Origin of the sequence: Rhodomicrobium sp. R_RK_3, from assembly GCF_002198715.1 — a bacterium.
Taxonomy (GTDB): domain Bacteria; phylum Pseudomonadota; class Alphaproteobacteria; order Rhizobiales; family Rhodomicrobiaceae; genus R-RK-3.
Map to the genome: position 1 here is coordinate 1 of NZ_MWLK01000020.1, position 56,734 is coordinate 56,734.

Consider the following 56,734-nt stretch of genomic DNA (forward strand, 5'->3'; position numbering starts at 1 on the left):
CGGAAATATGATTGGGTCCCGGCTCGGCCTGACGGCCGTCCGGGACGACGGGGAGAGGACCTTCGATACGCAAAGGTCTCCAGTGGGAGAGGGTTGGGGTGAGGGGGTAATTCCTATCGGTAGGACAAGACCTCACCCTACGGTTAGGCATTACCCCCTCACCCGGCACGCTGACGCGCGCCACCCTCTCCCCATGGGAGAGGGGAAGCTGCGCAATTTGAGAGATTGAGATACTTCGCCGCCGCCCAACTCCATCTCACGTGGTCCGGCTTTATTGACTGCGCGATGCCCGGCGGCGCTGGAGCACGTTCCGCAGTAGCCAGAAGTAGACCGGGTAGGGCAGCACGCGGAGCGTCTTGCCGAGCCACAGTGTCTGCGAGGGGAAGGCGATCTCGAATTTCTCACGCCGCAAGCCGGCAAGAATGCGGTCGGCGGCGATGTCGGCGGTGATGAGGAAGGGCAGGGGCGCGCGGCTCTCGCGGTTCAGCGGCGTATCGACATAGCCGGGATTGATGAGGCTGACGCGGATGCCGTAGCGGTCCAGCTCGGCGCGTAGGCATTCGGCGAGCGAGATCAGTGCCGCCTTGGTCGGAGCGTAGGCACCCATGCGGGCCATGCCGCGATAGCCTGCGATCGAGGCGTTCAGCGCGATATGGCCGCGCCCGCGCTCGATCATGCGCGGCAGCACGGCGGCGAGGCCGTGCACCACGCCCATATAGTTGGTCTCGACCAGCTTGCGGACCGTGGCGGTGTCGAAGCGCTGCGGGTTGAGCGGGGCGCCAAGACCGGCATTCAGGATGGCCAGATCGATCGGCCCCGTCTCCGCTTCGATCGCGGCGACGGCGCGCATCATGGCCGGCTCGTCCGTCACATCGACGGGATAGGCCGCGATCCCGGCCTGCTCGCCGGCGAGTGCCCGCAATGCCTCCGCATTGCGCGCGCTGGCCGCGACTGCCACGCCCGACCGCGCCAGCCGAAGCGCCATCTCGCGCCCGATTCCGGTGCTCGCGCCGGTAATCCAGGCGACCCGCCATTCCCCCGCCATGCCGCGTCAGAATCCCATGAACGGCTGCACCAGCCTTGCGAGGAAATGGCTATAGCGCGGCGGCTTTTCGCTGGCGATGATGCAGATGCAATCCTCGGGGCTCGTGACTTTCGGCTGGTGCTCGATGTCCTCGCCGAGATCGGAGACGTCGCCGGGGTGATATTCCCCGGTCTTGTCGCGGTAGGAGCCGCGCAGCACCATGGTCAGCTCCATGCCGCGATGCGAATGGGCCAGCAGCCGGATGCGCGGCGCCGCCCGGACCAGCCGGATCTCGCCCGCGCCTTTCGGCAGCGTGACCCAATATTGCTGCACCCCCTTGACCACCGATTGCCAAGGAATGTCCGAGCCGCTCATGCCGAGATAGCGCGCCAGCGGGATCGGCAGCACACGGTCGGAAGGCTGGTATTTCGGCTTCTTCTGCGCCATGGCGGCGGCGGCCGCGGCGACGTGCATCCTATGGACGGCACGGCGCGCGTAATCGTCGCCGTAAGCCTCCGGCGCGACGCGCTCCAGCAGCAGCCCGGCGACCAGCCCGAGGCGGCGCAGACTGCCGGCGCATTGCGGGCAGATCGAGACGTGACAGGCGACGAGACCGGCGATCGCGCCGGGGAGCGCGCCCGAGGCGTAGGACATCAGCGTGTCCGGCTGGGGGTGGTGGCGTATCGTCATAGGGAACCCTCGACGGAGCCGCGCAGCTTGCTATAGGCGAGCCGCATTCGAGATTTGACCGTTCCAAGCGGCAGATTGAGCTTTCCGGCGATCTGGGCCTGGGTGAGGCCGTCCATGAAGGAGAGCTGGATGATCTGGAGTTGTTCCGCGGGCAGTCCCGCAAGCGCCTGTCCGACCCTGGCGCGCTCCTGTTCGCGCGCCAGCCACTCGTCCGGAGGCGCTTCCGGCGGCTGCAAGACCTCGAACTCCTCGCAGAAATTCTGCCAGACCACCTGTCGCCGGACGCGATCGGTGCGAAGATTGCGCGCGATGGTGTAGATCCAGCTCGCCATGTTGCCGCGGCTCTCGGCGAAGAGATGCGACTTTCGCCAGATGGCCAGCATCGTCTCCTGCGCGATCTCCTCGGCGGTCTCGGAGTCCGCGCCTTGCCGCATGAGCATCGCCCGCACCTTCGGGCCGAAGGTCAGGAAGAGCTGCCGGAAGGCACCGGCATCCTGCTCTTGCGCGATTTTTTTGAGTTGATCGCTCATACTCGCCCGGAGAATGGCCGCGCCGGCCAGAACAATGGGGGGATTATGTCACCAAGTGGGGAAGAATAGCCTCACCGGAGCGGGAATAACAGCAATTTGAATAATGTCGGCAATAACACGGCGGTGGCGCCGGAAAAGCTGGATTTTCCCAGGGCTGCCTTGCGCGGGCTGAGAAGGCGTGAAAACCCGGCGGCTCCGTCGCCGAAACCGCCGGGCGCGTGGTGAGGCGGGGGCTGCTAAGCCACCCGGTCCTCGATCATGAAGCCGCCGGACTGGCGCGACCAGAGCTGCGCATAGATGCCGCCGCGCTTCAGCAACTGCTCATGCGTGCCCTCTTCGACGATGCGGCCCTGATCCATGATGATGAGCCGGTCCATCGCGGCGATGGTGGACAGCCGGTGCGCGATGGCGATCACCGTCTTGCCCTGCATCAGATTGTTGAACTGCTCCTGGATCGCCGCCTCGACCTCGGAATCGAGCGCTGACGTCGCCTCGTCGAGAATCAGGATCGGCGCGTCCTTCAGCAGCACCCGGGCGATCGCCACGCGCTGGCGCTGGCCGCCCGACAGCTTCACCCCGCGCTCGCCGACATGGGCCATGTAGCCGGCGCGCCCGCGCATATCCATCAGCCCTTCGATGAATTCATGCGCATGGGCGCGCTTGGCGGCGGCGATGACCTCCTCATCGCTCGCCTCCTTGCGCCCATAGCGGATATTCTCGAACACCGAGCGGTGCAGCAGCGAGGTATCCTGCGTGACCACGCCAATATTGGCGCGCAGCGAATCCTGGGTGACGGATGCGATATCCTGCCCGTCAATCAGGATGCGCCCGCCTTCCAGGTCGTGGAAGCGCAGGAGCAGGTTGACCAGCGTCGACTTGCCCGCGCCCGAGCGCCCGACCAGACCGACCTTTTCGCCCGGCTTGATCGAGAAGGTGAGATTTTCGATCAGCCCGCCCTCGCGCCCGTAATGAAAGGTGACGCCCTCATAACGGACCTCCCCCTTCGGCACGCGCAGCTCGCGCGCGGCGGGCGTGTCGACGACGGAGATCGGCCGCGAGATCGTTTCCATGCCTTCCTGCACGGTGCCGACATTCTCGAAGATGTTGGTCATCACGAACATGATCCAGCCGGCCATGTTGTTGATGCGGATGACCAGCCCCGTCGCCAGCGCCACCGCGCCGAGCGTGATCGCGTCCTGGCTCCACAGCCACAGCGCCAGCCCGCTGGTGCCGACGATCAGGAAGCCGTTCAGGATGATGACCGCGACTTCGTAGGAGGTCGTCAGCCGCAGCATCGCATGGAAGGTGCGGTTGTGCTCAAGGAGCGCTTCCTTGGCATATTCGTCCTCGCCCTGGGTGTGGGCGAACAGCTTCACCGTGGTGATGTTGGTGTAGCTGTCGACGATGCGGCCCGTCAGCGTCGAGCGCACCTCCGACATCGCCGTCGAGCTGACCTTCAGCCTCGGGACGAAATAGACCATCGAGAGCACGTAGAACACCAGCCAGATCAGCAGCGGCACGATCAGCCGCCAGTCCGCCTCCGAGAACAGCAGGATGGCGCCGCCCGTATAGATCAGCACGAACCACATGGCGTCCGAGATCTGCACCATCGCCTCGCGCAGCGACGGCCCGGTCTGGATGATCTTATTGGCGATGCGTCCGGCAAAATCGTTCTGGAAGAAGGACAGGCTTTGGCGCAGCACATAGCGGTGGGTCTGCCACCGGATCATGTTGGTGAAATTGGCGTTGATGACCTGATTGATCGCGATGATGTGGAAAGCGGCGAAGATCGGCCGCAGCACCAGCGCGATGAAGGCCATCCACAGAAGCGTTCCGCCTTGCTGGCTGAAGAAATCGGCCGGCGTCGGCGCGGCCTTTGCCAGGTCGACCAACTGGCCGAGGAAAGCGAACAGCGACACTTCGATGATGCCGACGAAAAAGCCCATCGACAGGATGGCCAGGAAGCCGGGCCAGACCTGACGCACGAAATGCCAGAAGAACTGCGTCCAATGCGCCGGAGGGGTCTCCAGCGACGACGGACGAACGGGGTCAATACGGGTTTCGAACCAGGAAAACATGGTGTCGCTCAATGCCGCAGGAATTTCAGGAAACTGAAAGTCAGTTTGCGCGGCAGAGCGAAGCAGGGGCGTTCGCTAAAACGTGCCGCGTGTCAGACGGATCGCCAGGTTTTTTCCATGTAGACGGCTCCGTGTGAGAGGGCCGGGCGCAGCAGATGGCTGCCCGAACGCCGGAGATTGGCAGACTATGTCGAAAAGTGGCGAAATTGTGATGCGCGAAAGTCACGCTTTCGTGTAACCGCGCGAAAACCACCGAGGCGGTTTGAATATTGACAAAATCGTTCTTTATATCAAACATCACCCTGCAAAAAGATCGGTTCGGTGGGTTTGAGATGGCGTTTATGGAAAAGGCTCCTGTGCCGGGCTCTGTCGTGGTCCCGGACGTGGGCGTAGAGCGTTACGCCGAGGTGGTGCAACTGGCGCCGATCCTGGCGCAGAAGCAGGCCGCCGCCTTGAACGCCCTCCTCACCGACGCCTCGCCGGAACAGGTGATCGCCGCCGCCCTCAGCGCGGTCGATCATGGCCGCTTCGCCATCGTCTCCTCCTTCGGCACGGAATCGGCGGTGCTGCTCGCCGCTGCCGCCCAGGTCGACGCCGCCGTCCCGGTGCTGCTGGTCGATACCGGCTATCTCTTCTCCGAGACCCTCGAATATCGCGACCTGCTGCGGTCGCGCGTCGGCCTCACTGACGTCCGCAGCCTGCACCCGGACGCGGCCGAGACCGCCGCCGAGGATGCCGAAGGCGACCTCTATCTGCGCGATCCCAATGCCTGCTGCGCGCTGCGCAAGGTGCGCCCGCTCGGCAAGGCGCTCGAAGGGTTCGACGCCTGGGCGAACGGCCGCAAGCGCTACCAGGGCGGCGACCGCGCCGGCATTCCGGTGGTCGAATCCGATGGCCCGCGTTTGAAATTCAACCCGCTGGCCAGCCTCAGCCGGGGCGAGATCGTCGAGCGCTTCCGCGGGCTGAACCTGCCGCCGCACCCGCTGGAAAAACACGGCTTCGCCTCGATCGGCTGCATGCCCTGCACCAGCCGCGTCGCCCCCGGCGAAGACCCGCGCGCCGGCCGCTGGCGCGGCCGCGGCAAGGTGGAATGCGGCATCCATACCGGGCCGCTCGGCGCCGTGCGCGAAGGCTGAAAGCCGCTTCCCGCCATACCGCTTAAGCAAACGATACGCTCTGTGCACGAAGCTGTGGACGGCGCCGCCGCCATCGTCTACCACGCCTTCAGCAAAGTGAGTGTTCGAGGGAGACGGGCGTGAGTAGAGCGAGCGATCTCGAGTTGCGGCTGCTGTTGCTGCGTGAGCGGCTGCGGGAAATGATCGGGCTGGTGCCCAAGGGGCAGCCGAAATCCGGCATCTACTCGCTCACGGAACTGCCGACGCCGCCGCAGCCGGCCGACGGCATTGCCATGGCCGCCATCGTCAAGAACGAGGCGCTCTATCTGCCGGAATGGCTCGAATTCCATCTCATGCTCGGCGTGCGCCACATCTATCTCTACGACAATGGCAGCACCGATAATTCCCCTGAGGTCCTGACGCCCTTCATCCGCGCCGGGCTGGTGACGGTGCTGCCCTGGCGCAATTTCAGCGCCGGCCTCAATCCGCAGGCACTGGCCTATAATCACGCCCTCGGCAATTTCGGCTCGGCCTATCAATGGATGGCCTTCATCGACATCGATGAATTCCTCTATCCGGTTGAAGGCGACTCGCTGGTTTCGACCATGCAGCGCTTCAACCACCTGCCGGGCATCAGCCTGCCCTGGATCTGCTTCGGGCCGGGCGGTCACAAGACCAAGCCAGACGGGCTCGTCATCGAGAGCTATTTCGAGCGCGCCTCATTCCCCTATCGGACCGAGCAATACCGGCTGCTGAAATACAAGGCCATCGTCAATCCGGTGGCGATCAGCGGCGGGAAATGGCCGCATCTGTTCTACACCAAGGAAGACGGCGCCATCCTTATCAACGACAATGGCGTCAAATTCCCCCAGCGCCTGCACAAGGATCCCGCCTATGCGACCGGCGATTATTTGCGGCTGCATCATTACATCACCCGCTCGCATGAGGAGATGGCGAAGAAGCTCGCCAAGGGCCGTGTCGATGCGCGCGGCGCGGTCGACATGGGCAAGCTGAGCAAGCGCTTCGCCCAATATGAGCTGCATGTCGAGGAAGACCGCCGCCTGATGCGCTTCGTCCCCGAGCTGAAGCGGCGGCTCGCAGAACGCTACGGCGCGGCGGCGGCGAACGCGGCGGCCTAAGCCGGCCGCTGCTCGTGCCAGCGCATGATCTGCCCGCCCATCCATTGATGGCATTCGTCGCGGTCGTGGCTGCGGTGCCAGCACAGGTTGACCGGCACCGTCAGGCGCGGCGCGGCCTCGGCGACGGCGACCAGCCCGAGCCCATAGGCGGCTTCGGCAATGGCCTGCGGCGCGACGATCAGGTGATCGCTCTCGCGCGCCAAGAACAGGCCGGCCAGGATCGAGGAGGCCTGCGTGCTCTGCTCGACATCGATGCCGAGCCCCGCAAGATGGGCGCGCACCGGATCGGGCCGCCACGGCGCCCCCGCCACCAGCACATGCGGGAACGCCCCGAGCTTGCCCGCCGCGTCCTTGGCCTTGGTCAGCTCATGCCCCGCCCGCGCCAGCACGACATAGCCGTCATCGCAGAGATGGGTGACGCAGATGTCGCCGGTCTCGCCGGTGACCGCGCCTTCATAGATCAGGAAATGGATGTGGCCAGAGCGCAGGTCCTCGACATAGGAGGACTCCTGCGGCGCCTGCCAGCGCATTTGGATCGACGGCGCGACCTCGGCGAGCTGCTTCTGCAGGCCGCCCAGCAGCGTGACCTCGCGGGTTTCGCTGCAGGCGATCATGAAGGTGCGCTCCAGCGTCGCCGGTTCGAAGGGCGTTTCGGGGCGCAGCAGACTCTCCATGCCGGAGACGATCACATGCACGGCGGGGGCAAGGCTTCTCGCCCGTGCCGTGGGCACTAGCCGTTGCCCCGCGCGGACGAAAAGCTCGTCGCCGAAAATCTCGCGCAGGTTGGAAAGCGCGTGGCTGACGGCGGAGGGGCTGCGGCCGAGACGCTCGGCGGCGCGGGTGACGCTGGCATCGATGAGCAGCGCATCGAGCACGACGATCAAATTCGCATCGAGTTCTTTGAGATACATGGCGTGCAATAATTAACACGGCATAATCCTACCTGGCTAAACATTTCCGCCGCATTGCGCCATTTTTTTTGCATTGCGGTAAACCCTTATGCGGTGTCGCCGCTGTGGTCAGCGCGCAAAAAACCCGATCAAAACTTGACAGCCGGACGGGCCGATCCTAGCAAACGCCATGAGCATCGAAACCCCGTCCATCCCCGTCCTGGAGTCCATCGCCTGTTTCTCGCGCCGCTATGACGCGTGGCTGGTCGACATCTGGGGCGTGCTGCATAACGGCCTGCGCCCCTTCGCCTCGGCGGTCGAGGCCTGCCGGCTGTTCCGCGAGGGCGGCGGCGTGGTGGTGCTGATCTCCAACGCGCCGCGACCGCGCGAGACCGTCGCCGAGCAATTGCTCGAGGTCGGCGTTCCGGCCGATTGCTATGACGGCATCGCCACCTCCGGCGATGTGACGCGCACCCTGATGGCCGAAAAGGCCGGGCAGACGCTGTTCCATATCGGCCCCGCGCGCGACCTGCCGATCTTCGACGATCTCGGCGTCTCGCTCGGCGGCGTCGCCGAGAGCGCGGCGGTGGTGTGTTCCGGCCTCTATGACGACGAGACCGAGACGGCGGCCGATTACGCCGATCTGCTGGCCGAATGCCTCGCCCGCAAATTGCCGATGATCTGCGCCAATCCCGATATTAAGGTCGAGCGCGGCGACCGGCTGATCTATTGCGCCGGCGCCATCGCCAAGGCCTATGAGGAAATCGGCGGCGAGGTGATCTATGCCGGCAAGCCGTATAAGCCGATCTACGACCTCGCCATGGCGCTGGTGAGCGAGCTGCGCGGGGCCGATCTGCCGAAGCACCGCATCCTCGCCATCGGCGACGGCCTGCACACCGATATTGCCGGCGCGGTTGCACAAAATATCGACAGCGTTTTCGTCGCCAGCGGCGTGCATCTGGCCGGCGGCCGCGAAGAAGGCGTCGAAGCGGCGCAGATCGCCCGCCTATTCGAAGGCAGCAAATCCCGCCCCGTCGCCGCGCTCAGCCAGCTTATCTGGTGATTTGAGCCGATTTCGGCGTCCCGCAGGCTTCCGGTAAGGTTCGGGCCTTCACCCTTGGGTGAATTGCACAGCTTTGCTTACCGTCATATGCTTTTTTGCTGTGCAACATTCATGTTGCTGTGCAAAATAATTCGGCAGTTTGGCGGAGTCAGGATTTCATGAGCGAAGACGGCAAGGCCGGCCACCATTTCGAAGATCTCAATGTCGGCATGGAAGCGCGCTATGTGCGGCGCGTCAGCGAGGAAGACATCATCGCCTTCGCCGAATTGACCGGCGACACCAATCCCATCCATCTCGACGAGGCCTATGCGGCGGGCACCATGTTCAAGACCCGCATCGCCCATGGCGCGCTGACGGCGGGCTACATCTCCACCATCCTCGGCACGCTGCTGCCCGGCCCCGGCGCCATCTACATATCGCAGAGCCTGAATTTCCGCGCCCCCGTCCATATCGGCGACGAAGTCACCGCGACCGCCCGCATCACCGAGCTGCTGCCCGCCAAACGCCGCGCCATTTTCACATGCCATTGCTCGGTCGGCGGCAAAACGGTATTGGAGGGCGAGGCTTTGTTGATGGTGCCCTCGCGCCAAGCGTGACGCAGGACGAGCGCGGGGGCCGGAAACGCTCGGGGCTGCATGGACATTATCAAGGGCTGGCGTGACGTTCCGGCGCGTTTGAAGGGCGCCTCGCTCGCCATCGGCAATTTCGACGGCGTGCATCGCGGGCATCGCGCGGTGCTCGATGTCGCAAGACGCGCGGCGCGCACCGGCACCCCTGTCGGCGCGATGATCTTCGAGCCGCATCCGCGCAAATTCTTTCAGCCCGACAAGCCGGTCTTCCAGCTCACCAGCCTCGAGCGGAAGCTTGAACTGCTCGCCCATTGCGGCATAGACCTTGCGGCGGTACTGCAATTCGACGCCTCGGTCGCCTGCCTGAGCGCCGAGGAATTCGTCAAGGACGTCCTGGTCGACGGCCTCGCCATCAGCCATGCGACGACCGGCTATAATTTCTTCTTCGGCAAAGGACGGCAGGGCAATCCGGCGGTTCTGCGCGCGCTCGGCGAGAGCTTCGGCTTCGGCGTCACCATCGTCGAGGCGGCGGGCAATTCCGGCGAGATCTATTCCTCCACACGCGTGCGCGAAATGCTGGCCGAAGGCGATGTCGCGGGCGCGGCCGACATGCTCGGCGACTGGTGGCAGGTCGAGGGCGTCGTGGAGTCCGGCGCCGGGCGCGGCACGGGGCTCGGTTTTCCGACAGCGAATGTGCGCCTTGCTGACGGACAATCGTTACGGCACGGCATTTATGCGGTCCGGGTCGGCGTCGACGGCGCCTGGCATCACGGCGCGGCTTATCTGGGCACGCGCCCGACCTTCGATGCCGGCGCGCCGCTGCTGGAGACCTTCCTGTTCGACTTCGACGGCGATCTCTACGGCCGCAGCATCAAGATCCAGTTCATCGATTTCGTGCGCCCTGACGCTAAATTCCGCTCCGGCACCGACCTTGCCGCGCAGATGCGCACCGATGTCGCAAAGGCCGAGGAAATCTTGCGGCGGGCCGATGCACAGGAGAAGAACTGAGCCGCGCCCTTCCTGGCAAGACCGTGCGCTGAGCGTCGGCGAAATAGCGGCTGACCTCATGCCACGCAGGCATTCCCGTCTCAATTTCGGACATTTCCAAGTCGCTCCGGTGGCCCCCGGCGTGAGTAGCTTTTGCATTACGTGCCACATTTACTGTCCCGCCCGGCCCATGATACAAATTAATCTTTACTCAATCTATGTTGTGGGGCGTTATGTTCGAAAATCTTCCCAAGACCTTCATAGAAAATCTGCCTGCGATTGCCGCGATTGCGGCATTTTTATTTACAATCCTTGAGTATGTGTTCGACTTCAAGCGCGAAAAGACAAGTTTCGGCCAGTATGCGAAGTCATTTTTGCGAATGGGTGCCGCGCTGGTCACTAGCATGGTGTTCCTGTTCTTCATCTTCGCCTATTGGCAGCCGAAGGATGAATGGCAAATCTGGAAGGAAAACACTCAGAGCTACTTCAAAAGTTGCGTCGACAAAGGCACGGGCGCGCAACTGGTCGCCGGCAAGAACGAGCCGGCCAATGCGGACAAGATCGCCTCGCTGGAGGAGTTGCGTTTCCAATGCCTGATGCTGGCCTGGACCAATGTCCAGCGGCCGAACAACCTCGCCAAGCGCAACCAAGGCGGACGCCATCCGCAAGACAATAGCGATTACACGACGCTATTCTGGCGCGACATCTACACGGCCATGCTGCTCAACGAAATTCCCGGCATCCCCGATACGCTGCGCGACACGCTCAGCCTTTATTCCAACGAATATCTCGGCACCGGCTTCACCTTTCCTCACAAGGAGCATCTGAGGAACGGGGCGCCGCTTTTCTATGCGGCCGGGGTGCGGGAATATCTGGTGAAGAACCTGTGCCTGCAGCCGCGCGGCAAGGAGTGCCCACCAAAGCGCAGCCCCTATGAGCGGGTCTGGGTCTGGCAATTCACCCAGACGGAGCTGGAAAATCTGACGCGCAACAAGAAGATGTCGGAATTCGTGCAGGCGCTGCCGGCGCCCGACCCGGCGCTCAACTCCGGCCAGCTTGATTATAAATACTACGCCAAGCGGGTGTCCCGCTTCGGCGAGAACAATGCGGACGCCTATGATGGCTACGTGCTTTTCCGGATGTCGAAATTCGACCGGCGCTTCTACCGCAACACATTCGGGCACCCGGCGCGCCCCTATGCCTTCTTCGCCGACATCCGGGATTATTGGGATCTGACGTGGAGCCAAGCCGTCACCATGTCCGCGACGACGCCCGGCGCCAGTTCATCTGAAGACCGGTGGTTCATCTGGATTTTCGTTTCAGATTCCACATCCTCCGACACTCACTATCTCGCCAGTTGGGGCTCGGTTTTCGAGATTCTCACGACGAACATCTCGGACGTGAACGCCAATCTGAAAAAACTGACAATGAATTAGTCTATCCGACGCAGGTAGGCATAGCGCGTATGCGCCGGAATATGCAGAATGCCCGACGCCGGTAACCGCGTCGAAAGGAAGCTGGCCGGGCTTTCGCTGGCCCGAGCACATGGCATGGTTTATGCCTTCACAGTTTCGTAATCGCTTTTAGCCTGAGAGGAAGGGGAGCACATGCATCTCGTTAAGCTTATGACCGGAGGGCTTACCGCCCTTGCGCTGGCGACTTTGCCAGCGCTTGGCGGAACGCTCGATGACGTCAAGGCCCGGGGTTTTCTGAAATGCGGCATCGACGGGGGGCTTCCGGGCTTCTCCGCGCCGAACGACAAGGGTCAGATGGTCGGTATCGACGCCGATTTCTGTTCCGGCGTCGCCGCTGCCATCTTCGGTGACAAGACCAAAGTCAAATTCACCACGCTGACAGCAAAAGAGCGGTTTACCGCCCTGAGCTCGGGCGAAGTCGACCTGTTGTCGCGCAATACCACGGCGACGCTGACCCGCGACGCCACGCTCGGCATCGACTTCACCTATTTCAACTACATCGACGGCCAGGGCTTCCTGGTGAAGAATTCTCTGGGCGTCAAAAGCGCCAAGGAATTGAACGGCGCCAGCGTTTGCGTTCAGGCCGGCACCACCACCGAGCTGAACCTTGCTGACTATTTTCGCGTCAATGGCATGACATTTAAGCCGATCGGCTACGACACTTCGGTGCAGACCCGCGAAGGCTTCGACGGCGGCTCCTGCGACGTTCTGACGTCGGACAAGTCGCAGCTCGCCGCCATCCGGTCCGAGCTGAAGGATCCGGCCGGCGCCACGATCCTGCCTGAGACGATTTCGAAAGAGCCGCTTGGGCCGGCCGTTCGCCAAGGCGACCCGCAATGGCGTGACATCGTCACCTGGACGCTCTATGCGCTGATCACCGCCGACGAACTCGGCGTCACCTCGGCCAATGTCGACGAAATGAAGAAGAGCGCCAACCCCGACATCAAGCGTCTGCTCGGCGTCGAGGACAAGATGGGCGAAAATCTCGGCCTGACCAACAGCTTCGCCTATGACGCGGTCAAGCAGGTCGGCAATTACGACGAGCTCTATCAGCGCAGCATCACCCCGCTGGGGCTGAAGCGCGAAGGCAGCGTCAACGCGCTTTGGACCAAAGGTGGGCTGCTCTACGCACCCCCGATGCGCTAATGGCGTAACGCTTTGAAGTCCCGCGGCTCGGCCAAGTCCTTGCCGCGGCTTCGATAATCTCACGTGGACAGCGGCGCCTAGGGGCGGGCGCCGTTGTTCACCTCCAACGCCCGAATGGAGAGGTTTGTGCCTTGAGCGGGAAAAGCCGGATTCCCTTTTATCGAAACCCCGCCGTCCGGGGCGTTATTGCTCAGGCGGTGGTTCTCGGGCTCGTTGCCTGGGCGCTTTTTACGATCTTCAACAATACCGTCGGCAATCTGCGCGCGCGCGGCATTCAGACCGGCTTCCAGTTTCTAGACCAGGTGGCGCCGTTCGCCGTCGGCTATTCGCCTTTCATCGACTTCAAGCTCGGTGAAAGTCCGTATTGGCTGGTCTTCGTGATCGGCATCCAGAACACCATCCTGATCAGCATTCTCGGCATCATCGCCGCGACGACAATCGGTTTCATCATCGGCGTCATGCGCCTGTCGCCGAATTTCTTCCTGTCGCGCTTTGCGCAGGTCTATATCGAGACCTTCCGGAACATCCCGGTCCTGCTGCAGATCATGTTCTGGAATTTTGCCGTCTTCCTGCCGCTCTTGCCTTTCCCGAAGGACAGTTTGGGCATCGGCGATGAGGTCTTCCTCAACAATCGCGGGCTCTATATCCCCAAGCCGATCTTCATGGACGGCGCGGCGCCCTGGGTGCTGGTCGCCGCCGTGGCGCTCGGCCTGCTCGCCATCATCCTGCTGCATCGCTGGGCCAAGGAGCGGCAATATATGACCGGCGAGCGCCCGCCGGGCCTGCTCTACGGCATTGCCGTCGCGCTCGGGTTGCTGGTGGTGGTGTTCGCGCTGTTCGAGCCGCTGCGCTTCGAATTCCCTGTGCTTGGCCGGTTCAACTTGACCGGCGGCATCCAGGTGCCGTTGCCGCTGTTCACGCTCTGGTTCGCGCTGTCGACCTATACGGCATCGTTCATCGCGGAGAATGTGCGCGCCGGCATCGTATCGGTGTCGAAGGGGCAGACGGAGGCGGCGCAATCGCTCGGGCTGAAGCGCGCGCCGATGCTGCGGCTGGTGATCATCCCGCAGGCGCTGCGCGTCATCATCCCGCCGACCATCAATCAATATCTCAACCTGACCAAGAATTCCTCGCTGGCGGTCGCGGTCGCCTATGAGGAACTGGTCAGCTTGTGGGCGGGCATCGCGCTCAATCAGACCGGGCAGGCGCTGGTCATCATCGCCATGACCATCGGCGTCTATGTGACGCTCAGCCTGCTGACCTCACTTGTTCTCAACGTCTACAACCGTCGTGTCCAGTTGGTGGAAAGATAGTTTTATGGCGGAATCCGTAGTTTTCCAACCTATCGTCAGCCGTCCGCCCCCCCTCAGCGAAACCGGCCTCTGGCACTGGGCGCGCGAGCGGCTGTTCGGCTCGGTGACCAACTCGCTGGTCACGCTGATCTGCATCTACATTCTCTATCTGCTCATCCCGCCGATGCTGTCCTGGGCGGTGTTCAACGCCAACATTTCGGGCACCGACAGATCCGTCTGCGCGGCCAATCCGGGCGGTGCCTGCTGGACCTTCATCAAGGTCCGCTTCGTGCAGATCATTTTCGGCCTGCATTTCGGCCAGCATCCGGAGGAGGTCTGGCGGCCGGTGCTCGGCTTTGCCATGCTCGCCGGGCTGTTCGCCTGGCTGCTCGTGCCGCGCACGCCCTACAAGGTGCAGGTCGGCCTGTTCACGCTGTTCGGCTTCCCCTTCATCGCCTATGCGCTGATCCAGGGCGAATGGCTCGGCCTGCCGATTGCGCCGACCAATGAATGGGGCGGCTTCCTGCTCACCTTCACGCTGGCGAGCGTCGGCATGGTCTTCGCGCTGCCGCTCGGCATCATCCTGGCGCTCGGGCGGCGCTCGAACCTGCCGATCATCCGCGCCATCTCGATTGCCTATATCGAGCTGTGGCGCGGCGCGCCGCTGATCACCGTGCTGTTCATGGCCTCGGTGATGCTGCCCTTGTTCTTCTCGCATGAGATCGACCTCAACAAGGTGGTGCGCGCCATGATCGGCATCTCCTTGTTCCAATCGGCCTATATGGCCGAAGCCGTGCGCGGCGGCTTGCAGGCGATTCCGCGCGGACAGTATGAAGCGGCGGACTCGCTAGGGCTCGGCTATTGGAAGAAGATGGGCCTCATCATCCTGCCGCAATCGCTGAAGATCTCGATCCCGAGCATCGTCAACACCTACATGACGCTGTTCAAGGACACCTCGCTTGTTGCCATCATCGGCCTCCTCGATCTCTTGAACATGGCCCAGACCGCGAGCCGTTCGCTCGAATGGAAGGGCTATGACTTCGAGGCCTATGTCTTCGCGGCGTCGATCTATTGGGTATGTACTTACTCGATGTCGCGCTACAGTCAGCATATCGAGCGCAAGCTCGACACCTCGAAACGGGGTTAGGAGCCGAAACCATGACGATTCTGGAACCAACGGAAAAACCCTCGGTCCGCCCGGCCGCCGCCAAGGCGACGGACGCGCCGATCATCTCGATCAGCAAGCTCAACAAGTGGTACGTGAATTTTCACGTGCTGAAGGACATCGACCTGTTCGTGTCCAAGGGCGAGCGCATCGTCATTTGCGGCCCCTCCGGCTCCGGCAAGTCGACGCTGATCCGCTGCATCAACCGGCTCGAGATCTTCCAGGAGGGTTCGATCGTCGTCGACGGCATCGAGCTGAATGACGACGTGAAGCATATCGAGGAGGTCCGGCGCGAAGTCGGCATGGTGTTCCAGGGGTTCAACCTGTTCCCACATCTGACGGTGCTGGAGAACTGCATGCTGGCGCCGGTCTGGGTGCGCAAGGTGCCGCGCAAGGAGGCCGAGGAGGTGGCGCGGCAATATCTCAAGCGCGTCCGCATCCCCGAGCAGGCGAACAAATATCCGGGCCAGCTTTCGGGCGGCCAGCAGCAGCGCGTCGCTATCGCGCGGTCGCTCTGCATGAACCCGCGTATCATGCTGTTCGACGAGCCGACCTCGGCGCTCGACCCGGAAATGATCTCCGAAGTGCTCGACGTGATGATCGACCTGGCCGAAAGCGGCATGACCATGCTGGTCGTCACGCATGAGATGGGCTTTGCCCGTCAGGTCGCGCACCGGGTGATCTTCATGGACCAGGGGCAGATCGTCGAATCGCAGGACCCGGAAGGCTTCTTCCACAATCCCAAGAGCGACCGGACGAAGCTGTTCCTGAGCCAGATCCTTGGCCATTGAGGCGGCCATTAGGCCGGCCGCCTACGCAGGTTAGTCAGACAATCCGCAGCCTGATCCCCTCTCCCCTGGGAGAGGGCTTGGCTGCGGCGACTTGTGAGTCTGAGAAAGCGGCGCACGGGCTGAGCCGTCCCATCGATCCCACTCTATTCCGCGATGTCGGGGCCGGCCGTCCCGGCAACCCATCGGAAGCGATGCGCGAAGCGGAACGCCAGGTCTTCGCCGTCGGCCGCTTCGACGACGCCGAGCGCCTGCAGCCTGACGACGGCTTCCTTGACATCGGCGCCGGCGATTCCGGGCAGATCGACGATGTTATGGAGGCGGAAGGGCCGGTCTCCGGCCTTCAATGCCAGCCGCGACGCGAATTCGGCTTCCTCGCGGGGCACGCCCTGGCGGGTCAGCCGGGTGACGATCCGATGCTTCCGGTGCGCCGCGGCTCGCTCCAGCGCGACTTGCCGGGTCGCGCCGGCCAGGGCGATGAGATGCGCGCGGCGCTGGTTGTCGACGGGTAGGCCGGCGGCCTTTTCTTCGAGCAGGCGTGCGGTTCTTTTCAGGAGGTCGAGCATCGCCCATGCATATCAGGCAGCGGGCGGTTCCGACACCGATGGCGGGTTGCAGAGGCCGGCATTGCGTAATCAGAAAGCCGCCTTCGCCGCCCCCCCGCGCTGCGTGCGTGTCGATGCCCATTGTCGCGCGGCGGCCATTTCCCTGCGCGCGGCGCGTCTCCCGTGCCATAAGGGCGGCACGTATCCTCAGCTTCCCCGGTGGTCATGGTCCGTCTCGAAAACATCAGCAAGCAGAATGGCAATCATCTCCTTTTCATCGAGGCGTCCGCCGCTCTCCTGAAAGGCGAGCGTGTCGGCCTTGTCGGGCCGAACGGCGCCGGCAAGACGACGCTGTTCCGCATGATCACCGGCGAGGAAGAGCCCGACGAGGGCCGGGTGGCGGTCGATCGCGGCGTCAGCATCGGCTATTTCAATCAGGATGTCGGCGAAATGTCGGGCCATAGCGCCGTGGTCGAGGTGATGAACGGGGCGGGCGCGGTCAGCGCCGTCGCGGCCGACCTTAAGGAGCTCGAGGCGGCCATGGCCGACCCGGACCGCGCCGGCGAGATGGACGCCATCATCGAGCGCTATGGCGACGTGCAGGCCCGGTTCGAGGAACTCGACGGCTATGCGCTCGAGGCGCGCGCGCGGGAAGTGCTCGCCGGCCTCAGCTTCAGCCAGGAGATGATGGACGGCGATGTCGGCAAGCTTTCGGGCGGCTGGAAGATGCGCGTCGCCCTTGCCCGCATCCTGCTGATGCGGCCCGACGCCATGCTGCTCGACGAGCCGAGCAACCATCTCGATCTGGAAAGCCTGATCTGGCTCGAACAGTTTTTGAGGGGCTATGACGGCGCGCTCCTGATGACCTCGCACGACCGCGAATTCATGAACCGCATCGTCAACAAGATCATCGAGATCGATGCGGGCTCGCTCAACAGCTATTCCGGCGATTATGCCTTCTACGCCCAGCAGCGCGAGCAGAACGACAAGCAGCAGCAGGCGCAATTCGAGCGCCAGCAGGCGATGCTGGCCAAGGAAATCAAATTCATCGAGCGGTTCAAGGCGCGCGCCAGCCACGCCGCGCAGGTGCAGAGCCGCGTCAAGAAGCTCGACAAGATCGATCGCGTCGAGCCGCCCCGCCGGCGCCAGACCGTGCAGTTCGTTTTCCAGCCCGCGCCGCGCTCCGGCAACGACGTCGTAGCGCTCAAGGGCGTCCATAAGCGCTATGGCAGCAAGGTGATCTATGATGGCCTCGATTTCATGATCCGGCGCAAGGAGCGCTGGTGCGTGATGGGCGTCAACGGCGCCGGCAAGTCGACCCTGCTGAAGCTGGTGGCCGGCGCGAATGAGCCCGATCAGGGCTCGGTGACCATCGGCGGCAGCGTCAAGATGGGCTATTTCGCCCAGCACGCCATGGAAACGCTGTCCGGTGACCGCACCATCTTCCAGACCCTCGAACATGAATTTCCGCAGGCCGGGCAGGGCACGCTGCGGACGTTGGCCGGCTGTTTCGGCTTCTCCGGCGACGATGTCGAAAAGAAATGCCGGGTGCTGTCCGGCGGCGAGAAGGCGCGGCTGGCTATGGCGCTCATGCTGTTCGATCCGCCCAATTTCCTGGTGCTCGACGAACCGACCAACCATCTCGACATGGCGACGAAGGACATGCTGATCGCGGCGCTTGCCCAATATGAGGGCACCATGCTGTTCGTCTCGCATGACCGGCACTTCCTCGCGGCGTTATCGAACCGGGTGCTCGAGCTGACCGCCGATGGCGTGCAGGTCTATAATGGCGGCTACACGGAATATGTGGCGCGGACCGGCCACGAGGCGCCGGGGCTGCATGGTTGACGGGGGCCGGGCGCCGTCGATCAGCCCCGGTCCAGCCCGTCCTTGCTCGTTCCGCCTTCATTTCAGCGATGTCGGTTTTCCGACAGTTCCACCGCGCATTCGGGCCGGATGGTCGGCGCAGCCGATGCATATTGCCGCGCAAGTTATTGATAACGCATTCATTTTTATATTACGTACAGCTCCTTTTCGGCTGGCATGGGCTTTGCTAAAAGAAGCCAGGGGCAACATCCCGAATCGCGTTGAAAACGCCAAGGAGACGTCATGAAATACGCAAGTTTTCTCCCCGCAATCGCCGTCGCGGCAACGCTCGCAGCGACGCCGGTTTTTGCCCAAGGGTCGCCGACGCTCGACAAGATCAAGCAGACCGGGACGATCACTCTCGGCCACCGCGAATCCTCCATCCCCTTCTCCTATTATGACGATGGCCAGAACGTCATAGGATACTCGCAGGAGATGGCGCTGAAGGTCGTCGATGCGGTCAAGGCCAAGCTCAACCTGCCCAAGCTCGACGTCAAGCTGATGCCGGTCACCTCGGCCAACCGCATCACGCTGGTGCAGAACGGCACCGTCGACATCGAATGCGGCTCGACCACCAACAATCTGGAGCGCCAGAACCAGGTGGCCTTCTCGACCACCATCTTCGTCATCGGCACCAAGCTGGTCACCGCCAAGGATAGCGGCGTGAAGGACTTCCCCGACCTGAAGGGCAAGAACGTCGTCACCACCGCCGGCACGACGTCGGAGCGCATCATCCGCAAGATGAATGAAGACCAGAAGATGGGCATGAACATCATCTCGGCGAAGGACCATGGCGAGTCCTTCCTGACGCTGGAGACCGGTCGCGCCGTCGCCTTCATGATGGATGACGCGCTGCTCTACGGCGCCATCGCCAAGGCCAAGAAGCCCGACAATTGGGTCGTCACCGGCAAGGCCCAGTCGATGGAAGCCTATGGCTGCATGCTGCGCAAGGGCGATCCCGAATTCAAGGCGGTGGTCGATGAAGCCATCACCAAGACCATGACCTCGGGCGACGCCGTCAAGATCTACACCAAATGGTTCGAGTCCCCGGTCCCGCCGAAGGGCCTCAATCTCGGCATGCCGCTTTCCGACGAGATGAAGGCGCTGTACGCCGCGCCGAACGACAAAGCCTTCGAATAAATTTCCGTCCAGTCCAGACCAGCCCTGTCCCGGACCAGCCTCACGGCGGGTCCGGGCGGATCTTCACCCTCTGTTCGAAGGGCTAAGCCTCGATGTCCTATAATTGGAACTGGCCAATCTTTTTTTCCCCGGTCCCATCGGGTGAAACCACCTATCTTTTCTGGCTGATCGAAGGTCTTAAATTCACAGTTCTCCTTTCTCTGTCGGCCTGGGTGCTGGCGCTGATCGTCGGCTCGCTGGCGGGCGTCCTGCGCACCGTGCCGAACCGGTTCCTTTCGGGCGCGGCGACCGCCTATGTCGAGCTGTTCCGCAACATCCCGCTCCTGGTGCAACTCTTCATCTGGTATTTCGTAATGCCGGAATTGCTGCCCAAAAGCATGGGCGATGCCTTCAAGCAGAGCGATCCGCTGTTCCAGCAATTCGTCGCCGCCTTCGTCTGCCTCGGCCTGTTCACCAGCGCCCGCGTCGCCGAGCAGGTGCGCTCCGGCATCAACTCACTGCCGCGCGGCCAGAAATCCGCCGGCCTCGCGCTTGGCTTCACGCTGCCGCAGACCTATCGCTTCGTGCTCCTGCCGATGGCCTTCCGCATCGTCATCCCGCCGCTCACTTCTGAATTTCTGAACATTTTCAAGAACTCCTCCGTCGCCACCACCATCGGGCTGATCGAGCTGTCGCGTCAGGCGCAGCAACTGGTCGACTACACCGCTCAGCCTTACGAAGCCTTCATTGTCGTCACGGCGCTGTATTTGATGATCAACATCATCGTCATGTCGCTGATGCGCGTGGTCGAGGGGCGGGTGCGGGTTCCGGGCTATATGGGGGGCAAGTGATGTACGAATTCGACTGGTCATCCATTCCCGGCGCCATTCCGCTGCTGCTCAAGGGCATGCTGATTACGCTGGAGATCTCCGCCGTCGCCATCGTGGTCGGCATCGCCTGGGGCACCGTGCTCGCGGTCGCCCGGATCAGCGGCGTCGGCATCCTCTCGAAGCTGGCGGCGCTGTATGTGAACCTGTTCCGCTCCGTGCCGCTGATCATGGTGATCCTCTGGTTCTACCTGATCACGCCGGAACTCATCCGCGCCATTTTTGGCGCCGGCATCGGCGACATCCGGCTGGCCTCGGCGCTCGTCGCCTTCGCCCTGTTCGAGGCCGCCTATTATTCGGAAATCATCCGCGCGGGCATCCAGAGCGTGCCGCGCGGGCAGATGTCGGCGGGGCTCGCGCTCGGCTTCACGCCGGGGCAGACCATGCGCCGGATCATCCTGCCGCAGGCCTTCCGCAACATGGTGCCCTTGCTACTCACCCAGGCGATCATCCTGTTTCAGGATACATCGCTCGTCTACGTCATCGGCCTCTCCGACTTTTTCGGCACCGCCTACAAGGTGGGCGACCGCGATGGCCGGCTGGTCGAGCTGCTTTTATTCGCCGGCTTGGTCTATTTCGTTATCTGTTTCACGGCTTCGCGCATCGTGAAGCGTCTTCAGGCGAGGTATGCAATTGATTGAGATCCAGAATATCTCGAAATGGTATGGCGAGTTCCAGGTGCTCACCGAGTGCTCGACGAGCGTCGCCAAGGGCGAAGTCGTGGTCGTCTGCGGTCCCTCGGGCTCGGGCAAATCGACCCTCATCAAATGCGTCAACGCGCTGGAGCCGTTCCAGACCGGCAACATCACCGTCAACGGCATCTCGCTGAGCGACAAGAAGACAAACCTGCCGAAACTGCGCTCGCGAGTCGGCATGGTGTTCCAGAATTTCGAGCTGTTCCCGCATATGACGATCATCGAGAACATGACGATCGCGCAGGAGAAGGTGCTCGGGCGATCGAAGGAGGACGCGCTCACCAAAGGGCACGCGCTGCTGAAGCGCGTCGGGCTGGTCGAGCAGACCAACAAGTTCCCGGGCCAGCTTTCGGGCGGCCAGCAGCAGCGCGTCGCCATCGCCAGGGCGCTGGCCATGGACCCGATGTGCATGCTGTTCGACGAGCCGACCTCGGCGCTCGATCCCGAGATGGTCAACGAGGTGCTGGACGTGATGGTCGCGCTCGCCGAGGAGGGCATGACCATGATGTGCGTCACCCATGAGATGGGCTTTGCCAGGAAGGTCGCCAATCGCGTGGTTTTCATGGATCGCGGCCGCATCGTCGAGGACGCGCATAAGGACGAGTTTTTCGGCAGCCCGCGTTCCGAGCGGGCACAGGAATTTCTCTCGAAAATCCTGAGCCACTGATCGCAGAAAGCGACCGGCTGGCGGCGGTGGCATCTGCTTGCCCGCAGCAATGCTGCCGCCGCCGGAAGGAGTGTTTGAAAAGCAGACAGTCTTATCCATTGCAGCCGAAGGCGTTTTTGCATGCCTCTCGATCGTTCTGCGCGGAAAATGTTTGCGGTCCTCGGCGCCGGATTGCTGCTGATCGGCGCGGGCGTGCTGGCCTATCGGATCAGCGAGCGGGCAGGGCTGGAAGCGCTCAGCACCGAGGCGCATCACCGGCTCGATCTGTTCGCCGCCGCCATCGGCAGCATCGTCAACCGCTACGCCCACGTCCCCTCGACCATCCCGCTCAACCCCGATGTGGTCGAGCTGATGCGGCATCCGGAGGACCAGCGCCTCGTCAAGGCCGTCAACGATCATCTCGAGCAGTTCAACCAGCTCATCGGCAGCATCGCCATCTATGTGATGACCGCCGACGGCCTGACGCGCGCGTCGAGCAATTGGAACCAGCCCGACAGTTTCGTCGGCGAGGACCTGTCCTTCCGGCCCTATTTCCAATCGGCGCAGCTCGGCGTCCCGGCCCGCTATTACGCCGTCGGCACGACGCGGGGCGAGCCGGGCTATTTCGTCTCCTACCCGATCCGCGACGAGGGCCGGGTGATCGGCGTCTCCGTCATCAAGATCGGGCTGAAGCAACTGCTGGAACAAGCCTGGCTGCCGCCTGAGACGCCTGCCATCATCGCCGACGGCAATGGCGTCGTCATCCTGTCCTCGGTCGCCGCCTGGCGGCTGACGGCGCTGGCGCCGCTGACCCAGGCGCAATTGGACGAGATCGACCGCACGAGGCAATATAACCGCCAGCCCATCGGCCAATTCCCGGTCGCGCTCGGCTCCATCTTCAGCCATTCGCAGGTGGTGGATTTTCCCAAGGGCGCCGCGGCGGCGGAGGCGCGCAGCTTTTTCGCCGTCAGCCGGCAATTGGCGGAGAATGGCTGGCGCATCACCGTGTTCTCCGACATGCGGCCGGTCTATGCCCGCGCCTGGAACGCCGTCGCCTTCGCCGCAACCGGCGCCGCCTGTTTCGTGTTGGTCTTGCTGTTCTTCGACATGTGGCGGCGCAATCTGCGCCAGCGGCTCGAGGCGCAGGCGATGCTCGAGCGCGCCAATGCCGAGCTGGAAACCAAGGTCGCCAAGCGCACCCAGGATCTGGTCGAGGCCAACCAGCTTTTGCGCAGCGAGGTCACCGAGCGGCAGCGGGCGGAGACCACCTTGCGCGCCGCGCAGGACGAACTGGTGCAGGCGGCCAAGCTCGCCGTGCTCGGCCAGCTCGCGACCGGCATCACCCATGAACTCACCCAGCCGCTCGGCGCGCTGAGGACGCTGTCGGAAAACGCCGTCGAATTCATGCGCCGGGGCGACAGCGCGACGCTCGGCAAGAACCTTGAGATCATCGGCAATCTGGTCGACCGCATGGGCGCGATCATCGGGCCGCTGAAATCCTTCGCGCGCGTGTCGCCGGCCTTTCCGCAGGCGGTGGACGTCAAGCTCTCGATCGCCAATGCGCAGTTCCTGCTCGACCAGAAGCTGATCCAGACCCATGTCAAAGTGCACAATTATTGCGAGCGCGGCGGCCTGACCGCGTGGTGCGATCCGGTGCGGCTGGAGCAGGTGCTGGTCAACCTGATGGCCAATGCCATCGACGCCATGGCCGAATGCGAGGAGCGCACACTGACGCTACGCGCCGAGGCGGCGGGCAAGAGCAGCCTCGTCATCAGCGTCGCCGACACCGGCATCGGCCTGCCCCCCGCCGCGCGCGAGAAAATTTTTGAGCCGTTCTTCACCACCAAGCCGCCCGGCGAGGGGCTTGGCCTAGGGCTTGCAATATCCCGTGACATCATCCGCGATTTCGGCGGCTCGCTCTCGGCTTCGAGCCGCAGGGAAGGTGGCGCCGAATTCATCATAAATCTGCCAACGCCGCCCTCGGGAATTTGACATGGGACCTGAACTCGAAGCCTCGCTGAAAGTGCTCATCGTCGAAGACGATGCCAATGTCCTGCTCGGCTGCGCGCAGGCGATGCAGCTCGCCGGCTTCGACGTCGTCACCGCGACCTCGGCGGAGCGGGCGAAGAACCTGATCAAGCCGAATTTCTCCGGCGTGGTCGTCACCGACATGCGGCTGCCCGGCGCGGACGGCCTGCAGTTCCTGCAATTTGCCCGCGGCATCGACGCCGAGCTGCCCGTCATCATGATCACTGGCCATGGCGACGTGGCGCTGGCGGTCGAGGCGATGCGGGCGGGCGCCTATGATTTCATCGAAAAGCCGTTCTCGCCGTCCCATCTGGTCGAGGTCGTGCGGCGCGCGATGGAGAAGCGCCGCTTGACGCTGGAGGTCGAGAGCCTGCGCCGCCGCCTGCATCACGGCGACGATCTCGCCGCGCGGCTGATCGGCCATTCGCCGCAAATGGAGAAGGTGCGCCGGCTGATCCTCGACGTCGCCGACGCCGATGTCGACGTGCTCGTCGTCGGCGAGACCGGCACCGGCAAGGAGATGGTCGCCCGCTGCCTGCACGATTACAGCCACCGCCGCGCCGAGAATTTCGTCGCGCTGAATTGCGGCGGCCTGCCCGACACGCTGCTCGACAGCGAGCTGTTCGGCCATGAACCGGGCGCTTTCACGGGCGCGCAGAAGCGGCGGGTCGGCAAGATCGAATATGCCAATAAGGGCACGCTGTTCCTCGACGAGGTCGAGAGCATGCCCATGAACATGCAGATCAAACTGCTGCGCGTGCTGCAGGAGCGGGTGATCGAGCGGCTCGGCTCGAACGAGCTGGTGCCGGTCTCCTGCCGGGTGGTCGCGGCGAGCAAGGTCGATCTGAAGGCGATGGCCGCGCGCGAAAAATTCCGCGCCGACCTCTATTACCGCATCAATGTCGTCACCATCGAGCTGCCGCCGATGCGCGAGCGCCGCGAGGACATCCCGGCGCTCTACGATCATTTCCTGCTGATGGCCGCCAAGCGCTACGGCAAGCCGGTCCCGGCCGTGCCGCCCGAGCAGATCCGGCAATTGATGACCTATGACTGGCCCGGCAACACTCGCGAGCTGCGCAATCACGCCGACTGCAACGCCCTCGGCATCGCCCGTCACGCCGAGGATGCCGGGCAAAGCACCCGCGCCGAGCTGACGCTGAGCGAGGCGGTGGAGAATTTCGAGCGCGTGCTGATCGCGACCGAGTTGGAGCGGCAGTCGTCGAACGTCGCAAGGACCAGCGAGGCGCTCGGCGTCCCCCGCACGACCCTGCACGACAAGATGCGGAAATACGGCTTGAGCTGAACGCGGATCGTACGTTCGACGGTCGCTGCCGAGCGGCGTGCCGGGACTCGCGTGCCCGTGAAACCCGACAGCCTATTCCGTCGCCCCGGCCGTCGGAGGCGGGGCCACTCGCCTCTCCGCAGGCATTGTGCTGGCTGTTTTGCCAACCCCGCCTAAACCGCCGCCGTCTGGCCGGCCAGGCCTTCCGGGGTTTGGTAAAGATCGTGGAAATCCTGGCGCAATTGCCGCTTCAGCACCTTGCCCGTCGCGGTGTGGGGCAGCTCGCGCACGAAGATCACGTCGTCCGGCAGCCACCATTTGGCGATTTTCTGCGCCAGGAAATGCAAGATCTCAGACTTGTCCGCCGAGGCGCCTTCCCTCGGCACCACCACCAGCAGCGGGCGCTCGGCCCATTGCGGATGCGGCAGGCCGACCACGGCGCATTCGGCGATGGCCGGGTGGCCCATGGCGACGTTCTCGACATCCACCGAGCTGATCCACTCGCCGCCGGATTTGATGATGTCCTTGGCGCGGTCGACGATGGACAGAAAGCCCTGCTCGTCGATGGTCGCTACGTCGCCGGTGTCGAACCAGCCGTCGCGCCAGGCGGAATGCTCCGCCTCCTTATAGTAGGCGCTGGCGATCCAGGGGCCGCGCACCAGCAGCCGGCCGACGCTCTTGCCGTCATTCGGCAGCGCCGCGCCGTCCGGTCCCGCGATGCGCATCTGCACGCCATAAAGTGCGCGGCCGGCCTTCACCTGCAGGTCGTAGCGCTCCTCCAGCGGCAGCCGGTCGGTGAAGCGGCTCGGCGAATTGGTCGAGCCGACCGGCGACATTTCGGTCATGCCCCAGCCCTGGATGACGAAGGCGTCGTGCTTCTCCTGAAACGCCTTGATCATCGAGCGCGGCACGGCGGAACCGCCGATCACCAGGCGGTCGACGCTCTCCAGTTTCAGGCCCTCGCGGTCGCAATATTGCAAGAGGTTCAGCCAGACCGTCGGCACGCCGAGCATCAGATCGACCTTCTCGGCATCGACGAGTTCATAGAGCGACTTGCCGTCCAGCCCGCCCGCCGGCAGCACCAGCTTGCATCCGGCCATCGTCGCGGAATAGGGAATGCCCCAGGCATTGACGTGGAACATCGGCACGACCGGCAGCACGGAGGTCCGGCTCGACAGGCTCAATATGTCGGCGCTGCAGGAGGACATGGCATGCAGCACGGTCGAGCGGTGCGAGTAGAGCACGCCCTTCGGATTGCCCGTGGTGCCTGATGTGTAGCAAATGGCGGCGGCGAGGTTTTCGTCGAGCTGCGGCCAGGCAAAATCCTCGTTCTCGGCTTCGACCAGATCCTCGTAGCACAGGAGCGGCAGCGCGCAGTCCGGCATATGCGCGCGGCCGACCATGACGACGACGTGCTGCACGGTCGTGAGCTTGGGGAAGATTTTCTCGATCAGCGGCACGAAGGTGATGTCGACGAACAGCACGACGTCTTCGGCGTGGTTGATGATGTAGACGATCTGGTCGGGGAAGAGGCGCGGATTGATGGTGTGGATGATGGCGCCGCTGCCGGAGACGGCGTAATAGAGCTCGTAATGGCGGTGGGTGTTCCAGGCCAGCGTCGCCACCCGGTCCTGGAAGTTCACGCCCAGTTTTTGTAGCGCGCGGGCGAGCTTGCGGCTGCGGCCGGCGGCGTCGCGGTAGGTGTAGCGGTGGATGCCGCCTTCGGGCTTGCGGCTGACGATCTCGGCGTCGCGGTTGAAGGTTTCGGCATGGTCGAGCACCGACGATATCGTCAGCGGCACATTCATCATCAGGCCGTACATCTTGCATCCTCCCAAGCGTCTCCTCTTGCCGGGAGACGGCATTTTATCGCGCCGACTCGCCACCCTGCGCGGCGGCCGACTGACAGTATCGTCACTCGACCCGGGCAAAGAATCGAGCAAAATTTTTCCCCGGAGCGGCGTGTCTCGACGCGTCTAGGGCCGGCGCCAGCGGCCCTAGTCGAAGAGCTATTACAAATTTCCTCCGGATGCGGAGTAAATTCGACTAGATGCAACAGGTTGAAACCGCTAGAATACTATCGCCAGGATGCGGAAAGCCACTCCTATACCACATTTGGGGCATCCGGCGCCATTAGCCTCAAGTTATTTTGTAACAATCAAATTTTCATCGCAGCATTCACCTGATTAACGACCACGGAATTTGGAAGCTCTCGATTTGACGAAACCCCAGACATGTCCATTGCGCTGCTGACGGGTCCCCCCGCCAAAATTGGTTTTTTTAAATAATTTCAAAAGGAGATGAGTGTGCGCCGCAAACTCACGACAATCGTGGCTGCCGATGTTGTCGGCTACAGCCAGCTTCTCAGCCGGGACGAACAAAGCGCGCTCGCCGCCATCGAGCTGCTGCGGACCGATATCCTGGCGCCGAAGATCGCGGCTCATTCCGGGCGGATATTCCGGCTGCTCGGGGATGGGACGCTGCTCGAATTCGAAAGCGCGCTCGGCGCGGTCGAATTTGCCATGGAGGTCCAGCGGGATCTCGCCGAACGCAACGCCGCCAAGCAGCAGGACCCGCCGATCCTTCTGCGCATCGGCGTCAATCTCGGCGATGTCGTCGTCGAGGGCCGCGAGGTGCATGGCGAGGGCGTCAACATCGCCGTGCGTCTTGAAGCCCTGGCCGAGCCGGGCGGCATCTGCCTCACCGACAGCGTGCATGCGCAAGTCAAGAACCGCATGCACGCGCAATTCACCGCCATCGGCTTCCGCAGCCTGAAGAACATCGTCGACCCGGTGCAGGTCTGGCGGTGGCAGCCGCTGCCCGCGCCCGGCTCCGCCGAGGCCGGCGAGAGCCGCAAGAGCAATGCCTTCGGCTTCAGCGGCCAGCATCTGCTCGACCCCCAGCTTGTCGATCTGCTCCTGCACCTGCACGCCCGGTCGGCCCAGCTCGCCGTCTCCGACGCGCTCGACGCCGTGCTGGCGGAGACCGAAGGCAATCCGAGCTTCGAGGCGCTGTTCCTGCGCATGACCGAGCAAGTGCATAAGGCGCGCGACATGCTGAACGGCGTGCGCATCGAACGGGTCGACAATTTCCTGGAACTCGCCAATGCCGGGGCCAAGCACCAGACGCTCGGCGAATTCGTCGGCAGCATGTTCCATGACAGCAAGATCGGCTACGCCTTCCGCATCATTCCGGAGGCGCAGGCGATTTTGGCGAGCGATTACGGCATTCTCGCCAAGCGGACGCTGTTCATGGCGCTGCTCCGCCGTTTCCACAATGACGATTTCATCGCCCGCTCGCGCAGCCTGATCAAATTCGCCTATGTCGAGTGACACTCGGCGGTCACCCGATTGATCTTGCGGACCGTCCCCGCGCCGCCTTAAAGTTTTCCAGTCGAGGGGCAAGGGGACGGAGCATGATGTCGGGGTGTATTTCGCGGCAGGCCGTCCAGCGGGCTGGCGGTTTGATGCTTGCAGCCTGCCTGTTCAGCACCGCCGCCGCCGGCGGCGAGGACGATGGCCGCAAGGATGCGGGCAAGGACGCCATCCTGCTGAAGGCGCTGTCCCGGGTGCCGCGCCAGATCGATGCCTCGCCCTTGCCGAATTACACCGGCGATTTCGTCTCGCTCGACGCGGTCGGCGGCTGGCACAAGCCGGCCAATGCCAGCCCGTTCGTCGGCGCCGGGACGGTTGCGAGCGGCGTCGCCGAGGCGCCTGCCGATTGCTCGCGCGAAGCCATCATCCGCGCCGCCAGCGAAGCGCCCTACGCCTTCGAGGCCAATAAGAAGGGACTGCTTTACGGCGTTCAGACCCACACGCCGGAGACCCGCGTCACCACCAAATATTGGGACATGCCGGGCTTCAATTCCTGCGCGCTGGTCGTCTATGCCATCCTGAAGAAAGCCGGCTGCGCCTGGGCGAAATACACCGCCGACGCCAAGGGCATCTACGACATGGCCTTCGAGGCCGGCTGGCGGCCGCCCGCGGCGCAAGAGGGCGGCTGCATGGTCGCCTGGAATTCGAAATGGGAGGGCAAGCGCCCGCGCATCGGCGAGCGCCAGAAACAGGCGGCGCGCGGCAGCACCAGCTTCCGCCATGTCGGCATCACGACGGGTGCGTGGCTCTCGGTCGACAACACCTCATGGCTCAGCCGCCCGACCACTTACCTCACCATCCGCCCCATCACTTACGAGCCGCCGATCTTCCTCTGCCCGCCTAATGATGCGGCAAGGCCGCAATCCGGCGGCCAGCGCAAATAGGCGCGCAGACTTCCCACCCACGGCGGAACTTCGGCCCGGCCCGCCCGTTTGGGCCACGTTCATCTTATTCTGACATTGTTTCCCGTTACGGAACAATGGCCGGAGATGCTGCCATGCGGGCTGAACCTCCGGCGCCTTGGCCGCGTCTTAACCATATTGGCTGGACATGGGCTAAGCCGGGGCGGTATGACACATCGCTTCAATTTGACTAAAAATGATGCAGATCGCGGATAGGGCCTTATGGAAGCGAAGCAGAAATCCCGGCAGAACTTTCACGAGTCCTACGGCGCGAACGAAGAGGTCAAGCCGCCATCGGCGCGCTCGACGGGGCTCGTCTTCGTCGCCGTTTCGCTGCTTCTGGGCGTGATGTTTCGGCATCATCCGGCGGCCGTCGCGCTCTTCCTCATTGTGGCGCTCACCCTTCTGGCTTTCAGCCTGCTCGCGCCGCAGCGGCTGGAGCCGCTCAGCCTCATCTGGTTCAAATTCGGCATGCTGCTGAGCCGGATCGTCAATCCGATCGTTATGTTCCTGATGTTCGCCCTCGCCATCGTGCCGATGGGGCTGCTGATGCGCCTTTTCGCGGATCCGCTGCGCTCCAAGCGCGAGCCGGACGCCACCACCTATTGGCTCGAACCGGACCCGGCCGAAGCCAAGCTTGCCTCGATGAAGAACCAGTTCTGACCGCATTCAGGCGACAGGCGCACGCAACCGCGCGCGGCTGGCCACCAGATTTCTGTCCCAAAATGGGACCAAACGACGAGATGAGTGTTTCCAAACGCGCCCCTGGGGAAGCGGGACGCGGCAACAGTTGAGACGGCTGAATAGGATGGGGGCTCCCGGTGTTCATTGAGGCAGGATCCGCCGATCGCTTGGCGATGGACTCCCCCCGATCGCCGCATGATCGCGGCGGCCGAGAGGCGGGACCCGGTCTCGCCGCGCCTGCCTCATCGCGCTGAAGCCCCACCGGAGCGGACTATGCGAATTCTTGGAATTTCTGCCTTCTATCACGATAGCGCGGCCGCCCTGGTCGAAGACGGCCGCATCGTCGCCGCCGCCCAGGAGGAGCGCTTCACCCGCAAGAAGCATGACGCGGCGTTCCCGGAACACGCCATCCGCTATTGCCTGGACACGGCCGGCGTCGATCTCGACGAGGTCGACCACGTGGCGTTCTTCGAAAAGCCGCTGGTCAAGTTCGAACGGCTTCTGGAGACCTATCTTGCCAACGCGCCCGGCGGCTTTCAATCCTTCCGCACGGCGATCCCGGTCTGGATCAAGGAAAAACTGTTTCAGAAGAGCGGGCTGACCAAGTCGCTGAAGCCATTTTCGGCGACCGGCACCGTTGGTAGCAAGAAGCTGCTCTTTGCCGGCCACCATCAGAGCCACGCCGCCTCGGCCTTCTTCGCCTCGCCCTTTGAAGAAGCCGTCGTCCTGACGCTGGACGGCGTCGGCGAATGGACCACGACCTCGGTCTCGATCGGGCGCGGCAATACGCTGGAGACGAAGCGCGAGATCAAATTCCCGCACAGCCTCGGCCTGCTCTATTCCGCCTTCACCTATTATACCGGCTTCAAGGTCAATTCGGGCGAGTATAAGGTCATGGGCCTCGCGCCCTATGGCGAGCCCCGCTATTACGACCTCATCATGAAGCACATCATCGATGTCAAGCCGGACGGCTCGTTCTGGCTGGACCTCAGCTATTTCAACTACATGACCGGCCTGACGATGACGTCGGCGAAGTTCCATGAGCTGTTCGGCGCGCCGCCCCGCGATAGTGAAGGCCGCGTCACCCAGCGCGAGATGGACCTTGCCGCCTCGATTCAGAAGGTCACCGAGGAGATCATGCTGCGCATGACGCGCGAGCTCTCCCGCAGCTACGGCATCCGCAATCTGTGCATGGCGGGCGGTGTGGCGCTGAACTGCGTCGCCAACGGCAAGATCTTGCGCGACGGGCATTTCGACCGGATGTGGATTCAGCCGGCGGCGGGCGATGCCGGCGGCGCGCTCGGTGCGGCGCTGGCGGCGAGCTACGTGCATTTGGGACAGCGGCGCCATGTCAATGGCAGCCTAGACGGGATGCAGGGCTCCTATCTCGGCCCGGCATACGAGCAGAGCGATATCGAGCGCCGGCTCGCGGCGAGCGGCGCCCGCTTCGAAGTGCATAAGGACGGCGAGTTGATGGGCCGCACCGTCGATAGCCTGACGGCGGGCGATGCGGTCGGTTGGTTCCAGGGCCGCATGGAATTCGGTCCGCGCGCGCTCGGCGCCCGCTCGATCCTCGGCGATCCGCGCAATCCCGAGATGCAGAAGACGCTGAACCTCAAGATCAAATATCGCGAGAGCTTCCGGCCCTTTGCCCCGGCCGTGCTGCGCGAGGACGTCGCCGATTATTTCGAGCTGGATGAGGACAGCCCCTACATGCTGTTCGTCTCCGATGTGAAGCGCAACCGCCGCCGCAGCGCCGGCGAGGGCGAGGAGAAGCTATTCGGCATCGACAAGCTGAACCTGCTGCGCTCCGACATCCCAGCCGTCACCCATGTCGATTACTCCGCCCGCATCCAGACCGTGCATGAGGAGACCAATCCGCGATTCCGCGCGCTGCTTGGCACCTTCAAGGAGCGCACCGGCTATTCCGTGCTGGTGAACACCTCATTCAACGTGCGCGGCGAGCCGATCGTGTGTACGCCCGAAGACGCCTTCCGCTGCTTCATGGGCACCGAGATGGAAACGCTCGTCGTCGGTGATTGCATCCTGCGCAAGGACGCCCAGGACCAGAGCCTGGCCAAGGACTACAAGGACAAGTTCGAGCTCGATTAGCGGATCGGACGGCTCGGCCCCTCGGGGGCAAGGGTTCGCGGAGACAGGACAAAGACCGGATATCACATGGCCACCTACGCCGATCACGAACAGGAAACCAAGCGTCTGCGGATGCCCGGCATTCGCCGCCTGCTGAAAACGCTCTCCCTCCAGGGGGCAATCCTGCTGTTCACGCTCGGTGTGCTCGATGCGATCTTGTTCTTCGCTCTGCCGGACGAGTTTTCGGCGCAGTTTCCCGGCTACAGGCAGGGCTTCTTCCTCTCGGAAGTGATTGGACGGGGATATCCGCGCGGCTATTTCGAGCCTAACGCGGAGCGCGGCTTCGACATCATCCCGACCGAAAAGCCGCGCACCGACCTCGTCCATTACACCGACGACGTCAGCTACAATATCTGGTCGAACACCATCGGCTGCTTCGACCGTCCCGTGCCGAACCCATTGCCGGAGACGCTCTGGTACTGGGCGGGCGACAGCATCGCCTGGGGCCATGCCAAATATGAAGACCTGATGGCCAGAGTCATCGAGCGGGCCAAGCATATCGAAATCCTGCAATGCGGCGTCACCCATACCGGGCAGCGGCACCAGTTCTCGAAATTCCTCGAGATCACCAAGAAGCTCGGACGCTTCCCGCAGCGCGTCTTCGTCGTCTATTCGCCGACCGACACCATGAACGACTATCTGCATCCGCATTCCACCGTCGTCGATGGCGGGCTGACGGACATGAAGATGCTGACGGCCGACAATGAGATCGTGAAGCTGGAGCAGGATTGGTTCGACAAGATGCAGGCCGAGCGCGCCGCCGCCAAGACCGGCGAGAACGGCCAGCTCACGAATTTCTCGGTCTCGCGCCTGTTAATGCAATATTCGATCTCGGCGCAACTTCTGAATGCGGGCTTGCACGCGCTCAACAACCACGTCCCGGCGTTTGAGGGCCACGTTCCTGTGCTCGGCGAAGAGCCGATGCTGGATTGGTACGAAAAATATGTCGTCTATCACGGGCAGAAGCTCTACGATCTGCACCGGCTGACATACCTGCAAACCCGGGGGGGCACGCTGGATTATGCGAACTTCAAATATGCCGACGCGAATAAAGCCGTCATCAAAGAGTGGCGCGACCACGCGCTCGCCAACGGCTATTCGCTGGAGTTCATCCTGCCCCATCCGGGCCCTTCATCGCTCTACCCGCCAGAGAATGCGACGAATTTTTACAATGAACTGATCGCATACTTGTCGTCGCTCGGAATAAAATATTACGACGTCGCAGCGGAATTACAGAAACGCAAGATACGCGCCGATGATCTGTACTGGATGAGTGACATCCATATGTCCGGAGAAGGAAATCAGATCGTCGGCGAAATTCTCGCTGAACTTTTATAAAGCTCATGGCGCCTGATGGTTGGTGGGACAGCCATCAGGCGGCGAGGCCATGAAAACGGCGTCGTTGGCAATGCCTTGCCGGCGGCGGCGATGGGGTTGCGGGCAGATTTCGCCTCACAGCGAAAATAGGTCCGCGGGGGAGAACGAAGATCGAACTGTTCGCAACAGCGAATGTTCATCAGATTGACGTATAAACGGGAGGCGCGTCTTCGGCCTCTTTTGTTGGGGGACTATTCTTGGCGGGGTTATCGGTTCATCGCTGCGTCAACGCGCTGGGAATTACGGCTGTCCTGGCCTATGCCGCCATGGCGGCATTGTCCTACATCGAAACCCCCGCGCTCTGGGACGCCACCTACTCACCCAATGCGACCCTGTTCTTCAATCGCATCTACGGCGTGGAAATGGTCAACGCCATCCGCGCCTGGTTCGGCGGCCCGCTGGCCGTCGTCATCACGCATTGGGTGCCGCTGGTCGTGGCCAGCGTCGTCGCGGTGATCCTGGTCTTCGTGCTCGGCCATAATGGCCATGACGAGCACGACGAGAAAACTGCCCGGCTCGTGCTGCGCTGGGCCTTCGCCATCACGGCGGCGAGCTTTTTGGCGTTCCCGGTCTTCACCCAGGATTTCTGGCTCTCCGCCGTCTGGGGCAATATGGTCGATGCCGGCGTCAATCCGTACCATGTGAAATTCACGCCCGAAGAGATCGCCGCGCTGCCGCTCGATCACTTCCCGATGACCATGTCCTACGGGCCGATCTGGGCGCTGATATCGGGCGTCGTCATGACGCTCTCCGGCGGCAGCCTGCTGGTCACTTTCATCCTGTTCAAGGCCGTGCTGGCCGGAACCTGGGGTGCCTCGCTGGTGCTCGTCGACAAGATCATGGCCCTGACCGCGCCGGCCATGCGGCCCATGGCGCTGGCCGTGGTGGGCTGGGTGCCGCTCGGCGTGCTGCAAACCGTCGGCGAAGGCCATAATGACATCGTCATGGCCATGCCCGCGCTGCTCTGGATCCTGCTGCTGGTGCAGAAGAAGACGCTGGCGCCGGTCGCCCTGGCCTTCTCGGCGCTGGCCAAATACACGACGGCGCCGCTCTTCCTCATCGACGTCATGCACAATCTGCGCTCGCACCGCGTGCCCTTGCGCGCCTATGCGCCGAGGCTGATCCTGCCGGCGCTCATCACCATCGCGGTGATGGCGATCTTCTACCGCTCGACCGCCTTTTTCGACGGCGTCCGGCTGATCAACGAATGGCATTTCCTGCAGCCGAGCGATGCTTTCGCCGCGCTCGACGATGCCTTCGGCGGCTGGCTGGCGCCGTTCGGCGAAATTGCCAATATCGTCTTCCCGGCCATCGCGCTGCACCAATGCTATATCTATTGGAACAAGCCCGACAATGAGGAGATGCTGCGCGCCACGCTCGCCGTGATGGCGGCGGTCTCCTTCTCGGCCATCAGCCATCTGTGGCCGTGGTATCTGGTCTGGACGCTGCCGCTTGCCGCGCTCGTCCCCGGCTGGTGGCTCTCCCGCTTCGTCATCGGCCTCGCATTGCTCGCTCCGTTCACCGTCGTCGTGTGGTGGGTGCCAGAGGTCGAGGATTTCAAGCATGTCGCCGCTTTGGTGATGTACATCGTCGCCGCGCTATGGACCATGCTGACCGCGCCCAAGCCTGAGGAGCAGGTCGAGGATCTGGCGAACGTGGTGCGCAATGTCGATTTTACCCGCGCCCGCAACGAGGCCGCCGCCCGCTTGCAGGAGGCCGAATACCCCACCGAGGTGCGGGTCAAGGTCAAGGCCGTGGTGCCGGGAGAATAGAGGGCGAGCGGCAAGGCGTGTGATCCCTGCGCGAAGGCGGGGTGAAAAACAACAACGTCAAGGAAACGCCATGAACCAGATCGACCTCGCCGGCCGTAGCGCCGTCATCACCGGCGGCGCGCGCGGCATCGGGCTTGCCACCGCCGAGCGCTTCATCGCCTCGGGGGCGAAATTGGCGATCTGGGATATCGACGGCGTCTCCGCCGACGCGGCCGCCGCCTGCCTCGGCCAGACCGCCATTCAGGTCGATGTCACCGACGAAGCCTCCGTCATCTCCGCCGTCGCCCGCAGCGAAGCCGCTATCGGCCCGATCGACATTCTCGTCACCAGCGCCGGCATCACCGGACCGAACCTTACCATCGCCGACTATCCGCTGGACGACTGGCGCCGCGTGCTCGACGTCGATCTGACCGGCCCGTTTCTCTGCTCCAAGCATTTGGTGCCCGGCATGAGCGCGCGCAATTACGGCCGCATCGTGCATATCGCCTCGGTGGCGGGCAAGGAGGGCAATCCGAATGCGGGCGCCTATTCGGCGGCGAAGGCGGGTGTGATCTCGCTGACCAAATCGCTCGGCAAGGAGCTGGCGGCGACCGGCATCCGCGTCAATTGCGTCACCCCCGCCGCCGTGCAGACGGAGATGTTCTCGCAGATGACCGAGGCGCATATCGCTTATATGCTGTCGAAAATCCCGATGGGGCGCTTCGGCCGGGCCGAGGAGATCGCGGCGCTGGTCACCTGGCTCGCCTCCGAAGACTGCTCGTTCTCCACCGCCGCCGTCTTCGATCTCTCGGGGGGGCGCGCAACGTTTTAGCGCCGGTTCCGATGGCCGGGGCTACTGGCGTTCGGGCTTTCCATTAGCGGCCTGCGCGCCGCTAATGCAGCCGGCTGATGCAGAATTCCACGGCATCGAGCAGCGCCGCCTTCTCCCGGCTGTCGGGGAAGATCGCCATCGCGTCGCAGGCCATGGCGCCGTAATGGCGGGCGCGGTTGATGGTGTCGTCGATGGCGCCGGAGCGGCGCACATAGGCGATCGCCTGTTCCAGATCGCCGTCGCCCGGCTCCTCGTCCTGCAGGGTGCGCCGCCAGAAGGCGCGCTCGTCTTCGGTGCCGCGCCGGAAGGACAGCACGACGGGCAGCGTGATCTTGCCCTCGCGGAAATCGTCGCCGACGCTCTTGCCGAGCTTGGCCTGTTCGCCGGAATAATCCAGCGCGTCGTCCACGAGCTGGAAGGCCAGCCCCAGATTCTTGCCGTAGGACCGGAGCGCCGCCTGCTCCTCCGCCGAGCGCTCGGCCACGATGCCGCCGACCTCCGCCGCCGCCGAAAACAGCGCGGCAGTCTTGGACTGGATCACGGCCATATATTCGTCTTCGGTGGTGGCGGTGTTCTTCGACACCGAGAGCTGCAGCACCTCGCCCTCGGCGATGACGACGGCGGCATTGGAGAGGACGCGCAGCGCGCCCATCGAGCCGACCTCGACCATCATCTTGAAGGCCTGTCCGAGCAGGAAATCGCCCACCAGGACGCTCGCCTCGTTGCCCCAGAGCAGCCGCGCCGTGACCTTGCCGCGCCGCAGGTCGCTCTCATCAACCACATCGTCATGCAAAAGCGTCGCCGTATGCATGAACTCGACGGCGGCGGCGAGCTTGACATGGCCCGCCCCGCGATAGCCGCAGAGCTTAGCCGAGGCGATGGTCAGCATCGGACGCATGCGCTTGCCGCCGGAATCGATGAGATGCCGCGCCAGCTCGGGAATCATGTCGACATCGGACCGCGCCTTGTCGAGGATGATGCGATTGACCGAAGCCATGTCATCGCCGACCAGAGCCATGAGCGGCTTCAGCTTGTCGAGCGGCTCGCGCTGCTCCTCTAATGTGACGACCACACCCAATTGCGCCTCCTCGATGGAACGCTTTTACGCCCGCGCTATTAGCCTCAGCCGTCAAGCCTGGGTCAAGCGGGCATGTCGCCCTTGCGACGAAGTAATCATGGTGCCTTCCGGCGGACCTGTATTGAGGCTACAAGTCTTTGAAATCGGCGCGGCTTGGAGAAGCGTCAATGAGATGGAACGTCGCGGGCCATCCGCCGTTCCGCCCCGTTTTTGGAGGGATGATGAAAGAGCTGATCAGGAGCAACGATCCTGTACTGCTGTCCTTTATCGACGCGCTGCTGAACGAGGCGAATATTCCGCATGAGTTGGCCGATGAGCATATGAGCATCCTGGACGGCTCGATCGGCGCGCTGCCGCGGCGGATGCTGGTCCGGGACGAAGATTTTTACGCCGCACGCGCGGCGCTGGCCGACGCCGAGATCGAATTGCCGGACCCGGATGGCGACTGAGACCGGCGAGCCACACGCCTTGCCGACCACCGAGGATGCCTTTCTCGGCGGGCAGTTGATGATCGCGCAAGCCCTGCAGGGGTCGCGCGCCGGGATCGACGCGGTGTTTCTGGCGGCGGCCTGTCCGGTGCGACCGGGCGAGCGCGTGCTGGATGCGGGCGCGGGCAGCGGCGTCGTTGGGCTGGCGGTGGCGCGGCGGGTCGAGGGCGCGCGGGTGACGGGGGTCGAGATCGATCCGGAACTCTGCGCCCTCGCGAGCGCCAACGCGGCGCGCAACGGGCTCGCCGACCGCGCCGGCTATCTCTGCGCCGACATGACCTCGCCGCCCGGCCGCCTGTTCGAAGCCGGCCTCGCCCCAGACAGTTTCGACCACGCCGTCGCCAATCCGCCCTTCCTCGACGCCGCCGGCGCCAGGTTGCCTTCCGCGCCGATGCTGCGCCGCGCCCACGCCCTGGAGACCGGAGATCTGGAGCGCTGGATCAAATCGCTCGGCGCGCTGGTGAAGCCGAAGGGCACGCTCACCCTCGTCCACCGCGCCGACGCGCTGGCCCGCATCCTGCGCCATTGCGAGGGGCGTTTCGGCGGCCTGATCGTCTATCCGCTCTATCCGCGCGAGGGCGAGCCCGCCTGCCGCGTGCTCATTCACGGCCGCAAGGGCAGCCGCGCGCCACTCCGCCTTGCGCGCGGCATGGTCCTGCATCACGCCGGCAACGGCTTCGTCCGCGAGGCCGAGGCGATCCTGCGTGATGGTGCCAGTCTTGAACTCGGGCGCTCCAAATAGCATTTGCGATCGATGGGCATTCGGACGATCGGGCGGGCGGGACTGTTGCATTTTCGCGCGCCGGGCTGCCCGGCTCCTGTCCGCGCAAGCCTTCATTCACAGTTTACCCCCATCTTCACTTCGGACCCTGACCACGATTTCCATGATCAATCCCATCACTAGACTTAAGCGCCTTTTCAAACGCGGCCCCGTGGTGCCGGTCGTGCGGCTGACCGGTGTCATCGGCGCCGGCACGCCCCTGCGTCAGGGCCTCTCGCTGGCCAATGTCGCGACCACCCTTGACCGGGCCTTCGCGCTCGCCGACGACGCCATCGCCATCCAGGTGAACTCGCCCGGCGGCTCGCCGGTGCAATCACGCCAGATCTTCCAGCGCATCCGCGATCTGGCGCGGGAGAAAAACGTGCGAGTCTATATGTTTGCCGAGGATGTTGCGGCCTCGGGCGGCTACATGATCCTGTGCGCGGGCGACGAGATCTATGCCGACAGCTCCTCCATTGTCGGCTCGATCGGGGTGATCTTCGCCGGCTTCGGCTTCGTCGATCTCATCAACAAGATCGGTGTGGAACGGCGCGTCCACACGTCTGGCGAGAAGAAGATGGCGCTGGACAGTTTCCAGCCGGAAAACCCGGACGACGTCATCCGGCTGAAGGCGCTTCAGGCCGACATCCACGAGGATTTCATCGCCCTTGTCCGCGAGCGCCGCGGCGACCGCATCGCTGCCGCCGGCGACCAGTTGTTCACAGGCGAGTTTTGGGCCGGCCGCCGCGCCCTTGAGCTTGGCCTCGTCGACGGCTTAAATGACGTCAGGACGAAAATGCGAGAGCGCTACGGCAAGAGCGTCCGGCTTCGGCTGGTGTCTTCCGAGCGCGGCCTGTTCCGCCGGCGCAGTCCCGGCGTGCTGTCGGCCTTGAACGCTTCCATGGCTGGATTCTCCGCCGGCGGGCTCGCCGAGGAGGCGATTTCGGCCATCGAAGCGAGAGCGATCTGGGCAAGATTTGGTTTTTAGCCGCGCGTACCCATGTGTAGTGCGTCTGTGAGGTGTTTGATGATGTCGCAATTATTGGTTGTTGCCGCCATGTGCGCGGCTCTGGTGTTCGCCGCCCGCCGCTGGTTCAAGCGTGAAGTCGCCCGCGTGGACGACGAAATGCGCCGCACGCAGCGCAGTCTGGCTCGTGCCCGCAACGGGCAGCCGGCAAAACTGCGTTTCGATGCCGAAACGGGGCATTATTACCCGGTCGCGGATTGATCTGCGATCAAAGGATGGCGCGGCGCAGCTAGCGCCTCGCCTTTCCACGTCCGCAGCGCTGTTATCTGCGATTGCGCAGCGCGTTGAAAGCCGGGGTTTCCCGGGCGCATGGGATGACCGTCCTTGACCCCCGCTTGCGACCCGTTTTAGGGTTCGCGCTGGTTTAATCGGCGCGGCCATTTCCATGAATCCTGTGAAATCCCAAGCTGCATCAAGCAAGGCGCAGCCTTTGGCAAAATCCTCTCCGCAAAAGAAGAAGCCTCTGCCCCAGCCGTCCGGAACGCCGTCGACGTCCGGTGACGAGCCTGCTGTGGGCGGCATTTTACGCCCCGACAAATCTTTTCAGGACCTGATCCTCACGCTGCAGCATTTCTGGGCCGCGCAAGGCTGCGTCATCCTGCAGCCCTATGACATGGAGGTCGGCGCGGGTACCTTTCACCCGGCGACGACGCTGCGCTCGCTCGGGCCGAAACCCTGGCGCGCCGCCTATGTGCAGCCCTCGCGCCGCCCCAAGGATGGGCGCTACGGCGAAAACCCGAACCGGCTCCAGCATTATTACCAATTCCAGGCCATCCTGAAACCGTCGCCGGCCGACATCCAGGATCTCTATCTGCAAAGCCTGTATAAGATCGGCATCGACCCGAACAATCACGACATCCGCTTCGTCGAGGACGATTGGGAGAGCCCGACGCTCGGCGCCTGGGGGCTCGGCTGGGAGGTCTGGTGCGACGGCATGGAAGTTTCGCAATTCACCTATTTCCAGCAGGTCGGCGGCTTCGATTGCGACCCTGTCTCGGGCGAGCTGACCTATGGGCTGGAGCGGTTGGCGATGTACTGCCAGGGCGTCGACCGCGTCTATGATTTGAATTTCAACGGTCGCGACGACGATAAGAAAGTGCTCTACGGCGACGTCTTCCTGCAGGCCGAGCAGGAATTCTCGCGCTACAATTTCGAGTTCGCCGATACGGACATGCTGCTGCAGCGCTTCCGCGACGCCGAGAAGGAGTGCCAGGCGCTGCTCGCCGCAGGTGCGCCGGTCCCGGGCGCCAATGAACAGCGCCACCACATGGCGCTGCCGGCCTATGACCAGGCCATCAAGGCGTCGCACATCTTCAACCTGCTCGACGCGCGCGGCGTGATCTCCGTCACCGAGCGCCAGAGCTATATTTTGCGCGTGCGCGATCTGGCGAAAGCCTGCTGCGCCGCCTGGCTCCAGACCGAAGGCGGCGGCGCGCGCTGACATCCGAATCGCCGTCGCCCCGGCCGTCAGAGCCGGGGCCTACTCGCCTCTCCACTTGCCGCAGTGCGTGCTGATCTGCGTCCGCGACGTAGCGAGACTCTACAAATCGCCCTTATCGAGCACATGCTCGATGCGGATGGGCAGGTCGCGAAGGCGCTTGCCGGTGGCGTGAAAGATCGCGTTGGCGATGGCGGGCGCGACGCCGACCATCACCACCTCGCCGAGGCCCTTCACCCCGACCTCATTCAAGCGCGGATCGGGCTTGTCGATGAAGCCGACCTCGATGGAGCCGATATCGGCGTTCACCGGCACCACATATTCGGCGATGTCGGCATTGAGGAAGCCGCCGAAGCGCGGATCGACCTCGCTCGCCTCGCGCAGCGCCGCGCCGATGCCCCAGACCACGCCGCCCTGGACCTGGCTCGTCGCGGTGCGCGGGCTGACCACGCGCCCGCAATCCACGACGCTGACGACGCGCGGAACGCGGATGCGGCGGGTGCCCGGCTCGATCCGCACCTCGACGAAATGGGCGATATAGCTGAAGCTGACATATTCGGGATAGGCCGGTCCCATCGCCGAAGGCAGGCCCGAGGCGAGGCGGCCGAAAATCTGGTCGGGATGGCCGGGCGCCTTGCGGCGGATCTCGACGCTCAGCGACGGCCGGCCGGCGGCCTTGAGCAGTTCGGCGGGCTTGCGGCCGGCGGCGTCGCTCTGGCCGAGCTCGGCGAGCGCCTTCAGCATGGCGTCCGCCGCCTCGCTCGCGGCCGGCACGGCGGTCGCCGTGCCCCAGGAGCCGGCGGTCAGATGCTGCGGCGATGCGCCGGTGACGCCGATCTCAGCCTCGACAAGCTCGGGCGCGATGCCGAGCTTGGCCGCGACGACATTCGACAGCGCGGTGCGAATGCCCTGGCCCATCTCGTGCACGCCGACATTGATGATTGCCCGGCCCTGATCGGTCAGCGTGAGCCGTGCGATGGCGGGGGCCGTCGCCGCCTTGTACGAGCCCGCCGCGACGCCCCAGCCGATCTGGGTGCCGTCGGGCGCGCGCATAGAGCCCGGCGCCATCTGCCGCTTGTCCCAGCCGAACATCGCGGCGCCGCGCGTCAGGCATTCCGCCAGATGGCGCGAGGAGAATGGTTTTTTGCTGATCGGATCGGCGTACGCGTCATTGGCGAGCCGCAGCGCCACCGGGTCCTTGCCGAGCGCATAGGCCATCTCATCGATGCAGCTCTCCATGGTGAAAGCGGCCACGTGCTCGAAGGGCGCGCGCATATAGCCGGGCGCCTGCGTGTCGGTGCGCACCAGCCGCTCCCGGCCGCGAAAATTGTCGATCGCGTACATATGCCCGGTGGTCTCGGCATAGAGCGTCGGAAACAGGTCGTGCCGCGAGGACTGGGAGTCGGTTTCATGGATGGCGGCGATCAGCTTGCCGCTCTTGTCCGCGCCGAGGCGGAAGCGGTGGCGGCTGGCCGGGCGGAAGCTGGAATTGTGGAACACCGCCGCGCGCGGCACCACCAGTTTCACGGGCCGATCGACCCGCCGCGCGGCGACGGCCGCCAGCGGGGTATAGATCTGCAGCGAGTTCTTCTGCCCAAAGCCGCCGCCGCAATAGGGGGAGACGATCTGCACCTGCTCCGGCGTCAGGCCGAGCTGGCGGGCAAGGCCGTGCCGCATGGCCTCGGCATTTTGCGTGCCCTCGTGGATGATGAGCGTGCCGTCCTTCCACTCGGCCACGGTGCCGACCAGCTCGATCGGGTTCTGATGCTGAGCCGGGGTGGTGAAGACGGCGTCCACCTGGACGGCCGCTTCGGCGAACGCCTTGTCCGCGTCGCCCGCCACGATGTCCTCATACATCGGCTTCGGAAGCTGCGATTCCGACTGCACCACGGTCTGCGTCCCCTCCGCCGACAGCTCCACGGCGATCGGCTCGACCGCGAAGCTGGCGCGGACGAGCGCCGCCGCTTCGATGGCGGCAGGCAGCGTATCGGCGACGACGATGGCGATCGGCTGGCCGCGCCAGGCAATCTCCGGCGCGATCATCGGCTGCAGGCCGTTCGAGGCATAGCCGCCGGCCATCAGATAGCCCGCCGGCTTGATTTCGGAGGCCAGATCCTCATGCGTCAACACGAGGCGGACGCCGGGCACCGCGCGGGCGGCGCTGGTGTCGATGCTCTCGATCCGGCCCTTGCCGATGGTGGCGGTCGCGAGCGCCGCGTGCAGCATGCCGGGCGGGCTGCGGTCGGCGCCGTAGCGGGCCGCGCCGCGCACCTTGTCGAACGCGTCGACGCGCGCGGTATTGGGGAAAGGGGCTGCGGACATGGATTAGGCCCTCGCTTTGGCGATCATCAGCGCATCGGCGACGGTGCGCGCGCCGAGTTCGATGCGGAATGCATTGTGATGGCCGGGTTTTGCGCCCTCGAGCGCCCGCGCGCCGGCCGCCTTCGCGGCCTCCTCGGTCAGCGGCTTGCCGATCAGCGACCGCTCCGCCTCGAACGCGCGCCATGGCCGGGTGGCGAGGCCGCCGATGGCGATGCGCGCCTCGCTGACCGCGCCGTCCTCGAAAGCGACGGCAACCGCCGCCGAGGCAAGCGCGAAGGCATAGGATTCCCGGTCGCGGATCTTGTGATAGGTCGACGCGCGACCGGCATCCGTCGCCGGCACGCGGATGCGCAGGATCAGCTCGTCCGGGGCAAGCGTTGTCTCGATATCCGGGCTGTCGCCCGGCTCGCGGTGGAGCTCCTGCAAGGGGATGCTGCGCCGCCCCTTCGGCCCGAGCACGTCGACCACCGCGTCGAAGGCAGCGAGCGCGACGGCCCAGTCGCCGGGATAGGTGGCGATGCAATGCTCGCTGCCGCCGAGCAAAGCGTGGCCCCGGTCGATGCCGCCGATGGCGGCGCAGCCGCTGCCGGGCTTGCGCTTGTTGCACTGGAAGGGTTCGCCGAAGCGGAAATAGGCGCAGCGCGTGCGCTGGAGCAGGTTGCCGCCGAGGCTCGCCATGTTGCGGAGCTGCTGCGAGGCCGCCTTCCAGAGCGACTCGGACAAAGCCGGGTAGTCGCGGATGAGGCGCTCGTCACTGGCGACGTCGCTCATTTTGGCGAGCGCGCCGAACACCAGTTCGCTCTCGCCGGATGTATCGAAATCGGCGAGTTCGTCGAGGCCGGAGACATCGACCACGCGGCGCGGCGCCTCGACATTCAGCTTCATCAAATCGTAAAGCGTGGTGCCGCCGGCCAGGAAGCGCGTGCCCTGGCCGCCTGCGGCGATTGCCTCGACCGCCTCGGCGGCCGTGCGGGCACGAGAATAGCTGAAGGGCTGCATGTCAGGCCCTCCGCATCTTGGGGGCGGCGTCCTCGATGGCGGCGACGATGCCGACATAGGCGCCGCAGCGGCAGATATTGCCGCTCATATATTCGCGGATCTGCTCGCGGCTCGTGGCATGGCCCTCCTGCACGCAGGCGATGGCGGCCATGATCTGGCCGGGCGTGCAGTAGCCGCATTGCAGCGCGTCATGATCGATGAAGGCCTGCTGCATCGGATGAAGCTGGTCATCGGGCGCGATGCCCTCGATGGTCGTCACCTCCGCGCCGTCGGTCTGCACGGCTGGCGTCAGGCAGGAGACGACGCGGCGGCCATCGATATGCACGGTGCAGGCGCCGCATTGGCCATGATCGCAGCCTTTCTTGGCGCCGGTCAGCGCAAGCTGCTCGCGCAGCACGTCGAGCAGGGAAGCGCGGGGGTCCAGTTCCAGGTGGCGCGGCGTGCCGTTGATGACCGTCCGGACCGTGACCGTCGCCTCATTATGGCCGGTGCGCCCGGCTAGGTGAGACTGGGCTGCGGCGGCGGTGGGCAGCATCGCGGCGAGCGGCACCGCGCCCGCAGCGGCGACCACTTCGCGCCGGGTCAGTTCTCCCCCAAAACGATGCGCTGGCGGGCGGGGCTGTTGATCTTCCATCATCGCTCCGTTGTCTGACGAGGTTTCCATCGCACAACAGCAGAGGCCGCCGCTTTCTCGAGCGGCCTTCTTGAACGCTGCTCCCCAAAGAAATAACTGACCGCCCAAATAGTTCGAGAGTTAAGACTTAAACGGACCATTCTAAAAATCTCAACAGCGGAGCCGAGCCGGGGATGCGAAATGGATCGACTTGATGCCATGCGGCTGTTTACCCGGATCGTCGAGCGGCGCAGCTTCGCACAGGCGGCTCGCGACCTCGGCATCCCCAAACCGAGCGTCACCTATGCGATCAGGCAGTTGGAGGCACGGCTGGGCACCCGCCTCCTCGACCGCACCACGCGCCAGGTTCGGCCAACGGCGGATGGCATCGATTTTTACGAGCGCTGCCTCCGGCTGCTGGCCGATTTCGACGAAACGGAAGGGGCGTTCCGGCATGTCACGCCGCAAGGGCCGCTGCGCGCCGACCTGCAAGGCTCGCTCGCCCAGCATTTCGTGATGCCGGCCCTGCCGGGATTTGTCGCGCGCTATCCGGACATTTCCTTGCGGCTGAGCGAGACCGACCGGCTGATCGACCTCGTCGCGGAGGGCGTCGACTGCGTGCTGCGCGCGGGCGAGCCGGCGGATTCCGGGCTGGTCGGCAAGCGGGTCGCATGCTTCGAGTGGCTGACCTGCGCCACCCCGGCCTATCTGGAGCGTTACGGCATGCCGCAATCCCTGGACGATCTGCAGGGCCATCGCATGGTCGGCTATCTGCACCCGTCCGGCCAGCGCGATCCGCTCGAATTTTGCGATGGCGGCGGGGTCAAGCAGATCGAGCTGCCCTCTTTCGTCACCGTGACGGGCTCGACGATCAACAGCGCCGCCGCGCTCGCCGGGCTCGGCCTGATCCAGCTCCCACGCTACAAGGTGCATGATCTGCTGCGGCAGGGCGTGCTGCGCGAGGTGCTGCCCGGCCTGCCGCCGCCATCGATGCCGGTCTGGGTGCTGTATCCGGAGAGCCGGTTCCTGTTGCAGCGCGTGCGTGTCTTCGTCGACTGGCTGGCGGAGGTGTTCGCCGCGGCTCCGCACCAATCGACGCCGAAGCGCCGGTGACCGTACCGCCAGTGGCATGGCAGGCGACGTATCCGCCGCCCAATGCGACACGACCCGGCACCAGTTTTCAAACAAGGCACCACGCTTCAAGAAAACAAAGTCCGGGCTCGTCAATATCCCCGGTGACGTCGGGTGGAGAGCCCGAACACAGTTGAGCTTGGAATGAGCATCAAACCCTGCCCGGTTTGTGTGCCTCCAACGCGATCAGTGAAAGCAAAAAAATGCACGTTGGCTTGGTGCGCAAGCATAAGCCGCTTAGCCGACTGCAAGACTTTGGAGTATGCCGTGATTAGATCTTTGATCCGCGATCAGATCGTGTTGACCGATGTTTATATCAGCCGCGCGGCGGAGCGCATTGCCAATCAGCGCCTTCGCGCTTGCCGCACGTCCGGTAACGACAAGCAGGATGCTGAAATTTTGCTCGATCGATATGTCAAATTTTACGAGCAGATGGAAGATCATCGGGAGAAACTCGAGAATTATCTAAAGCTCGTCCACAGCAGTATTTCGCCCGCCTGATGGCAACCCGCATGCGATGAAAGCTGCTGTCGCGCCGGCAATCGCTTTGCTGACCCAAAGCGACTTTGAGCTGGGCACGGGAAGGCAAGCTCCGAGTCGTTTGCCCGCTGTGAGCTTGAACGGGCCGTCCGCCGGAACCCAAATGGAGATCAGATCATGTTGCGAATTGCCTTCTCATTGCTGCTGGCGGGCGCCGCCAGCCTGGCGGCCGTCTCCGCGACGCCGAACGCGGCCGCAGCCGCCACCGCCGCCGCCAAGGCGCCGGTCACCGTCCACTATCGAACCGCGACAATCGACGGCGTTAAGATCTTCTACCGCGAAGCCGGCCCGGCCAATGGCCCAGTGGTGCTGCTCCTCCACGGCTTCCCGACCTCGTCGCATATGTTCCGCAACCTCATCCCGCAGCTTGCAGACACATATCGGGTGATTGCGCCGGACTATCCCGGCTTCGGCCAGAGCGACGCGCCGGACCATACCAAGTTCGCCTACAGTTTCGGCCACTTCGCCGATATCGTCGATGCCTTGATGGGGCAGCTTGGCGCGCAGAAATATGCCCTGTACGTGATGGATTACGGTGCGCCCGTCGGTTACCGGCTCGCGCTCAAACATCCGGAACGCGTGACCGGCCTGATCGTCCAGAACGGCAATGCCTATGACGAGGGCCTGACGGACTTCTGGAATTCCATCAGGACCTATTGGGCAGACGGCTCGGCCAAGAGCAGGGAGGCGCTCTCCAGTCTGGTGACGTTGGAGACGACCAAGTTCCAGTATACCGACGGCGTCAAGGATCTCTCGCGCATCAGTCCCGACAATTGGGTCATCGACCAGGCCGGACTCGACCGGCCCGGCAACAAGGACATCCAGCTCGACCTGTTCTACGACTATCGCACCAACCTGCCGCTCTATCCGCAAATCCAGGCGTTCTTCCGCGAGCGCAAGCCGCCGACGCTGATCGTCTGGGGCAAGAACGACAAGATCTTTCCCGAGGCGGGGGCGCATCCCTATCTGCGCGATCTTCCGGATGCGGAATTCCACCTTCTCGATACCGGTCACTTCGCGCTCGAGGACAAGCTCGACGAAATGGCTCCGCTGATCCGCGCCTTCCTTGACCGCAAGTTGGGCACGCCCTGATCCGGGAGAACCGAGCTCTGCATCTTCCCGCGCGGCGCCTTTTCCCGCCGGCCGTCCCACTCCATCATCCCTTTATCAGTGAGATTGCCATGACCACACCAGTAAACGGACTAGAGTCATTGCTGACGCCGGAAGACAGCGTGCTCCTGCTGATCGACCACCAGCCGTTCCAGTTCGCCAATCTTCACAGCCATGAGCCCAGCATGGTGCTCAACAACGTCATCGCACTCGCCAAGGCGGCGAAGGTCTATGGCGTGCCGACGATCCTCACCACCGTCCTCGCGGCAAGGGGAGGAAAGCTCGTCCCCGGCCTCCAGGCGGTCTATCCCGATCAGGCACCGATCGACCGGACGACGATCAATAGCTGGGAGGATCCTCGGCTCGTCGAGGCGGTGCGCGCGACAGGGCGCAAGAAACTCGTTATCGCGGCGCTATGGACCGAGATCTGTCTCGTGCTGACCGTCATCACCGCCCTCGGCGAAGGATGGGACGTCACCTTCATCACCGACGCCTCGGGAGGAGTCAGCCGGGAGGCGCATGACATGGGCGTGCTGCGGATGATCCGTGCCGGCGGCAATCCGATGACCTGGATGGCGGTGCTCGGCGAGTGGCAGCGCGACTGGGCTCGGGAGGAATTCGTTGCCGGGCAGGCTGGCGTTCTGGTCGAGCATGGCGGGGCGACTGGCGTGGCCTTCGGCTGGGAAATGCAGCTTCTCCAGACACCGTTTAAAGACTGATCGTGCCGCGCCGCGAGCCGCATTGCAGGATCAGACAGGACATTTGAAATGAGCCAATATTATCCGGTCGGCCTCGTCGTCGACGTTTCACACCCGATGTTCGGCGTCACCCTCCACCTGGAGGCCGCCGACCGAATCCGCTTCGTCATCGCGGACGGTCCTTATGCGCGTGAGGAAGTCGTCGAGACGCAGGTGGTCGATCTCGGCAACAACATCTTCGCGGTAAGCTGGCAGGAGGCGGATCGCGCGACGGTGGTCAATGTGCAGGACTTCGACGCCGGCATCGTCCATTCCTACGCCACGCTTCCGGACGGAACGCTGCTCCGGAATACAGGGACAATGACGGTCCGCGAAAAGGCGGATGCGATCAGCGATCACGCGCCGCGCCGGAACAAGGCGCTCGTGGTCGAGGCGATGACGGCGCTGTTTCAGCGGCACGATGCAGGCTCGGTCGAGCGCTTCTATGCCTCCGATTACCGGCAGCACAATCCGATGATACCGCAGGGACGCGAGGCGCTCCGGACGATCGTCGAAAATCTCGACAAATCTGTATTTTACGAGCCGGGCATCGTCGTGGCGCAGGCGGACATGGTCGCGATCCACGGCCGCATCCGCGGTTGGGCGCCCGAGCCGCAGATCGTGGTCGACCTGTTTCGGATCCGGCACGGAAAGCTCGCCGAGCATTGGGATGTGTTGCAGCGGGAGGTGGTCAGCGCCTCGGATCCGATGTTCGCTCCCGCCGAGGGCAAGTGATGGTGGAACCCGCGGCCGGGACGGCTCGTCCCGGCCGCGAGGCGCGACGGAACGAAAGAGCGCTCCGGCGCTCTTTCGTCCGCCGCGATCAATGGTAGGCAAGAATGCCGGAGAGCTTCTGCCCGAGTGGCGTCCGCCAATCCACCGCGAGCTCCGAGATCAATTGGTCATGGGTGATGATCGTCGCGCCGGCCTTTTCCATGCGCCGGAGCGCAATATCGTCGCCATATTTTGTGTAGGACGCAGAAGCATCGGCGGCCACCTGCACCTCATAGCCTTCGTCCAGCATCTGCAGGACGGGGAATAGCACGCAGATCTCGGTGGTGATGCCGGCAACGATCAGCTTCTTGCGCCCCAGCGCCTGGACCGCGCTGTTGAATTCCGGGTGGTGCATCGCATTCACGATGCCCGGCCGCTTGATCCGGTTCTCGTAGGCCTGCGGGAGAATCTCCTTGAGTTCGGGGATCAGCGGACCCTGGACATGGTCCTCCATGCTGACCGTCAGCACGACAGGAATGCCCGATCCCGCCGCAATCTTGGCCAGCTTGACGGCATTCGCCTTGACCAGGTTGATGTCGTGCGAGTGGGTCCAGGCCATCGTCCCGATCTGATGGTCGATCAGCAGCATTGCCGCGTTGTCCGGCGTGAAGACATTCTTGTGCATGGCAATCTCCCAATGTTTTGCATGATTTGGTGGGTCTCGTTAGCGAGGCCGGAGGGGGCCCGCGATCTGCGGCTTTGTCAGGAACCCGTTGCCGGCATTGTTGGCGCAATGGCGATAGACCCTGCGCTGCGCGGACCTGCGGCGGGGGAATCGCGTGCTCCCCAGCACCTGCCGGCGCCAGGCGTCAGGCGGCAATCCGACGGCGCGGCTGAACAGTCTCGTCAGGTGAGATTGGTCGGCGAGGCCGCAAATCAACGCCACCTCGGAGATCGGCGCATCCGTAGTGAGGAGCAGCCGCTTGGCCAGGTTGATCCGTTCCGTGGCGACGAATTCCGAGTAAGAGATGCCCGTCGTCGCCTTGAAGGAACGCGAGAAATAGCTCGCGCTCAGATGGACAAGCTGGGCAACCGTCTTGACCCTCAAGCTGGACTCAAGGTTGTCACGGATGAACGTCTTCGCGCGTCGCACCTGCCAGTCGGCGAGGTGCCCGGTTTTCGGACGATGCTCGGTCACGGATGCGCGAAGCAGACGCTGAGCGCTCTCGATATACCGCCGCGCCGTGCCGCTATCGCGGTCGAGGATCGCGAGCGCCTCGGCAAGCAGCTCACCGACAACATCCTTGTCTGACCCGCTGGTTGACGGACTCTCCGCTATGATGTCCGAGACCGGGTGGGAGAAGGCGATCGCTTTGGTTTGAGTCGGTATGATAGACATGCCTTTCTGGCCAAAACCCTTAGCCCATCGGAGGGCGATTGTGGCAGTGCCGGAGCCTTAGCGCCGCGAAGGCAGCGCTCTGCCGATGCCGCCTCGATGCCGTCATCCCTACGGCAGCGTGGCTCCGCGACACCGCCCCGCATCCGCACATGCACGTGGCGATTGCGCAGCCGGTTCCGCCCTGGCGATAATTAATTATGCAGTTTTCAGAAGCATAAATTTCCGATCGCGTTCATATCGCCGCCTTTTCTTGCTATATTTTCTGTTTCCTGGCGGATCTGGAAGATCGCGTTGCTAAATGATCATCAGTCTTACTTGCGATCTGCCGGGCGTTTTTGTTTCCATGCGGTTTTAAATGATGGGAAAGGCCAAGTAAATCCGGGTGGTTTGGGAAGCTGGGTTGTTGGATTTTGGACGATCGATCGGGGCGCAGCGGTCGGCGCAACATCGTCTGGCCACGGCGACCGGGGTGCCGCGGGGTGGTCTCGGCTGTGTTTCGGCCGTCAGGCGCTACAGCATGCGGGTTTTCGGAAACTCCGCCGCCAGATGATCGAGAAAGGCGCGTACGGAGGGGAGAAGCCCTTGTTTGTGGGAAATGAGAGCGGTGATGGTCGCCTCGCCCGCAACCCAGTCCGGCAATACCCGTCGCAACGTTCCCGCTTTTAGGGCGGCCTTACAGACGTAAGCGGGCAATGCCACCACTCCCAACCCTTTGATCGCTGCCTGCTGAAGACCGACCATGTCGCTGCTCAGCAGCCTTGGGGTCAGCGGCAGGACGACTTCGTTTCCGGCCTGGCCGGTGTGCCGAAGCCGCCAGATCGGAAGCACGTTGGTTCTCATCATGAACAGCGATGGGTGGTGCCGCAGGTCCTGGGGGCTTTCGGGCGCTCCGTTCTCGTCGAGATAGTCGGACCCCGCGAACAGGAACCATGGGGCAGGGGCGAGCGTCCGCTGCACGAGGTTCGAATCGGGAAGCGGCTCGTTATGCGCGCGTATGGCGAGGTCAAAATTCTCGCCCACAATGTCCACCGCGCGGTCCTCGGCATGGGCAACGATGTCGACCCTGGGATACTTTCCCAGAAAATCGGCGATGATGTCGGGCAGCGCATATTGCATCATCGCGACGCCGGCGGTGATGCGCACCGTGCCGACCGGCTCCGCGAGCCGATGCCGGATCGTCGTTTCGGCGAGGTCTGCTTCCCGCAGCATCGCCGCCGCGTGACGGTAAAAATCCTGCCCGGCGTCGGTCATGCCGAACCGGCGCGACGTCCGGTTGAGCAGCCTCAAGCCGAGGCTGTTTTCCAGCCGCTGGATGCGGTGGCTAAGGGTCGATTTCGGGATGCCTAAAGTGCGGCCCGCCGCGGTAAAACCTCCCCGATCGACGACATGGACAAAGTAGAAGAAGTCGTTCAAATCCAGCATGCGCGGTCAACCATCAAACGCCAAGTTGAGGTTCTCGCCGGTTTCGGCCGATCGTAAGCGGTCGTTTTTATCAATCGAATGAGACAGCCCCGCAACGCGGGGTGCAAGGCGGCCGCCGGGATGTTGCGAAGTGCCTGTCCAGCCGCTCAAAGCAGGACATCGACATGAGTGCGGAAAAAGCCGACGTCTTCCGACATTTATGCAAAGCTTATTCCTCCTCCGGTTAGCGCACGGCGCGCGAGACCGGTTAAACTCCGTACATGATTAACAAGGGATTTCCCGGCTAAAACGTGTCTTGAAGCCTCGAGCAGCGATCGCTGATTTCCCGGGCGGACAGCCGGGGCGATACCAAAAGACAATTACGGCACTAAGTTCCAATATGCTGGCCGCGGATTCGATCATCATGCCGCCTCCGGGGATGATTTGCGCCGCCCCGACGGGTGTCCGCGACAAAACCAGCAGGAGACAGAATGGCCGATATCTTGACGATGAGCGACGGAACCGAGATATTCTATAAGGATTGGGGATCTCGGGATGCCCAGCCAATCGTTTTCCATCATGGATGGCCGCTCAGTTCGGATGAGTGGGACCCGCAATTGATGTTCTTCCTGTCGAAGGGGTTCCGCGTTATCGCTCATGACCGGCGCGGACACGGTCGCTCCTCGCAGACCGAACGCGGCACCGACATGGACACCTACGCGGCCGATGTCAGCACCCTTGTCGAATGGCTCGACCTCCGAGGCGCGGTACATATCGGGCATTCGACCGGCGGCGGCGAGGCGACCCGCTACGTCGCTCGCGCGAAGCCCGGCCGCGTGGCCAAAGCGGTCCTTGTCGGAGCGATCCCGCCCGTCATGCTCAAGTCGGACAAGAACCCGGGCGGCCTGCCGGTGGCGGTGTTCGATGGCTATCGCGAGGCGCTGGCCGGCAATCGCGCCCAGCTCTATCTCGACGTCGCGAAGGGGCCCTTCTACGGCTTCAACCGGCCCGGCGCAACCGTTCACGAGGGGACGATCCGCAATTGGTGGCGCCAAGGCATGATGGGCGCCGTCAAGCCGCACTATGACTGCATCAGGGTCTGGTCCGAGACGGACTTCACCGAGGATCTGAAGCAGATCGGCGTTCCGGTTCTCGTGATGCACGGCGATGACGATCAGGTCGTCCCGATCGCGAACTCCGCGCTGCTTTCGGTTGAACTGCTCAGGATGGGCGAGCTCAAGGTCTACGAGGGCTATCCCCACGGCATGTTGACGACGCATGCCGATAAGCTCAACGAGGATATACTCGCCTTCATCCGCAAATAGCGCGAGGGCACGCATGCAGCGAGCGTCGTCGGAAGCAAGCGCGTGAGGCTGTGGCGCAAACCGCGGGGGCCTGTAGCCCGAGCCCGCGCGCCATTTGCGGTCAGCGCGGGCCTTGGAAACGGAGGAAATGCCTTGAGTAGCGAAAAATCCGAAGCCGTCGGACCCGATTACGACAGGGTCCTGCGCGCCAATGCAGAACAGATCTTCGGGGAACGCGACGCCGCCGCGCGGCGGCGAGCGCTCGACCAGTTCTGGGTGCCGGACGGCACGCTCTATGAGGACGGCCGCATCGTCGCCGGGCTCGATGCGATATCTGAAACGGTCGGAGCGCTGCTCGATTCCCTGCCGCCGGGGACGCAATTTTCCCCCCTCGGCCCAGCCGTGGGTCACCATGGTCTGGCACTGTTGCGGTGGCGCGCTCTCGACGGCAACGGGCAGCCCGCGCCCGTCTCCGGAACCGACGTCGCTGTCTTCCAGGATGGCAAGATCAAGCAGCTCTACGTCCTGATCGACCCGGCCCAATGACAGGCTGATGATACCGACGCCGCCAGCCGTCGCCCCACTCAGGATGACGGAGCGCGGCGACGGCGTCCCGCTCGCTCACGAATTGCGGGCTTGCAGAAATGTGCTTGTATCCTTGGGCGTCCCAGCCTCTATTGCCGCCATGAAAACCCTGGCGCGGCCCCGCATTTCGACACGGTATGAACCCGCCCCTCTCCGATGGGCAGAGGGGCGGTTCGATTGGGTATACCCCATCCTTGCGCCACGGCCGTACCGCCAGCTTTCCACGCGCCGGGGTTCCGCCAAGGCACCCCCCGCCCCAGTTCCACCCACGGCGGCGCGACCGTGATCGCGACCCGCGCCGCACGCTGGAGCCCAACACGCGCCCTGGCCCGCACTCTGCGCGCCGAGGCTTTGCTCCCGGTCATCGCCATCGGCATCAGCCTGATCGTGGCGCTGCCCATCGCGGCCGTCGCCGTGCTGGCAGTTGCGCCCGCGCCCGGCGTCTGGCCGCATCTGCTCGCGACCACGCTGCCCTTCGCCTTGCGGCAAACGCTGCTGCTGATGACCGGCGTCGCCGTATTCACCCTGCTCGCCGGCGCCGGCACCGCCTGGCTCGTCACCATGTACCGCTTCCCCGGACGCGGCCTGTTCGACTGGCTGCTGATCCTGCCGCTCGCCCTGCCGACCTACATCACCGCCTATTGCTACGGCGAATTCCTCGACTATACCGGCCCCGTCCAAACCGCCATCCGTAGCCTTTTCGGCTTCACCAGCTACCAGGACTACGCCTTCCCGGAGATCCGTTCGCTCGGCGGCGCCATCTTCATCATGTCCGCCGTGCTCTACCCCTATGTCTACCTCACCGCGCGGGCCAGCTTCGCCCTGCAATCCACCCATGCGCTCGACGTCGCGCGCACGCTTGGGCGCACCGGCCTCGGCGCGCTCTTCGCCGTCGGCTTGCCGATGGCGCGCCCGGCCCTGGCGGCGGGCGTTTCGCTGGCGCTGATGGAAGCCCTCAACGACATCGGCGCGGTCGATTATCTCGGCGTGCAGACGCTGACCTCGAGCATCTACGCCGCCTGGATCCAGCGCTCCAGCCTCGCGGGCGCGGCGCAACTGGCGCTGGTGATGTTCGTCTTCGTGGTCGGGCTGATCGCACTGGAGCGCTATGGCCGCCGCCATCGCCGCTTCAATAGCGCCGGCAGCGACCGCCCCGTCCCCGAACTCCGCCTCGGCGCGGCGAAGGGCTGGCTCGCGGTGCTTGCCTGCGCGATCCCGTTCGTGGCGGGGTTCGTCGTCCCGGTCGGAATGCTGATCGACGGCGTCATCGCGCAAGGCGCGCAATATGGCTTTTCCGACTACGCCCGCGCGGCGGGAACCAGCCTCGCGCTCTCGACCGCCGCCGCCGGCATCGTCGTCGCCCTGGCGCTGGTGCTCGGCGCGGCGCTGCGCGTCTCCCGCAATCGCCTTGCCGCGGACGCCATCCGCATCGCCGCCCTCGGCTATGCCATTCCCGGCACGGTGATCGCGCTCGGGCTGATCGTCCCGCTCGGCGCATTGGACAATGTGGTCAGCCGCCTGCTGAACGATCAATTCGGCGTGAATGTCGGCCTCGTTCTGTCCGGCTCGGCCTTCGTGCTGCTGCTTGCTTACATCATCCGCTTCATGGCCGTGGCGCTGAATGCCATCGAGGCCGGCTGGCAACGCCTGTCGCCCAATCTCGACGCTGCCGCGCGCACGCTGGGCTCGGGCCCTCTGGCCATGCTGGCCAACATCCATCTGCCGCTGCTGCGGCCGGCCGTCGGCGCGGCGGCCTTGCTGGTCTTCGTCGATGCGATGAAGGAATTGCCGGCGACGCTGCTGCTGCGGCCCTTCAATTTCGAGACCTTGGCGACCCAGATCTACAATTTCGCCTCGCAGGAGCAATTCGAGCGCTCGGCGCTGGCGGCGCTCACAATTGTCGCAGTCGGCCTCGTGCCGCTATTGCTGCTGCATCGTGCCTTGACGGGGACGCAATCTCGGCCTCTGTTGCAGAATAGCCATGGGACATCCTCGGATCGCCGGGAGGCCCGGTAAGGAATCTTGTGCATTGCCGCAAGCGCGCCTTTATCACAGGCCAACAGTCGGTAAAACCACACTCGCTGAGGGTGATTTGCCGATATTGTTGTGATACTGTCACTTAAATTTTGCGCCATCGCGCCAATGCTGCGGCGAAGGTTATAGAGAAAAGGGTTCTATGAAGACCTTCAGATTGAGACAGAATGCGTCGATGCTGGCCCTCGCCGGTCTGCTCGCGGTCTTCGCCAACGGCCGGCCCGTTGGTGCCGTTGAAAGCGATACGCCCTCCGACGAATCCTATCAGCTCGAAGACAGCGACAGCCTGCTCGGCAGCTATCTGGCGGGCCGTCTGGCGCGCAGCATCCGGGATAATGAAGCCGCCGCGCAATATTACAAGGACGCGCTGGAGAAGGACCCGCACAGCAAGGAAATCCTCGAAGAGGCTTTCCAGCTCAAGGTCGCCACGGGCAAGTTCAACGAAGCGCGCGATCTGGCCCGCGAACTCGTCGATCGCGAGGACGAGCATAAGGTCGCCAGTTTCTTCCTCGGCATCGAGGCTTTTGCGAAAAAAGATTACGGCACGGCGGACAAATTGTTCCAGGCGGGCGGCACCGGCCCCATCGCCGACCTGACCGCCAATCTCGCCCGCGCCTGGATCGCGCTTGCCCGCGATCAGTCGAAAGCCGCGATGAAGCTGACCGGCGGCACCGGCGCCACCCAGACCGAAGGCTCGCAGCACATCGAGCTGCTGCACCGCGCCATGATCGCGGACCTCGCCGGCCAGCGCAAAACCGCCGCCTCCGCCTACAAGAAGCTGCATGAGAAGACGCCGCGCAATGTCCGCGTTTCGGTCGCCTATGCGCGGCACGCGGCCTATTGGGGCGACAAGGCGCTCGCCAAGAAGATCCTCGAGCCGCATATGAGCACGTCCTCGCCGAACCCGCTGGTTCAGTCGCTGGCGGACGAGATCGATGCGGGCAAGAAGCCGGCGCTCAACGTC

52 protein-coding genes (1 of these 52 cut by a window edge) are annotated in these 56,734 nt (G+C 63.8%); 38 read left to right on the top strand and 14 right to left on the bottom strand.

Going from position 1 to position 56,734, the window contains the following annotated elements; genetic code table 11:
* Positions 1–271: 271 nt before the first annotated feature.
* From BLEFHOIH_RS10635 to BLEFHOIH_RS10650, 4 genes are all read right to left on the bottom strand, one after another.
* Positions 272–1,045, bottom strand: coding sequence for an SDR family NAD(P)-dependent oxidoreductase (locus BLEFHOIH_RS10635; protein WP_088345203.1), 774 nt, complete (start codon positions 1,043–1,045; stop codon positions 272–274).
* 6 nt (positions 1,046–1,051) lie between these two features.
* Positions 1,052–1,714 carry a ChrR family anti-sigma-E factor gene (locus tag BLEFHOIH_RS10640; RefSeq protein ID WP_088345205.1) on the bottom strand — a complete coding sequence of 221 codons (663 nt, stop codon included), beginning with the start codon at positions 1,712–1,714 and terminating at the stop codon, positions 1,052–1,054.
* Entirely contained in the window at positions 1,711–2,244 is a 534-nt protein-coding gene (locus tag BLEFHOIH_RS10645; RefSeq protein ID WP_088345207.1) for a sigma-70 family RNA polymerase sigma factor, read from the bottom strand. Before BLEFHOIH_RS10645 ends, BLEFHOIH_RS10640 begins: the two co-directional genes overlap by 4 nt.
* A gap of 236 nt (positions 2,245–2,480) precedes the next feature.
* Positions 2,481–4,322 carry an ABC transporter ATP-binding protein gene (locus BLEFHOIH_RS10650; RefSeq protein WP_088345209.1) on the bottom strand — a complete coding sequence of 614 codons (1,842 nt, stop codon included), beginning with the start codon at positions 4,320–4,322 and terminating at the stop codon, positions 2,481–2,483.
* A 341-nt stretch (positions 4,323–4,663) separates the two neighbouring features.
* Between BLEFHOIH_RS10650 and BLEFHOIH_RS10655 the strand changes: the two genes are divergently transcribed.
* Both BLEFHOIH_RS10655 and BLEFHOIH_RS10660 read left to right on the top strand, forming a co-directional pair.
* Complete coding sequence (locus tag BLEFHOIH_RS10655; protein ID WP_088345211.1) at positions 4,664–5,458, top strand: phosphoadenylyl-sulfate reductase; 795 nt, start codon at positions 4,664–4,666, stop codon at positions 5,456–5,458.
* Positions 5,459–5,577: 119 nt separating this feature from the next.
* Positions 5,578–6,576, top strand: coding sequence for a glycosyltransferase family 92 protein (locus BLEFHOIH_RS10660; RefSeq protein ID WP_125461655.1), 999 nt, complete (start codon positions 5,578–5,580; stop codon positions 6,574–6,576).
* Here the strand turns inward: BLEFHOIH_RS10660 and BLEFHOIH_RS10665 are convergent.
* Complete coding sequence (locus BLEFHOIH_RS10665; RefSeq protein ID WP_088345215.1) at positions 6,573–7,487, bottom strand: LysR substrate-binding domain-containing protein; 915 nt, start codon at positions 7,485–7,487, stop codon at positions 6,573–6,575. The genes BLEFHOIH_RS10660 and BLEFHOIH_RS10665 overlap by 4 nt on opposite strands.
* A gap of 169 nt (positions 7,488–7,656) precedes the next feature.
* On the opposite strand from BLEFHOIH_RS10665, the gene BLEFHOIH_RS10670 reads away from it, so the two are divergent.
* The 8 genes from BLEFHOIH_RS10670 (at position 7,657) to BLEFHOIH_RS10705 (ending at position 15,954) form a co-directional block, all read left to right on the top strand.
* A complete protein-coding gene (locus BLEFHOIH_RS10670; protein ID WP_088345217.1) occupies positions 7,657–8,529 on the top strand; it encodes a TIGR01459 family HAD-type hydrolase in 873 nt (290 codons plus the stop codon).
* Between the two features lie 158 nt (positions 8,530–8,687).
* Positions 8,688–9,125: a MaoC family dehydratase gene (locus BLEFHOIH_RS10675; RefSeq protein WP_088345219.1), complete on the top strand. Its 438-nt coding sequence runs from the start codon at positions 8,688–8,690 to the stop codon at positions 9,123–9,125.
* A gap of 39 nt (positions 9,126–9,164) precedes the next feature.
* Positions 9,165–10,106 (top strand): bifunctional riboflavin kinase/FAD synthetase, encoded by a 942-nt coding sequence (locus BLEFHOIH_RS10680; protein ID WP_088345221.1) that lies wholly within the window; start codon positions 9,165–9,167, stop codon positions 10,104–10,106.
* 353 nt (positions 10,107–10,459) lie between these two features.
* Complete coding sequence (locus BLEFHOIH_RS10685) at positions 10,460–11,521, top strand: hypothetical protein (RefSeq protein ID WP_210191846.1); 1,062 nt, start codon at positions 10,460–10,462, stop codon at positions 11,519–11,521.
* A 171-nt stretch (positions 11,522–11,692) separates the two neighbouring features.
* A complete protein-coding gene (locus tag BLEFHOIH_RS10690; protein WP_088345225.1) occupies positions 11,693–12,706 on the top strand; it encodes an amino acid ABC transporter substrate-binding protein in 1,014 nt (337 codons plus the stop codon).
* A gap of 197 nt (positions 12,707–12,903) precedes the next feature.
* The gene (locus BLEFHOIH_RS10695; protein ID WP_245296965.1) at positions 12,904–14,019 is read left to right on the top strand and encodes an ABC transporter permease subunit; all 1,116 of its coding nucleotides are present in this window, start codon (positions 12,904–12,906) and stop codon (positions 14,017–14,019) included.
* Positions 14,020–14,023: 4 nt separating this feature from the next.
* Entirely contained in the window at positions 14,024–15,145 is a 1,122-nt protein-coding gene (locus tag BLEFHOIH_RS10700) for an amino acid ABC transporter permease (protein WP_088345229.1), read from the top strand.
* A 17-nt stretch (positions 15,146–15,162) separates the two neighbouring features.
* The gene (locus BLEFHOIH_RS10705; protein ID WP_280950388.1) at positions 15,163–15,954 is read left to right on the top strand and encodes an amino acid ABC transporter ATP-binding protein; all 792 of its coding nucleotides are present in this window, start codon (positions 15,163–15,165) and stop codon (positions 15,952–15,954) included.
* Positions 15,955–16,097: 143 nt separating this feature from the next.
* Here the strand turns inward: BLEFHOIH_RS10705 and BLEFHOIH_RS10710 are convergent, their stop codons facing one another.
* Complete coding sequence (locus tag BLEFHOIH_RS10710; protein ID WP_088345233.1) at positions 16,098–16,517, bottom strand: hypothetical protein; 420 nt, start codon at positions 16,515–16,517, stop codon at positions 16,098–16,100.
* Positions 16,518–16,721: 204 nt separating this feature from the next.
* On the opposite strand from BLEFHOIH_RS10710, the gene BLEFHOIH_RS10715 reads away from it, so the two are divergent.
* The 7 genes from BLEFHOIH_RS10715 (at position 16,722) to BLEFHOIH_RS10745 (ending at position 25,040) form a co-directional block, all read left to right on the top strand.
* Positions 16,722–18,344 carry an ABC-F family ATP-binding cassette domain-containing protein gene (locus BLEFHOIH_RS10715; protein ID WP_088345235.1) on the top strand — a complete coding sequence of 541 codons (1,623 nt, stop codon included), beginning with the start codon at positions 16,722–16,724 and terminating at the stop codon, positions 18,342–18,344.
* Positions 18,345–18,605: 261 nt separating this feature from the next.
* Positions 18,606–19,502: a glutamate/aspartate ABC transporter substrate-binding protein gene (locus tag BLEFHOIH_RS10720; RefSeq protein WP_088345237.1), complete on the top strand. Its 897-nt coding sequence runs from the start codon at positions 18,606–18,608 to the stop codon at positions 19,500–19,502.
* A gap of 92 nt (positions 19,503–19,594) precedes the next feature.
* Positions 19,595–20,332, top strand: coding sequence for an amino acid ABC transporter permease (locus tag BLEFHOIH_RS10725; protein ID WP_088345239.1), 738 nt, complete (start codon positions 19,595–19,597; stop codon positions 20,330–20,332).
* A complete protein-coding gene (locus BLEFHOIH_RS10730) occupies positions 20,329–21,009 on the top strand; it encodes an ABC transporter permease subunit (protein WP_210191694.1) in 681 nt (226 codons plus the stop codon). Before BLEFHOIH_RS10725 ends, BLEFHOIH_RS10730 begins: the two co-directional genes overlap by 4 nt.
* Positions 21,002–21,730 carry an amino acid ABC transporter ATP-binding protein gene (locus tag BLEFHOIH_RS10735; protein ID WP_088345304.1) on the top strand — a complete coding sequence of 243 codons (729 nt, stop codon included), beginning with the start codon at positions 21,002–21,004 and terminating at the stop codon, positions 21,728–21,730. Before BLEFHOIH_RS10730 ends, BLEFHOIH_RS10735 begins: the two co-directional genes overlap by 8 nt.
* Before the next feature lie 147 nt (positions 21,731–21,877).
* Positions 21,878–23,701 (top strand): ATP-binding protein, encoded by a 1,824-nt coding sequence (locus tag BLEFHOIH_RS10740; protein ID WP_210191693.1) that lies wholly within the window; start codon positions 21,878–21,880, stop codon positions 23,699–23,701.
* Between the two features lies 1 nt (position 23,702).
* Positions 23,703–25,040 carry a sigma-54 dependent transcriptional regulator gene (locus BLEFHOIH_RS10745; RefSeq protein ID WP_088345243.1) on the top strand — a complete coding sequence of 446 codons (1,338 nt, stop codon included), beginning with the start codon at positions 23,703–23,705 and terminating at the stop codon, positions 25,038–25,040.
* 152 nt (positions 25,041–25,192) lie between these two features.
* Here the strand turns inward: BLEFHOIH_RS10745 and BLEFHOIH_RS10750 are convergent, their stop codons facing one another.
* Positions 25,193–26,842, bottom strand: a complete 1,650-nt coding sequence (locus tag BLEFHOIH_RS10750; protein WP_088345245.1) for a long-chain-fatty-acid--CoA ligase — start codon at positions 26,840–26,842, stop codon at positions 25,193–25,195.
* A gap of 483 nt (positions 26,843–27,325) precedes the next feature.
* On the opposite strand from BLEFHOIH_RS10750, the gene BLEFHOIH_RS10755 reads away from it, so the two are divergent.
* The 7 genes from BLEFHOIH_RS10755 to BLEFHOIH_RS10785 all read left to right on the top strand — a co-directional run bounded on the left by BLEFHOIH_RS10755 (position 27,326) and on the right by BLEFHOIH_RS10785 (position 36,090).
* Positions 27,326–28,351, top strand: coding sequence for an adenylate/guanylate cyclase domain-containing protein (locus BLEFHOIH_RS10755; protein WP_170937106.1), 1,026 nt, complete (start codon positions 27,326–27,328; stop codon positions 28,349–28,351).
* Between the two features lie 134 nt (positions 28,352–28,485).
* Positions 28,486–29,277 carry a hypothetical protein gene (locus BLEFHOIH_RS10760; RefSeq protein WP_088345249.1) on the top strand — a complete coding sequence of 264 codons (792 nt, stop codon included), beginning with the start codon at positions 28,486–28,488 and terminating at the stop codon, positions 29,275–29,277.
* 240 nt (positions 29,278–29,517) lie between these two features.
* A complete protein-coding gene (locus BLEFHOIH_RS10765; RefSeq protein ID WP_088345251.1) occupies positions 29,518–29,958 on the top strand; it encodes a hypothetical protein in 441 nt (146 codons plus the stop codon).
* Between the two features lie 294 nt (positions 29,959–30,252).
* Positions 30,253–32,091, top strand: a complete 1,839-nt coding sequence (locus tag BLEFHOIH_RS10770; RefSeq protein WP_088345253.1) for a carbamoyltransferase — start codon at positions 30,253–30,255, stop codon at positions 32,089–32,091.
* A gap of 66 nt (positions 32,092–32,157) precedes the next feature.
* Entirely contained in the window at positions 32,158–33,468 is a 1,311-nt protein-coding gene (locus tag BLEFHOIH_RS10775; protein WP_088345256.1) for a hypothetical protein, read from the top strand.
* Positions 33,469–33,704: 236 nt separating this feature from the next.
* A complete protein-coding gene (locus tag BLEFHOIH_RS10780) occupies positions 33,705–35,279 on the top strand; it encodes a hypothetical protein (RefSeq protein WP_125461657.1) in 1,575 nt (524 codons plus the stop codon).
* Positions 35,280–35,349: 70 nt separating this feature from the next.
* On the top strand, positions 35,350–36,090 hold the full coding sequence (locus tag BLEFHOIH_RS10785; protein ID WP_088345260.1) for an SDR family NAD(P)-dependent oxidoreductase: 741 nt from the start codon (positions 35,350–35,352) through the stop codon (positions 36,088–36,090).
* Positions 36,091–36,151: 61 nt separating this feature from the next.
* Here the strand turns inward: BLEFHOIH_RS10785 and BLEFHOIH_RS10790 are convergent, their stop codons facing one another.
* Positions 36,152–37,168, bottom strand: a complete 1,017-nt coding sequence (locus BLEFHOIH_RS10790; RefSeq protein WP_088345262.1) for a polyprenyl synthetase family protein — start codon at positions 37,166–37,168, stop codon at positions 36,152–36,154.
* 221 nt (positions 37,169–37,389) lie between these two features.
* Between BLEFHOIH_RS10790 and BLEFHOIH_RS10795 the strand changes: the two genes are divergently transcribed.
* From BLEFHOIH_RS10795 to BLEFHOIH_RS10810, 5 genes are all read left to right on the top strand, one after another.
* Positions 37,390–37,617, top strand: coding sequence for a DUF2007 domain-containing protein (locus BLEFHOIH_RS10795; protein WP_088345307.1), 228 nt, complete (start codon positions 37,390–37,392; stop codon positions 37,615–37,617).
* Complete coding sequence (locus tag BLEFHOIH_RS10800; protein ID WP_088345264.1) at positions 37,607–38,398, top strand: methyltransferase domain-containing protein; 792 nt, start codon at positions 37,607–37,609, stop codon at positions 38,396–38,398. Before BLEFHOIH_RS10795 ends, BLEFHOIH_RS10800 begins: the two co-directional genes overlap by 11 nt.
* A 142-nt stretch (positions 38,399–38,540) precedes the next feature.
* Positions 38,541–39,404, top strand: coding sequence for a S49 family peptidase (locus BLEFHOIH_RS10805; protein ID WP_088345266.1), 864 nt, complete (start codon positions 38,541–38,543; stop codon positions 39,402–39,404).
* Positions 39,405–39,443: 39 nt separating this feature from the next.
* Entirely contained in the window at positions 39,444–39,644 is a 201-nt protein-coding gene (locus tag BLEFHOIH_RS26190; protein ID WP_125461658.1) for a hypothetical protein, read from the top strand.
* A 310-nt stretch (positions 39,645–39,954) separates the two neighbouring features.
* Positions 39,955–40,884: a glycine--tRNA ligase subunit alpha gene (locus BLEFHOIH_RS10810; protein WP_245296966.1), complete on the top strand. Its 930-nt coding sequence runs from the start codon at positions 39,955–39,957 to the stop codon at positions 40,882–40,884.
* A 99-nt stretch (positions 40,885–40,983) separates the two neighbouring features.
* Here BLEFHOIH_RS10810 and BLEFHOIH_RS10815 read toward each other — a convergent pair whose 3' ends face one another.
* Genes BLEFHOIH_RS10815 through BLEFHOIH_RS10825 form a run of 3 tightly spaced genes read right to left on the bottom strand, consistent with a single transcriptional unit; the run spans position 40,984 to position 44,836 of the window.
* Positions 40,984–43,203 (bottom strand): xanthine dehydrogenase family protein molybdopterin-binding subunit, encoded by a 2,220-nt coding sequence (locus BLEFHOIH_RS10815; protein ID WP_088345270.1) that lies wholly within the window; start codon positions 43,201–43,203, stop codon positions 40,984–40,986.
* 3 nt (positions 43,204–43,206) lie between these two features.
* The gene (locus BLEFHOIH_RS10820) at positions 43,207–44,202 is read right to left on the bottom strand and encodes a xanthine dehydrogenase family protein subunit M (RefSeq protein ID WP_088345272.1); all 996 of its coding nucleotides are present in this window, start codon (positions 44,200–44,202) and stop codon (positions 43,207–43,209) included.
* Position 44,203: 1 nt separating this feature from the next.
* On the bottom strand, positions 44,204–44,836 hold the full coding sequence (locus tag BLEFHOIH_RS10825) for a (2Fe-2S)-binding protein (protein WP_088345309.1): 633 nt from the start codon (positions 44,834–44,836) through the stop codon (positions 44,204–44,206).
* Positions 44,837–45,016: 180 nt separating this feature from the next.
* On the opposite strand from BLEFHOIH_RS10825, the gene BLEFHOIH_RS10830 reads away from it, so the two are divergent.
* The 5 genes from BLEFHOIH_RS10830 to BLEFHOIH_RS10850 all read left to right on the top strand — a co-directional run bounded on the left by BLEFHOIH_RS10830 (position 45,017) and on the right by BLEFHOIH_RS10850 (position 49,068).
* Positions 45,017–45,928, top strand: coding sequence for a LysR family transcriptional regulator (locus BLEFHOIH_RS10830; RefSeq protein ID WP_088345274.1), 912 nt, complete (start codon positions 45,017–45,019; stop codon positions 45,926–45,928).
* A 162-nt stretch (positions 45,929–46,090) separates the two neighbouring features.
* Positions 46,091–46,447 (top strand): hypothetical protein, encoded by a 357-nt coding sequence (locus tag BLEFHOIH_RS26195; RefSeq protein ID WP_125461659.1) that lies wholly within the window; start codon positions 46,091–46,093, stop codon positions 46,445–46,447.
* A gap of 156 nt (positions 46,448–46,603) precedes the next feature.
* Positions 46,604–47,578 (top strand): alpha/beta hydrolase, encoded by a 975-nt coding sequence (locus BLEFHOIH_RS10840; protein WP_088345278.1) that lies wholly within the window; start codon positions 46,604–46,606, stop codon positions 47,576–47,578.
* A gap of 89 nt (positions 47,579–47,667) precedes the next feature.
* Positions 47,668–48,315 carry a hydrolase gene (locus tag BLEFHOIH_RS10845; RefSeq protein WP_088345280.1) on the top strand — a complete coding sequence of 216 codons (648 nt, stop codon included), beginning with the start codon at positions 47,668–47,670 and terminating at the stop codon, positions 48,313–48,315.
* 48 nt (positions 48,316–48,363) lie between these two features.
* Complete coding sequence (locus tag BLEFHOIH_RS10850; RefSeq protein ID WP_088345282.1) at positions 48,364–49,068, top strand: nuclear transport factor 2 family protein; 705 nt, start codon at positions 48,364–48,366, stop codon at positions 49,066–49,068.
* 88 nt (positions 49,069–49,156) lie between these two features.
* Here BLEFHOIH_RS10850 and BLEFHOIH_RS10855 read toward each other — a convergent pair whose 3' ends face one another.
* From BLEFHOIH_RS10855 to BLEFHOIH_RS10865, 3 genes are all read right to left on the bottom strand, one after another.
* Complete coding sequence (locus tag BLEFHOIH_RS10855) at positions 49,157–49,732, bottom strand: isochorismatase family protein (protein WP_088345283.1); 576 nt, start codon at positions 49,730–49,732, stop codon at positions 49,157–49,159.
* 39 nt (positions 49,733–49,771) lie between these two features.
* Complete coding sequence (locus BLEFHOIH_RS10860) at positions 49,772–50,446, bottom strand: AraC family transcriptional regulator (protein WP_088345285.1); 675 nt, start codon at positions 50,444–50,446, stop codon at positions 49,772–49,774.
* A 510-nt stretch (positions 50,447–50,956) separates the two neighbouring features.
* Positions 50,957–51,868, bottom strand: coding sequence for a LysR substrate-binding domain-containing protein (locus BLEFHOIH_RS10865; RefSeq protein ID WP_088345287.1), 912 nt, complete (start codon positions 51,866–51,868; stop codon positions 50,957–50,959).
* A 488-nt stretch (positions 51,869–52,356) separates the two neighbouring features.
* Between BLEFHOIH_RS10865 and BLEFHOIH_RS10870 the strand changes: the two genes are divergently transcribed.
* From BLEFHOIH_RS10870 to BLEFHOIH_RS10885, 4 genes are all read left to right on the top strand, one after another.
* Positions 52,357–53,172 carry an alpha/beta hydrolase gene (locus tag BLEFHOIH_RS10870; protein WP_245296968.1) on the top strand — a complete coding sequence of 272 codons (816 nt, stop codon included), beginning with the start codon at positions 52,357–52,359 and terminating at the stop codon, positions 53,170–53,172.
* 132 nt (positions 53,173–53,304) lie between these two features.
* Complete coding sequence (locus BLEFHOIH_RS10875) at positions 53,305–53,697, top strand: nuclear transport factor 2 family protein (RefSeq protein ID WP_088345291.1); 393 nt, start codon at positions 53,305–53,307, stop codon at positions 53,695–53,697.
* Between the two features lie 321 nt (positions 53,698–54,018).
* Positions 54,019–55,752: an iron ABC transporter permease gene (locus BLEFHOIH_RS10880; RefSeq protein WP_245296967.1), complete on the top strand. Its 1,734-nt coding sequence runs from the start codon at positions 54,019–54,021 to the stop codon at positions 55,750–55,752.
* A 160-nt stretch (positions 55,753–55,912) separates the two neighbouring features.
* Positions 55,913–56,734: the beginning of a tetratricopeptide repeat protein gene (locus BLEFHOIH_RS10885; RefSeq protein ID WP_088345295.1), read on the top strand. 963 nt of this gene lie beyond the right edge of the window; only the first 822 of its 1,785 coding nucleotides appear in the window; it begins with the start codon at positions 55,913–55,915; its stop codon lies beyond the right edge, outside the window.

What these genes read in the sequence shown, in the direction of transcription:
- BLEFHOIH_RS10795 (WP_088345307.1), top strand. Translation starts at nt 37,390, where the DNA reads ATGAAAGAGCTGATCAGGAGCAACGATCCTGTACTGCTGTCCTTTATC.
- BLEFHOIH_RS10710 (WP_088345233.1), bottom strand. Translation starts at nt 16,517, where the DNA reads ATGCTCGACCTCCTGAAAAGAACCGCACGCCTGCTCGAAGAAAAGGCC.
- BLEFHOIH_RS10675 (WP_088345219.1), top strand. Translation starts at nt 8,688, where the DNA reads ATGAGCGAAGACGGCAAGGCCGGCCACCATTTCGAAGATCTCAATGTC.
- BLEFHOIH_RS10635 (WP_088345203.1), bottom strand. Translation starts at nt 1,045, where the DNA reads ATGGCGGGGGAATGGCGGGTCGCCTGGATTACCGGCGCGAGCACCGGA.
- BLEFHOIH_RS10770 (WP_088345253.1), top strand. Translation starts at nt 30,253, where the DNA reads ATGCGAATTCTTGGAATTTCTGCCTTCTATCACGATAGCGCGGCCGCC.
- BLEFHOIH_RS10725 (WP_088345239.1), top strand. Translation starts at nt 19,595, where the DNA reads ATGTCCTATAATTGGAACTGGCCAATCTTTTTTTCCCCGGTCCCATCG.
- BLEFHOIH_RS10645 (WP_088345207.1), bottom strand. Translation starts at nt 2,244, where the DNA reads ATGAGCGATCAACTCAAAAAAATCGCGCAAGAGCAGGATGCCGGTGCC.
- BLEFHOIH_RS10800 (WP_088345264.1), top strand. Translation starts at nt 37,607, where the DNA reads ATGGCGACTGAGACCGGCGAGCCACACGCCTTGCCGACCACCGAGGAT.
- BLEFHOIH_RS10830 (WP_088345274.1), top strand. Translation starts at nt 45,017, where the DNA reads ATGGATCGACTTGATGCCATGCGGCTGTTTACCCGGATCGTCGAGCGG.
- BLEFHOIH_RS10670 (WP_088345217.1), top strand. Translation starts at nt 7,657, where the DNA reads ATGAGCATCGAAACCCCGTCCATCCCCGTCCTGGAGTCCATCGCCTGT.
- BLEFHOIH_RS10860 (WP_088345285.1), bottom strand. Translation starts at nt 50,446, where the DNA reads ATGTCTATCATACCGACTCAAACCAAAGCGATCGCCTTCTCCCACCCG.
- BLEFHOIH_RS10655 (WP_088345211.1), top strand. Translation starts at nt 4,664, where the DNA reads ATGGAAAAGGCTCCTGTGCCGGGCTCTGTCGTGGTCCCGGACGTGGGC.
- BLEFHOIH_RS10855 (WP_088345283.1), bottom strand. Translation starts at nt 49,732, where the DNA reads ATGCACAAGAATGTCTTCACGCCGGACAACGCGGCAATGCTGCTGATC.
- BLEFHOIH_RS10775 (WP_088345256.1), top strand. Translation starts at nt 32,158, where the DNA reads ATGGCCACCTACGCCGATCACGAACAGGAAACCAAGCGTCTGCGGATG.
- BLEFHOIH_RS10785 (WP_088345260.1), top strand. Translation starts at nt 35,350, where the DNA reads ATGAACCAGATCGACCTCGCCGGCCGTAGCGCCGTCATCACCGGCGGC.
- BLEFHOIH_RS10640 (WP_088345205.1), bottom strand. Translation starts at nt 1,714, where the DNA reads ATGACGATACGCCACCACCCCCAGCCGGACACGCTGATGTCCTACGCC.
- BLEFHOIH_RS10865 (WP_088345287.1), bottom strand. Translation starts at nt 51,868, where the DNA reads ATGCTGGATTTGAACGACTTCTTCTACTTTGTCCATGTCGTCGATCGG.
- BLEFHOIH_RS26195 (WP_125461659.1), top strand. Translation starts at nt 46,091, where the DNA reads ATGAGCATCAAACCCTGCCCGGTTTGTGTGCCTCCAACGCGATCAGTG.
- BLEFHOIH_RS10700 (WP_088345229.1), top strand. Translation starts at nt 14,024, where the DNA reads ATGGCGGAATCCGTAGTTTTCCAACCTATCGTCAGCCGTCCGCCCCCC.
- BLEFHOIH_RS10870 (WP_245296968.1), top strand. Translation starts at nt 52,357, where the DNA reads ATGAGCGACGGAACCGAGATATTCTATAAGGATTGGGGATCTCGGGAT.
- BLEFHOIH_RS10740 (WP_210191693.1), top strand. Translation starts at nt 21,878, where the DNA reads ATGTTTGCGGTCCTCGGCGCCGGATTGCTGCTGATCGGCGCGGGCGTG.
- BLEFHOIH_RS10805 (WP_088345266.1), top strand. Translation starts at nt 38,541, where the DNA reads ATGATCAATCCCATCACTAGACTTAAGCGCCTTTTCAAACGCGGCCCC.
- BLEFHOIH_RS10765 (WP_088345251.1), top strand. Translation starts at nt 29,518, where the DNA reads ATGGAAGCGAAGCAGAAATCCCGGCAGAACTTTCACGAGTCCTACGGC.
- BLEFHOIH_RS10750 (WP_088345245.1), bottom strand. Translation starts at nt 26,842, where the DNA reads ATGTACGGCCTGATGATGAATGTGCCGCTGACGATATCGTCGGTGCTC.
- BLEFHOIH_RS10650 (WP_088345209.1), bottom strand. Translation starts at nt 4,322, where the DNA reads ATGTTTTCCTGGTTCGAAACCCGTATTGACCCCGTTCGTCCGTCGTCG.
- BLEFHOIH_RS10845 (WP_088345280.1), top strand. Translation starts at nt 47,668, where the DNA reads ATGACCACACCAGTAAACGGACTAGAGTCATTGCTGACGCCGGAAGAC.
- BLEFHOIH_RS10745 (WP_088345243.1), top strand. Translation starts at nt 23,703, where the DNA reads ATGGGACCTGAACTCGAAGCCTCGCTGAAAGTGCTCATCGTCGAAGAC.
- BLEFHOIH_RS10690 (WP_088345225.1), top strand. Translation starts at nt 11,693, where the DNA reads ATGCATCTCGTTAAGCTTATGACCGGAGGGCTTACCGCCCTTGCGCTG.
- BLEFHOIH_RS10850 (WP_088345282.1), top strand. Translation starts at nt 48,364, where the DNA reads ATGAGCCAATATTATCCGGTCGGCCTCGTCGTCGACGTTTCACACCCG.
- BLEFHOIH_RS10665 (WP_088345215.1), bottom strand. Translation starts at nt 7,487, where the DNA reads ATGTATCTCAAAGAACTCGATGCGAATTTGATCGTCGTGCTCGATGCG.
- BLEFHOIH_RS10840 (WP_088345278.1), top strand. Translation starts at nt 46,604, where the DNA reads ATGTTGCGAATTGCCTTCTCATTGCTGCTGGCGGGCGCCGCCAGCCTG.
- BLEFHOIH_RS10760 (WP_088345249.1), top strand. Translation starts at nt 28,486, where the DNA reads ATGCTTGCAGCCTGCCTGTTCAGCACCGCCGCCGCCGGCGGCGAGGAC.
- BLEFHOIH_RS26190 (WP_125461658.1), top strand. Translation starts at nt 39,444, where the DNA reads ATGATGTCGCAATTATTGGTTGTTGCCGCCATGTGCGCGGCTCTGGTG.
- BLEFHOIH_RS10715 (WP_088345235.1), top strand. Translation starts at nt 16,722, where the DNA reads ATGGTCCGTCTCGAAAACATCAGCAAGCAGAATGGCAATCATCTCCTT.
- BLEFHOIH_RS10720 (WP_088345237.1), top strand. Translation starts at nt 18,606, where the DNA reads ATGAAATACGCAAGTTTTCTCCCCGCAATCGCCGTCGCGGCAACGCTC.
- BLEFHOIH_RS10820 (WP_088345272.1), bottom strand. Translation starts at nt 44,202, where the DNA reads ATGCAGCCCTTCAGCTATTCTCGTGCCCGCACGGCCGCCGAGGCGGTC.
- BLEFHOIH_RS10825 (WP_088345309.1), bottom strand. Translation starts at nt 44,836, where the DNA reads ATGGAAGATCAACAGCCCCGCCCGCCAGCGCATCGTTTTGGGGGAGAA.
- BLEFHOIH_RS10815 (WP_088345270.1), bottom strand. Translation starts at nt 43,203, where the DNA reads ATGTCCGCAGCCCCTTTCCCCAATACCGCGCGCGTCGACGCGTTCGAC.
- BLEFHOIH_RS10680 (WP_088345221.1), top strand. Translation starts at nt 9,165, where the DNA reads ATGGACATTATCAAGGGCTGGCGTGACGTTCCGGCGCGTTTGAAGGGC.